The 56,777-nt window shown below is 71.4% G+C and carries 51 protein-coding genes and 1 riboswitch (2 of these 52 running past the window's edge); of the genes, 26 read left to right on the top strand and 25 right to left on the bottom strand.

The genetic code is table 11. The features are described from left to right. Window positions 1–875, bottom strand: partial view of an ABC transporter substrate-binding protein gene (locus tag HJC40_RS33945; RefSeq protein ID WP_250007480.1) — the 5' portion only. The gene continues 394 nt to the left of window position 1, outside the view; the window shows 875 of its 1,269 coding nt (coding positions 1–875); its start codon is at window positions 873–875; the stop codon falls past the left edge of the window. 348 nt (window positions 876–1,223) lie between these two features. Beyond that, a complete protein-coding gene (locus HJC40_RS33940; RefSeq protein ID WP_250007479.1) occupies window positions 1,224–2,240 on the bottom strand; it encodes a LacI family DNA-binding transcriptional regulator in 1,017 nt (338 codons plus the stop codon). Between the two features lie 160 nt (window positions 2,241–2,400). On the opposite strand from HJC40_RS33940, the gene HJC40_RS33935 reads away from it, so the two are divergent. The 3 genes from HJC40_RS33935 to HJC40_RS46355 all read left to right on the top strand — a co-directional run bounded on the left by HJC40_RS33935 (window position 2,401) and on the right by HJC40_RS46355 (window position 6,405). Further along, window positions 2,401–3,270, top strand: a complete 870-nt coding sequence (locus HJC40_RS33935) for a DUF1932 domain-containing protein (RefSeq protein WP_250007478.1) — start codon at window positions 2,401–2,403, stop codon at window positions 3,268–3,270. A 76-nt stretch (window positions 3,271–3,346) separates the two neighbouring features. Further along, window positions 3,347–4,897 carry a hypothetical protein gene (locus tag HJC40_RS46360; RefSeq protein ID WP_250007477.1) on the top strand — a complete coding sequence of 517 codons (1,551 nt, stop codon included), beginning with the start codon at window positions 3,347–3,349 and terminating at the stop codon, window positions 4,895–4,897. After that, window positions 4,894–6,405: a hypothetical protein gene (locus tag HJC40_RS46355; RefSeq protein ID WP_250007476.1), complete on the top strand. Its 1,512-nt coding sequence runs from the start codon at window positions 4,894–4,896 to the stop codon at window positions 6,403–6,405. Before HJC40_RS46360 ends, HJC40_RS46355 begins: the two co-directional genes overlap by 4 nt. Window positions 6,406–6,489: 84 nt before the next feature. On the opposite strand, the gene HJC40_RS33920 is transcribed toward HJC40_RS46355, so the two are convergent. From HJC40_RS33920 to rnhA, 3 genes are all read right to left on the bottom strand, one after another. Then, window positions 6,490–6,828, bottom strand: a complete 339-nt coding sequence (locus HJC40_RS33920) for an MmcQ/YjbR family DNA-binding protein (RefSeq protein ID WP_250007474.1) — start codon at window positions 6,826–6,828, stop codon at window positions 6,490–6,492. Between the two features lie 9 nt (window positions 6,829–6,837). After that, complete coding sequence (locus HJC40_RS33915) at window positions 6,838–7,908, bottom strand: hypothetical protein (RefSeq protein WP_250007473.1); 1,071 nt, start codon at window positions 7,906–7,908, stop codon at window positions 6,838–6,840. A 74-nt stretch (window positions 7,909–7,982) separates the two neighbouring features. After that, window positions 7,983–8,450, bottom strand: a complete 468-nt coding sequence (gene rnhA / locus HJC40_RS33910; protein ID WP_250007472.1) for a ribonuclease HI — start codon at window positions 8,448–8,450, stop codon at window positions 7,983–7,985. A gap of 69 nt (window positions 8,451–8,519) precedes the next feature. Here rnhA and HJC40_RS33905 point away from each other — a divergent pair, with 69 nt between their 5' ends. The 6 genes from HJC40_RS33905 (at window position 8,520) to HJC40_RS33880 (ending at window position 13,683) form a co-directional block, all read left to right on the top strand. After that, on the top strand, window positions 8,520–9,431 hold the full coding sequence (locus tag HJC40_RS33905; RefSeq protein WP_250007471.1) for an ABC transporter ATP-binding protein: 912 nt from the start codon (window positions 8,520–8,522) through the stop codon (window positions 9,429–9,431). Then, a complete protein-coding gene (locus HJC40_RS33900; protein WP_250007469.1) occupies window positions 9,428–10,186 on the top strand; it encodes an ABC transporter permease in 759 nt (252 codons plus the stop codon). The genes HJC40_RS33905 and HJC40_RS33900 overlap by 4 nt, the downstream gene beginning before the upstream one ends. 131 nt (window positions 10,187–10,317) lie before the next feature. Further along, on the top strand, window positions 10,318–11,154 hold the full coding sequence (locus HJC40_RS33895) for an ABC transporter ATP-binding protein (protein WP_250007468.1): 837 nt from the start codon (window positions 10,318–10,320) through the stop codon (window positions 11,152–11,154). Next, on the top strand, window positions 11,151–11,942 hold the full coding sequence (locus tag HJC40_RS33890) for an ABC transporter permease (RefSeq protein WP_250007467.1): 792 nt from the start codon (window positions 11,151–11,153) through the stop codon (window positions 11,940–11,942). Before HJC40_RS33895 ends, HJC40_RS33890 begins: the two co-directional genes overlap by 4 nt. Further along, window positions 11,903–13,069, top strand: coding sequence for a sensor histidine kinase (locus tag HJC40_RS33885; protein ID WP_250007466.1), 1,167 nt, complete (start codon window positions 11,903–11,905; stop codon window positions 13,067–13,069). Before HJC40_RS33890 ends, HJC40_RS33885 begins: the two co-directional genes overlap by 40 nt. Continuing rightward, window positions 13,066–13,683: a response regulator transcription factor gene (locus tag HJC40_RS33880; RefSeq protein ID WP_250007465.1), complete on the top strand. Its 618-nt coding sequence runs from the start codon at window positions 13,066–13,068 to the stop codon at window positions 13,681–13,683. The genes HJC40_RS33885 and HJC40_RS33880 overlap by 4 nt, the downstream gene beginning before the upstream one ends. Before the next feature lie 22 nt (window positions 13,684–13,705). Here HJC40_RS33880 and HJC40_RS45690 read toward each other — a convergent pair whose 3' ends face one another. Next, entirely contained in the window at window positions 13,706–16,375 is a 2,670-nt protein-coding gene (locus HJC40_RS45690) for a LuxR family transcriptional regulator (RefSeq protein ID WP_284044082.1), read from the bottom strand. A 161-nt stretch (window positions 16,376–16,536) separates the two neighbouring features. On the opposite strand from HJC40_RS45690, the gene HJC40_RS33865 reads away from it, so the two are divergent. Both HJC40_RS33865 and HJC40_RS33860 read left to right on the top strand, forming a co-directional pair. Next, on the top strand, window positions 16,537–17,727 hold the full coding sequence (locus tag HJC40_RS33865) for a hypothetical protein (protein ID WP_250007464.1): 1,191 nt from the start codon (window positions 16,537–16,539) through the stop codon (window positions 17,725–17,727). 595 nt (window positions 17,728–18,322) lie between these two features. Next, window positions 18,323–18,402, top strand: a riboswitch (cyclic di-GMP riboswitch). Window positions 18,403–18,416: 14 nt separating this feature from the next. Then, window positions 18,417–21,359 carry a Calx-beta domain-containing protein gene (locus tag HJC40_RS33860; protein ID WP_250007462.1) on the top strand — a complete coding sequence of 981 codons (2,943 nt, stop codon included), beginning with the start codon at window positions 18,417–18,419 and terminating at the stop codon, window positions 21,357–21,359. Between the two features lie 64 nt (window positions 21,360–21,423). Here HJC40_RS33860 and HJC40_RS33855 read toward each other — a convergent pair whose 3' ends face one another. The 3 genes from HJC40_RS33855 to HJC40_RS33845 are packed head-to-tail and all read right to left on the bottom strand — an operon-like array spanning window position 21,424 to window position 25,696. Continuing rightward, window positions 21,424–23,370 (bottom strand): ABC transporter ATP-binding protein, encoded by a 1,947-nt coding sequence (locus tag HJC40_RS33855; protein ID WP_284044081.1) that lies wholly within the window; start codon window positions 23,368–23,370, stop codon window positions 21,424–21,426. Then, a complete protein-coding gene (locus tag HJC40_RS33850; RefSeq protein ID WP_250007461.1) occupies window positions 23,367–25,103 on the bottom strand; it encodes an ABC transporter ATP-binding protein in 1,737 nt (578 codons plus the stop codon). Before HJC40_RS33850 ends, HJC40_RS33855 begins: the two co-directional genes overlap by 4 nt. Further along, window positions 25,103–25,696 (bottom strand): TetR/AcrR family transcriptional regulator, encoded by a 594-nt coding sequence (locus HJC40_RS33845; protein WP_250007460.1) that lies wholly within the window; start codon window positions 25,694–25,696, stop codon window positions 25,103–25,105. Before HJC40_RS33845 ends, HJC40_RS33850 begins: the two co-directional genes overlap by 1 nt. 113 nt (window positions 25,697–25,809) lie before the next feature. On the opposite strand from HJC40_RS33845, the gene HJC40_RS33840 reads away from it, so the two are divergent. The 3 genes from HJC40_RS33840 to HJC40_RS33830 all read left to right on the top strand — a co-directional run bounded on the left by HJC40_RS33840 (window position 25,810) and on the right by HJC40_RS33830 (window position 30,654). After that, window positions 25,810–28,014 carry a bifunctional diguanylate cyclase/phosphodiesterase gene (locus HJC40_RS33840; RefSeq protein WP_250007490.1) on the top strand — a complete coding sequence of 735 codons (2,205 nt, stop codon included), beginning with the start codon at window positions 25,810–25,812 and terminating at the stop codon, window positions 28,012–28,014. Window positions 28,015–28,075: 61 nt separating this feature from the next. Beyond that, on the top strand, window positions 28,076–29,731 hold the full coding sequence (locus HJC40_RS33835; protein ID WP_250007459.1) for a sulfatase-like hydrolase/transferase: 1,656 nt from the start codon (window positions 28,076–28,078) through the stop codon (window positions 29,729–29,731). A gap of 125 nt (window positions 29,732–29,856) precedes the next feature. Next, on the top strand, window positions 29,857–30,654 hold the full coding sequence (locus HJC40_RS33830) for a discoidin domain-containing protein (RefSeq protein WP_250007458.1): 798 nt from the start codon (window positions 29,857–29,859) through the stop codon (window positions 30,652–30,654). Between the two features lie 49 nt (window positions 30,655–30,703). Here HJC40_RS33830 and HJC40_RS33825 read toward each other — a convergent pair whose 3' ends face one another. Beyond that, on the bottom strand, window positions 30,704–31,729 hold the full coding sequence (locus tag HJC40_RS33825; protein WP_250007457.1) for a hypothetical protein: 1,026 nt from the start codon (window positions 31,727–31,729) through the stop codon (window positions 30,704–30,706). A gap of 147 nt (window positions 31,730–31,876) precedes the next feature. On the opposite strand from HJC40_RS33825, the gene HJC40_RS33820 reads away from it, so the two are divergent. Next, the gene (locus tag HJC40_RS33820; protein ID WP_308200978.1) at window positions 31,877–32,614 is read left to right on the top strand and encodes a GNAT family protein; all 738 of its coding nucleotides are present in this window, start codon (window positions 31,877–31,879) and stop codon (window positions 32,612–32,614) included. A 3-nt stretch (window positions 32,615–32,617) separates the two neighbouring features. Then, on the top strand, window positions 32,618–33,241 hold the full coding sequence (locus HJC40_RS33815) for an adenosylcobinamide amidohydrolase (RefSeq protein ID WP_250007455.1): 624 nt from the start codon (window positions 32,618–32,620) through the stop codon (window positions 33,239–33,241). On the opposite strand, the gene HJC40_RS33810 is transcribed toward HJC40_RS33815, so the two are convergent. From HJC40_RS33810 to HJC40_RS33790, 5 genes are all read right to left on the bottom strand, one after another. After that, the gene (locus tag HJC40_RS33810) at window positions 33,228–33,812 is read right to left on the bottom strand and encodes a DUF1684 domain-containing protein (protein WP_250007454.1); all 585 of its coding nucleotides are present in this window, start codon (window positions 33,810–33,812) and stop codon (window positions 33,228–33,230) included. The two genes, HJC40_RS33815 and HJC40_RS33810, sit on opposite strands and share 14 nt — an antisense overlap. A 101-nt stretch (window positions 33,813–33,913) precedes the next feature. Next, window positions 33,914–35,134 carry an alpha-amylase family glycosyl hydrolase gene (locus HJC40_RS33805; RefSeq protein WP_250007453.1) on the bottom strand — a complete coding sequence of 407 codons (1,221 nt, stop codon included), beginning with the start codon at window positions 35,132–35,134 and terminating at the stop codon, window positions 33,914–33,916. A 48-nt stretch (window positions 35,135–35,182) separates the two neighbouring features. Continuing rightward, window positions 35,183–36,439 (bottom strand): nucleotide sugar dehydrogenase, encoded by a 1,257-nt coding sequence (locus HJC40_RS33800; RefSeq protein WP_250007452.1) that lies wholly within the window; start codon window positions 36,437–36,439, stop codon window positions 35,183–35,185. Window positions 36,440–36,505: 66 nt separating this feature from the next. After that, window positions 36,506–37,366: a glycoside hydrolase family 26 protein gene (locus HJC40_RS33795; RefSeq protein WP_250007489.1), complete on the bottom strand. Its 861-nt coding sequence runs from the start codon at window positions 37,364–37,366 to the stop codon at window positions 36,506–36,508. Window positions 37,367–37,388: 22 nt separating this feature from the next. Further along, on the bottom strand, window positions 37,389–38,912 hold the full coding sequence (locus tag HJC40_RS33790; RefSeq protein ID WP_250007450.1) for a glycosyltransferase family 2 protein: 1,524 nt from the start codon (window positions 38,910–38,912) through the stop codon (window positions 37,389–37,391). A 389-nt stretch (window positions 38,913–39,301) separates the two neighbouring features. Between HJC40_RS33790 and HJC40_RS33785 the strand changes: the two genes are divergently transcribed. The 3 genes from HJC40_RS33785 to HJC40_RS33775 all read left to right on the top strand — a co-directional run bounded on the left by HJC40_RS33785 (window position 39,302) and on the right by HJC40_RS33775 (window position 42,301). Beyond that, on the top strand, window positions 39,302–40,477 hold the full coding sequence (locus tag HJC40_RS33785) for a hypothetical protein (RefSeq protein ID WP_250007496.1): 1,176 nt from the start codon (window positions 39,302–39,304) through the stop codon (window positions 40,475–40,477). A 66-nt stretch (window positions 40,478–40,543) separates the two neighbouring features. Next, on the top strand, window positions 40,544–40,906 hold the full coding sequence (locus HJC40_RS33780) for a hypothetical protein (RefSeq protein ID WP_250007449.1): 363 nt from the start codon (window positions 40,544–40,546) through the stop codon (window positions 40,904–40,906). Between the two features lie 102 nt (window positions 40,907–41,008). Beyond that, a complete protein-coding gene (locus HJC40_RS33775; protein WP_250007448.1) occupies window positions 41,009–42,301 on the top strand; it encodes a polysaccharide deacetylase family protein in 1,293 nt (430 codons plus the stop codon). Between the two features lie 250 nt (window positions 42,302–42,551). Here HJC40_RS33775 and HJC40_RS33770 read toward each other — a convergent pair whose 3' ends face one another. The 5 genes from HJC40_RS33770 to HJC40_RS33750 form a co-directional block, all read right to left on the bottom strand. After that, window positions 42,552–43,424, bottom strand: coding sequence for an aldo/keto reductase (locus tag HJC40_RS33770; RefSeq protein WP_250007447.1), 873 nt, complete (start codon window positions 43,422–43,424; stop codon window positions 42,552–42,554). A 65-nt stretch (window positions 43,425–43,489) separates the two neighbouring features. Then, window positions 43,490–44,530 (bottom strand): ABC transporter ATP-binding protein, encoded by a 1,041-nt coding sequence (locus HJC40_RS33765; protein WP_250007445.1) that lies wholly within the window; start codon window positions 44,528–44,530, stop codon window positions 43,490–43,492. Then, window positions 44,527–45,324, bottom strand: coding sequence for an ABC transporter permease (locus HJC40_RS33760; protein ID WP_250007487.1), 798 nt, complete (start codon window positions 45,322–45,324; stop codon window positions 44,527–44,529). The genes HJC40_RS33765 and HJC40_RS33760 overlap by 4 nt, the downstream gene beginning before the upstream one ends. Continuing rightward, window positions 45,321–46,127 carry a molybdate ABC transporter substrate-binding protein gene (gene modA, locus HJC40_RS33755; RefSeq protein WP_250007444.1) on the bottom strand — a complete coding sequence of 269 codons (807 nt, stop codon included), beginning with the start codon at window positions 46,125–46,127 and terminating at the stop codon, window positions 45,321–45,323. Before modA ends, HJC40_RS33760 begins: the two co-directional genes overlap by 4 nt. Further along, window positions 46,124–46,522, bottom strand: coding sequence for a TOBE domain-containing protein (locus HJC40_RS33750; protein ID WP_250007443.1), 399 nt, complete (start codon window positions 46,520–46,522; stop codon window positions 46,124–46,126). The genes modA and HJC40_RS33750 overlap by 4 nt, the downstream gene beginning before the upstream one ends. 101 nt (window positions 46,523–46,623) lie before the next feature. Here HJC40_RS33750 and HJC40_RS33745 point away from each other — a divergent pair, with 101 nt between their 5' ends. Both HJC40_RS33745 and HJC40_RS33740 read left to right on the top strand, forming a co-directional pair. Continuing rightward, complete coding sequence (locus HJC40_RS33745; protein WP_250007442.1) at window positions 46,624–47,607, top strand: class I SAM-dependent methyltransferase; 984 nt, start codon at window positions 46,624–46,626, stop codon at window positions 47,605–47,607. Window positions 47,608–47,675: 68 nt separating this feature from the next. Next, the gene (locus HJC40_RS33740) at window positions 47,676–48,599 is read left to right on the top strand and encodes an NAD-dependent epimerase/dehydratase family protein (protein WP_250007440.1); all 924 of its coding nucleotides are present in this window, start codon (window positions 47,676–47,678) and stop codon (window positions 48,597–48,599) included. Here the strand turns inward: HJC40_RS33740 and HJC40_RS46350 are convergent. Together HJC40_RS46350 and HJC40_RS33730 are read right to left on the bottom strand one after the other, a co-directional pair. Next, window positions 48,580–49,023: a GNAT family N-acetyltransferase gene (locus HJC40_RS46350; protein WP_250007439.1), complete on the bottom strand. Its 444-nt coding sequence runs from the start codon at window positions 49,021–49,023 to the stop codon at window positions 48,580–48,582. The two genes, HJC40_RS33740 and HJC40_RS46350, sit on opposite strands and share 20 nt — an antisense overlap. After that, window positions 49,020–49,922: an aminoglycoside phosphotransferase family protein gene (locus tag HJC40_RS33730; protein ID WP_250007438.1), complete on the bottom strand. Its 903-nt coding sequence runs from the start codon at window positions 49,920–49,922 to the stop codon at window positions 49,020–49,022. Before HJC40_RS33730 ends, HJC40_RS46350 begins: the two co-directional genes overlap by 4 nt. A gap of 94 nt (window positions 49,923–50,016) precedes the next feature. Here HJC40_RS33730 and HJC40_RS33725 point away from each other — a divergent pair, with 94 nt between their 5' ends. The 3 genes from HJC40_RS33725 to HJC40_RS33715 are packed head-to-tail and all read left to right on the top strand — an operon-like array spanning window position 50,017 to window position 52,264. Further along, a complete protein-coding gene (locus HJC40_RS33725) occupies window positions 50,017–50,706 on the top strand; it encodes a hypothetical protein (protein WP_250007437.1) in 690 nt (229 codons plus the stop codon). Window positions 50,707–50,711: 5 nt separating this feature from the next. Then, window positions 50,712–51,050, top strand: coding sequence for a transcriptional regulator (locus tag HJC40_RS33720; RefSeq protein WP_374273359.1), 339 nt, complete (start codon window positions 50,712–50,714; stop codon window positions 51,048–51,050). Window positions 51,051–51,058: 8 nt separating this feature from the next. Continuing rightward, window positions 51,059–52,264, top strand: coding sequence for an acetylhydrolase (locus tag HJC40_RS33715; RefSeq protein WP_250007434.1), 1,206 nt, complete (start codon window positions 51,059–51,061; stop codon window positions 52,262–52,264). On the opposite strand, the gene HJC40_RS33710 is transcribed toward HJC40_RS33715, so the two are convergent. After that, window positions 52,252–53,088, bottom strand: coding sequence for a hypothetical protein (locus HJC40_RS33710; protein ID WP_250007433.1), 837 nt, complete (start codon window positions 53,086–53,088; stop codon window positions 52,252–52,254). The genes HJC40_RS33715 and HJC40_RS33710 overlap by 13 nt on opposite strands. A gap of 69 nt (window positions 53,089–53,157) precedes the next feature. On the opposite strand from HJC40_RS33710, the gene HJC40_RS33705 reads away from it, so the two are divergent. Continuing rightward, window positions 53,158–53,337: a hypothetical protein gene (locus HJC40_RS33705; RefSeq protein ID WP_250007432.1), complete on the top strand. Its 180-nt coding sequence runs from the start codon at window positions 53,158–53,160 to the stop codon at window positions 53,335–53,337. Here HJC40_RS33705 and HJC40_RS33700 read toward each other — a convergent pair. Continuing rightward, entirely contained in the window at window positions 53,334–54,146 is an 813-nt protein-coding gene (locus tag HJC40_RS33700) for a PrsW family intramembrane metalloprotease (protein WP_250007431.1), read from the bottom strand. The two genes, HJC40_RS33705 and HJC40_RS33700, sit on opposite strands and share 4 nt — an antisense overlap. Window positions 54,147–54,201: 55 nt before the next feature. Then, window positions 54,202–55,455 carry a multidrug effflux MFS transporter gene (locus tag HJC40_RS33695; RefSeq protein WP_250007430.1) on the bottom strand — a complete coding sequence of 418 codons (1,254 nt, stop codon included), beginning with the start codon at window positions 55,453–55,455 and terminating at the stop codon, window positions 54,202–54,204. A gap of 207 nt (window positions 55,456–55,662) precedes the next feature. On the opposite strand from HJC40_RS33695, the gene HJC40_RS33690 reads away from it, so the two are divergent. Continuing rightward, window positions 55,663–56,777: the 5' portion of a nitrate/nitrite transporter gene (locus HJC40_RS33690; RefSeq protein WP_250007428.1), read on the top strand. Its footprint extends 235 nt past the window's final position; only the first 1,115 of its 1,350 coding nucleotides appear in the window; the start codon lies at window positions 55,663–55,665; its stop codon lies off the right edge, out of view.

The following is a 56,777-nucleotide window of genomic DNA, read 5'->3' as shown; positions in this document are numbered from 1 at the left end:
TCCTTGAAGCCCTTGGCGTCGAGGTCGGCCGCCTCCCAGTCGCCCATCAGCTGGTAGGCCGCCTTGCCGTCCATCACGAGTTTCTCGGCGTCGGTCCAGTCCAGGGCGTCGCGGTCGCTGTTGGTGTAGGTCAGCAGCTGCGTGAAGTCGGCGATGGACTTCGTGACCGCGGCGTCGTTCCAGTCGGTCGCACCCGTCCACAGGCCGGTGAACTTGTCGGCGCCCAGGTTGGTGATCAGCACCGACTCGAACAGCATCAGCTGCGTCCAGTCCTTGCCGATCGCCAGCGGGGCCTTGATGCCCTTGGCCTTGACCTTGTCGAGGTCGGCCAGGAAGGCGGCCAGATCGGCCGGGTCCTTGGTGATGCCGGCGTCGGCCAGGACCTTCTTGTTGCTCCAGACCACGTTGGCGCGGTGGATGTTCGCCGGGACGGAGTAGATCTTGCCCTCGACGGTCAGATTGTCGATCAGGCCCTGCGGGAACGCCTGCTTGAGGCCCCACGTGTCGTAGTCGGCGCTGATGTCCTCGACCTGGCCGGCGTTGATGTAGTCGAGCAGCTCGGCGCCGGCGTGCGCCTGGAACGTGTCGGGCGGGGTGCCCTGCTGCAGGCGGGACGCGAGCACGGACTTCGCGTTGGCGCCGGCGCCCCCGGCGACCGCGCCGTTCTCGAACGTCTGCCCGGCGCAGTCGGTGCCGAATTGCTTGACCAGGCCGTCGAGGCCGGCCTTCTCGCCGCCGTCGGCCCACCAGGTGAAGACTTCTACCTTTGTCGAGCCGGACCCGCCGCCATTGTCGTCACTGGACCCGCAGGCCCCGGCGGTCAGGAGCGCGGCGACACCGACAGCCGCCACGGCAGCCCGTCGAGTGAAGCGCATAGCTGTCTCCCATCGAAATATTGACATCGTTGTCAAGCGATGGGGAGTACCGTGCCGTCTGATCGCACAAGTGTCAACGCCTGTTTCCGTGTCGTTACGTGCGGCTTCTGTCGCTCTGTGAGCGAAAACCCCTGAGCTGCGCGTACGTCCGAGAGCAGCGCCGCCTCGGCGAATGTCGAGACTGGAGGGTCGAACCTACTCGTCCGGCCATTTCGGGCATCTGCGGGGTGGATCCGGGCGCCGGTCGTGTGCGTTCGTGGTGCGTTGTGAGCAGCGCGTCCGGAGGCGCTACCGAGGGAGGCGCTACAGAGGGAGGTGCTACCGAGGGAGGTGCTACCGAGGAAGGTGCTACCGCGGGGGGCGCTCGCCCGAGCCGCGGGTGATGACGGAGGTGGAGATGACGATGGTCCGGGCCGGGCCGGAATGGCCGCTGATGCGCTCGTGGGCCAGCCGCGCGGCCTCGCGGCCGAGGGCGGTCATGTCGTGGGCGACCACGGTCGTGCCGAGCACGTCGGCCAGGTCGAAGTCGTCGAAGCCGACCAGCGCGGGCCGGTCGGCCAGCCCGCGCATGGCCCGCAACGCGCCCGTGGTGAGCCGGTTGTTGGTCGTGAAGATCGCGGTCGGCGCCGGGTCGAGGGCCAGCAGGTCCCGCACGGTGCGCTCGGCATGCCGTACGTCGTGGACATCGGTCCGGAGATAAGGCTCCCAGGCGTCGTTGCCCGCGGCCCGCATCGCCCCCACGAAGCCGTCGATCCGGCCACGCTGCGGTGCCATCCGCACCAGGTCGCCCACCAGCGCGATCCGCCGGTGCCCGGCGGCCAGCAGGTGATCGCCGGCCGAGCGGGCCCCGCCCACGTTGTCGATGAGGACGGCGTCGGCGGCCAGGCCGTCCGGGGGCCGGTCGAGGAAGACGAACGGGACCCCGCGGTTGCCTTCGATGGCCAGATATTCATGGTCGTCGGCGCTGGGGACGACGAGCAGGGCGCGGACGCGCCGTTCGAGGAACGCGTCGACGAGGCTGCGTTCCAGCATGGCGTCCTCGTCGTTGTTCGCGGTGATCAGCAGCAGGCCGTGCTGCCGCAGCTCGCGCTCGATGCCGCTGGCCACGGCCGAGTAGAACGGGTTGGTCAGATCGCCGCTGACCAGCCCGACCAGCGCCGAGGTGGCGCCGCGCCGCAGCTCGCGGGCGATGCCGTTGAGCCGGTAGCCCAGCAGGTCGGCCGCGTCGCGCACCCGGCGACCGGTCGAGGCAGCCACATTGGGTTCCTGGTTGAGCGCGCGGGAGGCCGTCTTGAGGCTGACGCCGGCCAGCTCGGCCACCTGAGTCAACGTCGGCCGGCGAACGGTCACATCGTCGGCGGGCATAACGCTCCGAGCACTCTCAGTGGCGGGACAGCCAAGTATGACACCGGCCCCCGCCCGTCCCACCCGGCACAGTCGCGTGAATATCCACCGATCTCACGTGGGGGCGGACGGGCGCGGCACAGCGCCCTAGGGTCGAGGGGTTGATCGTGAGGGGGAGGCCATGCCGACTGTCGGGCTGGTGAGTGCCGGGTTCATGGGGTCGGGGCTGGGCGCCGCGCTGCGGGCCGGGGGCGTCCGGGTGGTCACCACCCTGGAGGGTCGCTCGGCGCGAACCGCCCGCCTGGCCGCGGGGGCCGGCCTCGACGTGCTGCCCACCCTCGGCGAGGTGGTGGCGGCGGCCGACATCGTGCTCTCGGTGACCCCGCCCGGCGCCGCCGTCGAGACCGCGCGGGCGATCGGGACCGCCGCGAACCGGGCCGGCCGGGACGGGTTGATCGTCGCGGATCTCAACGCGGTGTCGCCCGCGACGGTCGCCCGGGTGGCCGGCGCGCTGGCCGGGGCGCGGGTGGTGGACGGGTCGATCTCGGGACCTCCACCCAGCGTGCGGCCCGGAGCCCGGCTCTATCTCAGCGGGCCGGCCGCGGCCGCCGTCGCCGAGCTGCCGTGGAACGGGAACGTCGAGCCGGTCGTGCTCGGCGATGAGCTCGGCGCTGCCAGCGCGCTCAAGATGTGTACCGGCAGCGTCTACAAGGGTCTGACCGCGCTGGTCACCCAGGCCCTGCGCACGGCCGGCGCTCACGGGGTGCTCGAGGCCGTCCTGGCCGACCTCGACCGCAACGGCCTGGCCGACACGGCGGGGGTCGCGCGCTCGGCCACGAAGGCTCACCGCTTCGTCGACGAGATGCGGGAGGTCGCGGCGACTCAGCGGGCCGCCGGTCTGACGCCGGAGCTGTTCGACGCGGTCGCCGACGTCTACGCCGACGTCGCGCGTACGGAACTGGCCCGAGCCGACCCCGAGAACGACCGTGACCTCACCCCGGCCGAGATCGTCGCTGCTCTGGACTCGGGGGCGAGCCGCCCACCGGCTTGAAAGGCCCGGCCGGCCGAGGCGTGTCGCGTATGATCTTGAGGGCCGGTGACCGATCTGGGGCAAGCGGGGTTCTCGGGTGGCTGCACACCATTTCGGCGGACTGTTCGCCCGGCCCGGCGGCCTCGGCGGGGAGCTGCCCGAGCAGGCGCCCCAGCCCGGCTACTTCGCGGATCTGCAGCTCGACCTGCTCGTCGACGCCGTGGTGGCCGAGCACGAGGGGCCCGATCTCAGGCCGGCCTTCCATGCTCGTCTCGACGACCCGGCGGCCATCGAGCGACGGCAGGCCGTTTTCACCGATCTGGCCGACGACCGGCTCCGCTCGGCGGTACGGGCGTTCCGCGACGGCCTCGGCCGGTGCGCCGGGCAGTTCCGGGCGGCCTCGCGGATCCGTCACGAGCAGCGATCCCAGCGGTGGCGGCTGAACGCCGTCGCGACGTACGTGGAGGTCATCGACGCCGTCACGGTCGCTCTCGAAGATGCGGCACCCGCCTCGGCCGGGATGCGGGAGTGGCTGGCGTGGCTGCGGGAGTACCGGGCGGACCCGGACTTCGCGGCGATGGCGGCCGAGGCGAGGACCCTGATCGCCGAGCTCGGCGACCTCCGCTACACCCTGTCGATCTCCGGCGACGAGATCACCGCCGGTCCGCCGGCCGGGCAGGACGATCTGAACGCCGCCACCGTCGCGACGTTCGAGCGGTTCGCGAGCGGCGAGGTCGCCGGACACGACTTCGACCTGCGCCCCGGGGCCGAGATGGACCACCTGCACCAAGCGGTCCTCGACTTGCTCGTACGGCTGTTCCCCGAGGTGTTCGAGCGGGCCGCGCGTTTCGTGGGCCGCCATCCCACGGTCCGGCATCCGGTCATCGACGGCGTGGAGCGCGAGCTCCGGTTCGCCCTGGCCTGGCTCGACTTCATCGCCCCGGTGCGAGCCGCCGGGCTGCCGTTCTGCTTTCCCGAGGTCGGGCCCGGGCGCCGGCTCGAGGTCGTGGAGACGTTCGATGTGCTGCTGGCCCGCACGCTCGTCGCGACCGGCGAACGCCCGGTGACCAACGACGTCGCGCTCGGCCGCGACGAGCTGGTGCTGGTGGTCACCGGGCCCAACCAGGGCGGCAAGACGACGTTCGCCCGGACGATCGGGCAGCTCTACCACCTGGCCGCGCTGGGCCTGCCCGTGCCGGGTGGCTTCGTGGCGCTGCACCCGCCGGACGCGATCCTGACCCACTTCGAACGGGGCGACCGCCCGGACGAGCTCAGCAGCCGGCTCGAGGACGAGGTCACGCGCGTGGCCGAGCTGCTGACCGAGGCCGGCGACCGTTCCCTGGTGATCCTGAACGAGATGTTCAGCTCCACCACGTTCGTCGACGCCCGGACGATGAGCAGCGACGTGCTGCGGGCCGTGCTGGACGCGGGCTCGGCCGGCGTGTGCGTCACCTTCATCGACGAGCTGTCCCGGCTGGATCCTCGGGTGGTGTCCCTGGTCGCCGGCATCGACGAGCAGGACGCGACCAGGCGGACCTTCCGGGTCGCGCGGGGCCGCGCCGACGGCGAGGCCCACGCCCGGGCTCTCGCCGCGAAGTACGGCCTCACGCAGGAGCAGTTGCGCGCCCGGATCGAGGCGCACGCGTGAGGCCGGGTCTGCTGTTCGCCGATCCCCGGGAGGGTTCGGGTGCGGCCGCGGCGGGGACCGAGCGCCCGGCCGGGGCTGAGCGCGTCGCCGAGGACCTGGGGCTCTCCGTCGTGATCGAGGCGATGGCCGATGGCGACGCTGTGCTGGCGGAGGCGGCGCGCACCGTGCTGTTGTCCGTGCCACCGCATCCCGCACAGGTCGCTCACCGGCAGGGCGTCCTGGCCGACTGCCTGCGCGAGCCGCAGCTGGGCCGGGAGTTGTACGAGCTCGCGGGGCGCGCCCTCGACGCCGAAAGCCGTGCGGCCCGGGCGGTCTTCTTCGACACGCCGGAGACCCTGCTGAACCGGTCGATCGTCACGCTGACGTCCTTCGTGCCGCTCCTGCGGGAGCTGCGCGCGGTGGCCGAGCGCTATCGGCAGCGGGTCACGTCGGCCGGCCTCCGCCAGTTCTTCGCCACGGTCGAGGGCCGGCTGGACGAGGCCTATCTCAACTCGGTCACCGAGCTTCTCGGCCACCTCAAGCTGGGCGGCAACCTGGTCGTGTCGGCCCGGCTCGGCACCGGCAACCAGAGCGCGGCCTTCGTGATTCAGCGGCCGCAGCGTCAGGCCCGCGGCCTGTTCCGTCGCAGTCCGGGAGCTAAGCAGCCGAGCGCGACCTACAAGGTGGCCTACGGCGACGAGGCCGGCCACCGGGCGCTGAGCTCACTGCGGGACCAGGCGCTGGCCGGCCTGGCCGACGCGGCCGTGCGATCCGCCCAGCACGTGTCCTCGTTCTTCTCCGCTCTGCGCTTCGAATCAGCCTTCTACGTCGGTTGCCTCCACCTGCACCGGGCGCTGACCGACCGCGGCGCCCCGGTCGTCCTGCCGGTGGTCCACGATCCGGGATCCCGCCACTTCACGGCCCGCGGACTGTACGACCCGGGACTGCAGTTGCGCCTCGATCAGCCGGCCGTGGCCAACGACGTCGACGCCGGCGGCACGTCGCTGATCATGGTCACCGGGGCCAACCGCGGCGGCAAGTCCACGTTCCTGCGCAGCGTCGGCCTGGCCGAGCTGATGGCCGCGGCCGGCATGTTCGTGGCCGCGACCGCGTTCACGACGTCGGCCCGCTCCGGCGTCCACACCCACTTCACCCAGGACGAGGACGCCACCCTCACCAGCGGCAAACTCGACGAGGAGCTCCGGCGCATGTCGCGGCTCGCCGACGTGATGGGCCCGCACAGCCTGCTGCTGTGCAACGAGTCGTTCCAGTCCACGAACGAGCGCGAAGGCTCCGACATCGCCCGCCACATCGTCGACGCCCTGACCGCGGCCGGGGCCACCGTCGTCTTCGTCACCCACCTCCACGAGCTGGCCCAGCACTGCTACGACGAGCGCGATCGTTACCCGGCACTGTTTCTGCGGGCCGAGCCCGAGGCCGGCGGCCACCGGTCCTACCGGCTGCACGAGGCCCCACCCGAGGCGACAAGCCACGGCGCCGACCTGTGGCACCGCGCCCACCACCCCTGACCACCCCACCCGCCCGCAGCGCCCCGTCACGGTGTCTTACCCGCGGGGGCCGCGGGATCTCGTGAGGGCCGGTCGAGCGGCGGCCTACAGACCCTGGGCGCTCCACACCTTTCGTGGCACGACCATGCGCCACGCGTCGAGGACCAGGTCGGTCATCCGGTCGGCGCTCAACTCGGACATCGACGCCTCGACCCAGTTGAAGCGCAGATCGGACTCGCGCGGCAGATGGAAGGTGGCGGGGTCGGAGGCGATCAGCGCGTCGCGCTCCTCCCGGGGATAGGCGAAGCCCAGGACGGTCTCGTCGCGGGAGAAGGCCACGTAGACGATCGCGCCGACGCGGAACTTCACCCGGTCGGCTATCAGGTGCTCGGAGCTGCGTGGCAGGTCGCGCACGACCTGCCGGACCTCATCGACGGTGACCATGCGACGACGCTACGACGGGGGTACGACATTGTCGTCGGTGCGGCGGCGGGGCTTGGGAACGGACAGATGGGTCGTCGTCTGCTCGGGCAGCGGTGTGCTGTTGGGGACCTTCGCGCGGAAGACGCGGTCGGGTGGGAGGCGGTAGGTCGCCGCCCGCACCAGCTCGTCGGGCACGGTGTGCTTGCCACCCGGCGAGTCCTCGCCGGGCGGGCCGGCTGACGTGCCGCCGGCGGAAGTGCTGCGGCCCGACGCGCTACTGGTCGACGTGCTGCCGGCCGCAGTGCCGCCGGACGACGTGCTGCCAGCCGACGTGCTGCCAGCCGACGTGCTGCCAGCCGACGTGCTGCCAGCCGACGTGCTGCCAGCCGACGTGCTGCCAGCTGACGTGCTGCCAGCCGCAGCGCTGCCGGACGACGTGCTGCTAGCCGACTCGCTGCCGGCCGTGGTGCTGCCGGCCGCAGTGCTGCCGGCCGGGGAACCGCGACGGCCCAGCCTCGGACCCGAGCCGTCAGCCGGGCGCGGGTCCCGCAGCGGCTGGAAGTGCAGACCGCCCACGGCCGTGGGCTCGGGCAGCGTATGCGGAGGCGGCGGCGTGGGAGCCGGGAACCCGACGGGGTTGCCGGGCGCCACCGCCGCGGGCGGGTCCTGGGCGCGGCGGCTGTGCGGCACGGCCGGACCCGGAACCCCTTGATGGCGCACGGCCCGGCCCGGGTCGTTCGGCGAATCGGCCTCCGACGGCGGACCGACCGGACCGGCCGAGCCGACCGGACTGACCGGACCCACCGGGACAGTGGGGCTCTCCGGGGCAGTGCGGTTCGCCGGGGCGACGGGGCTCACCGGAGCAACGGTGCTCACCGAGGCCGCGCCTCGGGCCGGCCGAGCACCGCGCCGGGGTGAGGCGATCCGGGCGGCCAGGCTGAACACCCGGCTGGAGGCGGTCTCGTAGCCGTCCCGGTAGGCCTCCTCCCGGTCCTGCCGCAGCTGATAGCGCTGGTGCAGGCGCCCGGCCGCGTATCCGCACGAGGCGACGAACAGAGCGACGAGAACAGAGATCAGCACAAGGTCGCCGGGCGCGGTCATGCTCCCAATTCTTTCGAAGTGGATAGATCAGGAGCTATAACCCTTTCGACGGACCCCGAACGACTGATCGAATCTCAGGCCCCGCCGACGATCTCGCCCGCGGCCACCGCCTCCTGCAGGCCGCGCGTGGCCAGGCGGTCGGCCCGCTCGTTCTCGGGGTGGCCGGCGTGGCCCTTCACCCAGTGCCACTGCACGTCGTGGCGGCGGACGGCCGCGTCGAGGCGCTGCCACAGATCGACGTTCTTGACCGGCTGCTTCGCCGAGGTCTGCCACCCGTTGGCCGCCCAGCGTGGCAGCCACTTCGTGATGCCGTCGCGCACGTAGATGCTGTCGGTGTAGAGCTTGACCGTCAGCGGCGCCCGGTTGAGGGTCTCCAGCGCCCGGATCGGGGCCATCAGCTCCATCCGGTTGTTCGTCGTCGACTCCGCGGTGCCACCGAAGAGATCCTTTTCCTTGACGCCGTACCGCAGCACCGCACCCCAGCCGCCCGGGCCCGGATTGGGTGCGCAGGCCCCGTCGGTGTAGATCTCCACCACGCCCATGTGAGCACCCTAACGGGGCCGCCCCGCCCACCACCGTGCGGGAAAGCACGGCACGTAAAGTGGGTGACCGTGACAGACGCGGTCGAGGTACGGGATCTGGTCGTGCGCTACGGCGACACGACAGCCGTCGGCGGTGTGTCACTGACCGTCCCCCGTGGGCGGGTGCTTTCCCTGCTCGGCCACAACGGCGCCGGCAAGACCAGCCTGTTGCAGGTGTGCGAGGGATTCCGCCGGGCCGACGGCGGCACGGTCGCCGTCCTCGGCCTCGACCCGATGGGCGATCACGACGCGTTGATGCCCCGCCTCGGCATCATGCTGCAGTCGGGCGGTGTCTATCCGTGGGCGACGGCCGGCGAGATCCTGCGGTTGTTCGCCAGCTTCGCCGCCACCCCGCTCGACGTCGACATGCTGCTCGACCGTCTCGGCCTGCGGAAATTCGAGCGTACGAGGTGGCGCCGGCTCTCCGGTGGCGAGCAGCAGCGGCTGTCGCTGGCCGTGGCGCTGGTCGGCCGCCCCGAGTTGGTCTTCCTGGACGAGCCGACGGCCGGCATGGACACCGAGGCCCGCCACACGACCTGGCGGCTGATCGAGGAGCTGCGGGCCGACGGGGTGACCGTGCTGCTGACCACCCACCTGCTCGACGAGGCCGAGCGTCTCGCCGACGACGTGGTCATCATGAGCTCGGGCGTCGTGGCCGCGACCGGCACGCCCGCCGAGCTCACCGCGGCCGCCGGCATCGACCTGCTCGAGGTGCGGGCCGACCCGCATCTGGTGCCCGACGGCCGGCTGGCCGAGCTCCAGGTCACCGAGCCGACCCCGGGGGAGTACGCGATCACCGGCAACCTGGACGCGGCGGCCATCGCGGCGGTGCTGGGCTGGTTCGCCGGCGCGGGCGCGCAGGTCACCGCCGTCAACACCCGCCGGCGCACGCTGGAGGACGTCTATCTGGCTCTGACCAGCGGGGAGAAGGTCTACCGATGAGCGGCGTCTTCGCTCCCGCCCCCGGCCGCGCGCCCCGGCGTACGGTCGTCGCCAGTCAGATCCGGATGGAGCTGACCCTGACCGCCCGCCGCGGCGAGGCCGTCGTGCTCGCCATGGGCGTGCCGCTGCTGGTCCTGCTGGGCGCCGGGCTGACCGAGGCCACCAACGTGCCCGGCGACGACCGGCTGGCCTTCGTGGTGCCCGGCGTGCTGGCGCTGACCGTCATGTCCACGGCGTTCACCGGGCAGGCCATCACCACCGGCTACGAGCGCAGTTACGGCGTGCTCAAGAGGCTCGGCGCCTCCCCGCTGACCCGGTCCGGGCTGCTCTTCGCCAAGACGGCGGCCGTGCTCGGCCTGATCGTCGTGCAGCTGATCACGCTGGCCGCGGTCGGGCTGGCCGTGGGCTGGCGGCCGCACGCCGGCGCGATCCTGCCCGCGCTCGGCGTCACCGTGCTGGCCACCGCGGCGTACTCGGGGCTGGCTCTGCTGATGGCCAGCCGGTTGCGGCCCGAGGCCACCACGGGCGCGGCCACTTTGATCTACGTGCTGATGCTCGCGGCCGGCGGCATCATGTTCGCCGCCCCCGACCTGGGCACCTTCGGCTGGTTCGTGCTGCCGCTGGCCGCTCACGCCGAGGCGTTGCGGGCCACCCTGTCGTACGGCGCGAGTGTGCCGACCGCGATCTGGCTCAGCCTCGGCGCCTGGGCGGTCGTCTTCGTGACCGCGGCCGCGCGCACCTTCCGCTGGGAGTGATCCGGCCGCTGGGAGTGATCCGGCCGCTGGGATTGATCCGGCGGGCCGGCGCTGTCCACCGATCGGTGGACAGCCGCTGACCACCGCCCGGTCGTCCCGCCGGCCCCGGTGCGACCAGCACGATCGAGGGCATGACAGCCATTGAGGTGCGGGGCCTGCGCAAGGCCTACCGCGGCCACGACGTGGTCCGCGGCATCGATCTCGACGTGGCCCGCGGTGAGGTGTTCGCGCTGCTCGGGCCGAACGGCGCCGGCAAGACCACGACGACCGAGATCCTGGAGGGACACCGCCGCCGCGACGGTGGCGAGGTGCGGGTGCTGGGGGCCGACCCGGGCACGGCCGGGCCGGGCTGGCGGGCCCGCATCGGCATCGTGCTGCAGGACGCCGACGACGCCGCCGACCTGACCGTCGGCGAGCTGGTCGGGCACGTGGCCGGCTTCTATCCCCGCCCGCGGCCGTCCGCCGAAGTGATCGGCCTGGTCGGCCTGACCGCCAAGAAGGACAGCCGGATCCGTACGCTCTCCGGCGGTCAGCGCCGCCGGCTGGACGTCGCCCTGGGCATCGTCGGGCGTCCCGAGCTGCTGTTCCTCGACGAGCCGACCACGGGTTTCGACCCCGAGGCGCGCCGGCAGTTCTGGGACCTGATCCGGGCGCTGGCCGTCGAGGGCACCACCATCCTGCTGACCACGCATTACCTGGAGGAGGCGGAGGCGCTCGCCGACCGGCTGGCCGTGCTGGCCGGCGGGGAGATCGTCGCGCGGGGCACCCCGGCCGGGCTCGGCGGCCGGGCGTCGGCCGGGGCCAAGGTCAGCTGGCGGGCGGACGGCGTGCTGCGCACCGAGCAGGTGCCCGACCCGGCCCCGCTGATCCGCGAGCTGGTCGCGGCCGAGGCCGACCTGAGCACGCTGACGATCACCCGCCCCACCCTCGAGGACACCTACCTGACCCTGATCGGAGCGCACCGATGAGCACCCTCGCCCTGGGCGTGAGCCGCGGCCACGTGGAGCTGCTCCAGTTCCTCCGCGACCGCACGGCCGTCGTCTTCACGTTCGCCTTCCCCGGCATGCTGCTGCTGCTCTTCGGCACGATCTTCCAGGACACGTACGACCAGCCGGGCGTCAGCGCCAGCCACGTCTTCTCGGCCAGCATGATCGCGTACGGGATCCTCACCACCGCCTTCGTGACGATGGGCGCGGGGCTGGCGCTCGACCGCGAGGACGGCACCCTCAAACGCCTGCACGGCACGCCGATCAGCGCCACCTCGTACGTCCTGGGGAAGTGGTTCCTGGTCCTGGCCTTGAGCGTGGCCCAGGCGGCGGTGCTGATCGCGGTCGGCGCCCTGGTCTTCGGCATGTCGCTGCCGGACGCCTCGCACTGGCTGACCTTCGCGTGGATCTTCCTGTTGTCGGTGACCGCCTGTTCGCTGCTGGGCATGGCGGTCAGCGGGGTCGTCCGGCACGCCCGCACGGCCGGCGCCATCCTCAACGTGCCGGTGGTGGCGCTGCAGTTCATCTCCGGCGTGTTCATCTATCCAGTCATCCAGCTGCCGTCCTGGCTGATCACGGTGGCCTCGATCTTCCCGGTCAAGTGGATGGCGCAGGGCTTCCGGGCGGTCTTCCTGCCCGACGGGATGCGCGTCAACGAGCCGGCCGGGCAGTGGGAGCTCGGACGCGTGGCCTTGGTGCTCGGCGCCTGGTGTGTGATCGGATTGGTGCTGTGTCTGGTGACGTTCCGATGGACGCGGCCCGACCGGTAGGGGTGGACGCCGAACCGATGCGCGCCCTCTGGTGGGACGCCTACCTGGTGGTGATCGCGGCCGGTGTGGCGGCCGCGGTCCTCGCGTCGGACGGCCCCACCCTCCGGGCCCGGCTGATCTCGGCCGGGGCGATCGCGGCGCTGGTCGTGCTGCATCTCGCGGCCGGCCGGCGGATCGTCCGCCAGGACCGGGAGCACCTCGGCCTGCTGGCCGCCCACCTCGCGCTGTTCGCCGTGGCGGTGGTCGCGGTGCCGAACGCGAACTGGCTGCTCTTCGGCGTCACCCCGCTGATCTTCCAGCTGGCCGCGCTGCGGACGGCGGCCGTCGCGGTGGTGGCGGCGAACGCCGTGCTGCCGGTCTCGGACGCGATCCTGCGCCCGGCCGCCGTCGGTCTGGACATCGTCATCGCGCTGATCTCGACCGCCGCCGGCCTCTGGCTCGGCTTCTGGATCGTCCGGGTCATGCGGCAGAGCCAGGAGCGGCGCCGGCTCATCGACGAGCTCGAGGAGAGCCGCGCCGAGGTCGCCCGGCTCTCCCGCGACGCCGGCGCGATGGCCGAACGGGCGCGGCTGGCCGGCGAGATCCACGACACGCTGGCCCAGGGCTTCACCAGCATCATCACGCTGCTGCAGGCGGCCGACCCGGACCTGCGCGACGAGCGGCTGGCGCTCGCGGTGCGCACGGCCCGGGAAAACCTGGCCGAGGCCCGCAGCCTGGTCGCGGCGCTGGCGCCGGCCGAGCTGACGTCGGGGTCGCTGCCCTCTGCCGTACGCCGTCAGGTCGCCCGCTGCGAGGAGGAGTCGGGTGTGCCGGCCGCCCTGCGGGTCACCGGCGACGAGCGGCCCCTGCCCACCGCGGTCGAGGTGGTGCTGCTGCGGGCGGCCCAGGAGGCGCTGGCCAACGTGCGCCGGCACGCCCAGGCCCACGAGGTGGCCGTGCTGCTGGCCTACACGCCCTCGTCGGTCCGGCTGGTCGTCCGCGACGACGGGCGCGGTTTCGTCCCCGGGCAGGCCGACGGATACGGTCTGGCCGGCATGCGGTCGCGGGCGGAGCAGGTGCGCGGCGCGGTGACCGTGCGCAGCGATCCCGAGACCGGCACGACCGTCGAGGTGGAGGTGCCCGCGTGATCACGATCCTGCTGGTCGACGACCACCCGGTGGTGCGGCACGGCCTGCGCGGCATGCTCGACGCCGAGCCGGACCTGACCGTGGTGGGCGAGGCGTCCTCGGGCGACGAGGGGGTCGCGCTGGCCGTCGAGCTGCGACCCGACGTGGTGCTGATGGATCTGCGCATGCCCGGCGGCGACGGCGTGTCCGCGACCGGGCGTCTCGCGGCGGTGGCGCCCGGCGTCCGGGTGCTGGTCCTGACGACGTACGAGTCGGACCGCGACATCCTCCGGGCGATCGAGGCGGGCGCCGGCGGCTACCTGCTCAAGGACGCGTCGCCGCGCGAGCTGGCCGACGCGGTGCGGGCCACCGCCCGGGGCGAGACGGTGCTCGCGCCCAGCGTGGCCTCGACCCTGATGCGGCAGATGCGCAGGCCCGCACCGCCGGCCCTGTCGGCTCGCGAGGCCGAGGTGCTGCGCCTGGTCGCCCGCGGTCTGACCAATGCGGACATCGGCAAGGCGCTGTTCATCTCCGAGGCGACCGTGAAGACCCACCTGCTGCGCGCCTTCGCCAAGCTCGACGTGGCCGACCGGACCGCCGCCGTCACCACGGCCATGGAGCACGGTCTGCTCTGAGCGCCTGGGGTTCCGAGGCGTCTCAGTGGTGGCCGATCAGGGTGCGCACCAGCTCGGTCCGCGACGAGACGCCCAGCTTGGGGAAGATGTGGTAGAGGTGCGAGCTGATCGTGCGGGGCGACAGGAACAGCCGCTCGCCGATGTCGCGGTTGGTGAGGCCGTCGGCGGCCAGCATCGCGATCTGCAGCTCCTGCGGCGTCAGCTTGTCCCGGGCGTCCTCGCGCGTCGGGCTGCTCTCGCCGGCGGCGCGCAGCTCGGCCCGGGCCCGCTCGGCCCACGGGCGGACCCCGAGCGCCGACAGGGCCGCCGTTGCCGCCCGCAGGTGCACCCGCGACTCGCCCACCCGCCGCCGGCGGCGCAGCCAGGAACCGTACGCGTGTTGCAGCCTGGCCCTCTCGAAGGGCCAGTCGGCGTCGATCACACCCTCGAGGTCGGCCGGTTCGAGCAGCGCCCGCACGTAGGCCCGGCCCACCCGCAAAGCCGGCAGATCGACGTCCGGCAACCCGTCGACGATCGCCCGCAGGTCGTCCTCGCGGCCGCAGCCCAGAGCCGCGTCGGCCAGGTGGCTGACCGCCCACAGCCGGATCGCCGGGTGGTAGGGCACGTCGTCCGGGTCGAAGACGCGAGCCAGGTGTTCGAAGGCGGCGCCGGGTCGGCCCAGGGCGAGGGCGTCGACGCCGCGGACGATCTGCACCAGCGACAGCAGGGGATGGACACCGGCCGGCAGGAGAGCCCCTTCGGCGGCGTCGGCCAGGCTCTGCGCCAGGGCGCTGTCTCCCCGCAGGGCGGCGGCGTGGGCGCGGGCGATCGAGGCGGTCAAGGCCCAGCGAGGCTGGCCGGTCTCCTCGGTCAGCGCCGCCGCCTCGATCGCCGCCTGCTCGGCCAGCCGCACGTCGCCCAGCTGGGCGGCCACCGTCGCCTCGGTGACCAGGGTGCGGGCGAGCTGACCGAGCCGGCCCTCGGCGCGCAACGAGTCGGACGCGGCCCGGCTGAGGATCAGCGAACGGCGCCAGGAGCCGAGACCCGAGGCCGCGGTGGCCAGCAGGTCGAGCTCCTCGGTGGTGCCGTCGAGCTGGCGGGAGCGCCGTTCGAGCGCCGCTATCACTTCCGGCCCCCGCTCGAGCGGGGCGGCCAGGGCCAGAACGGCGATGCGGTACGGATCGTCGGCCGCCAGCTCGAAGCGCTCGACCGCGTCGATCATGGCCATCCGGGTGCTCCGGTCGGCGTTGGACCAATAGAAGCGCATCGCGTTGCTCGCCAGCTCGGTCAGTGCCAGCTCGGCGTCGCCGTCCGTGCGGACCCGTTCCACGGCCTCGACGAACGAGGCGAGACGGTCGGCGCCCGACCAGCCGCTGCCCAGCATCGCCTCGCGGAACCAGCTGAGCCGGGCCTGCACCGAGCGCGACAGCACGCGCCCGGACAGCGTGGCCATCAGCCGCCGCAGGGTCTCGTGGTCGCCCATCTCGTAGGCCGTCATGATCGCCCACATCATCCGGTGGGCCTGCCGGTCGGGGTCGGGCGTCAGCTGCGCGGCCCGCTCCAGGCCGCTGATCGCCGCGGCCGGCGTGCCCCGCCGGCGGGCCCGGCCGGCCGCCTCGGCCAGCTTGGCCGCGAGCTCCTCGTCGGGCCGGGTCGTGGCGGCGGCGAGATGCCAGACCCGCCGCTCGTTGCCCGGCAGATCCGGGATGGCCGAGGCCAGGGCGGCGTGGAGGTCGCGGCGGCGGCCGGCCGGAGCGGACTGGCGCAGCGCCGACCGTACGAGCGGGTGCCGGAACCGCAGCGTGCCGTCGTCGAGCTGGATCAGCCCGGCGGAGACGGCCGGGGTGAGGTCGTCGAGAGTGGTCGCCGCCAGCCCGGCCGCGGCGGCCACCGTCTCGTCCACATCGGAGTGCTCGTTGAACGCGGCGACCTGCAGCAGCAGCTGGGTCGCCTCGGGCAGAGCGGCGACCGACAGGGCGAACGAGCGCTCGAGCCGGGCCGGCAGGGGCAGGTCGTCGGGCAGGCGGCCCGGGTGATCGCCCAGCGCGGCCAGCTCGACCAGGCCGAGCGGGTTGCCGGCGGCCTGGCCGAGGATCCGGTCGCGCAGACCGGGACGCAGCGCCGGCGCCCGCCGGTCGAGCAGGGTGGCCGCCTCGGCGGCGGCGAGCGGCTCCACGACCAGTTCGGGCAGTCCGGCGCCGCCGAGACGCCGGGTGGTCTCGGCGCCGGTGCGCATGGTGACCAGCACCAGCACCGGATCACCGGTCAGTCGCCGGGCCACGAACGTCAGCGCGTCCCAGCTGGCGTCGTCCAGCCACTGCGCGTCGTCGGCCAGCACCACCAGCGGACGGCTCTCGGCCGCCTCGGCCAGCACGGTCAGGAGCGCGAAGGCCACCCGTACGGGGGTCAGGTCGCCGTCGAGCGCCGCGCGCACCACGTCGCGGGCCCCGTCGGCCGAACCGGTCGACGGAATAGTGCTGACCAGGCGGTCCAGCCCCGCGTAGGGAAGGTCGAACTCGGCCTGCACCCCGGTGACGGTGACCGTGCGCAGCCCTCGGAGGCGGGCCTCCGCACCGGCCCAGCCCAGCAGCGTGGATTTGCCCACCCCGGCGTCACCGCGCAGCACGAGCGAGCCGCCCTCACCGGGCGTGCGATCGAGCAGCGCGCGCAGCCGCCCGATCTCCTGCGCACGCCCGATGACCTGGTCACTCAATTGGTCGCCCCCCAGCCGAACCTAGCTGCCGGGGCCGCTCGGAGGTATGCGGGCCGCCCGGAAATGTTCACCGGAGCCGCCGGGGGTGCCCATGGCGCGGAGCGAGGCGTTTCCCGAGCCGGATGCCGCCTCCGTTTGGTTGCCGTCCTTAAGCTCAGCCGATGCGCACTCTCCGGCTGATCCTCGCGGTGGCGGTGAGCGCTGTCGCGGTCCTCGCGACGGTCCGCCTGGTCGCCCCGGCCGACGGCGACCCCGGCGTACGGCGGCAGCTGGCCCACCTCCGGTCCTCGCTCGAGTCCGGGGCCGCCGAGGACGCGCAGAAGCTCTTCCCCGAGGGCTACTTCTTCTCGTACGTCCTGTACGGCCTGGCCGCCGTCGACGTGGGCCGCCTCGACGACGCGCGGTGGGCGCTGACCCGCCTCGAATCGGACGCCGGCCGCGCGCCGTTCACCGGCGACATGCCCCTGCGGTACGGCGTCTTCTACCGCGGCTGGGTCAACTGGCTGCGCGGCGGCATCCTCCTGCACCAGCCGGAGGCGGCCCGCGACGCCACCCAGCTGCGCGCCTTCGAGAACGACTCGGCCGAGATCGCCGCCGCCTTCGACGCCGCACCCACCCCGTTCCTGCCGTCCTATCCCGGCCAGGCGTGGCCGGTCGACTCCACGGTGGCGATCGCCTCCCTGCGCCTGCACGACAAACTGCTGACCCCCGCGTACGACATCACAGCGATCCGCTGGCTGGCGAACGCCGAGGCCAGACTCGACCCGGCCACCCAGCTGCTGCCCCACACCGCCGACGCCGACACCGGCGAACCCACGTCGGGCGCGCAGGGCACGTCGCAGAGCATCATCAACCGCTTCCTGCCGGAGATCGACCCGGAATTCGCCCGACAGCAGTACAGCCGCTTCCGGAACTCCTTCCTCGCGGCGCCGCTGGGCCTTGGTCCGACGGTCCGCGAGCACCCGGTCGGGGTGGACGGTCCCGCGAACGTCGACTCGGGGCCGCTGGTGCTGGGCGTGAGCCTGTCGGCGACCGCCGTGACGATCGGCGCCGCCAAGGCCAACGGGGACGAGACGCTGGCGGATGGGCTGGCGCGGTTCGGGGAGGTGGCCGGGGTGCCGATCTATACGCCGGGGGAGAAGCGGTACGCGTTCGGCGCGGCTCCGATCGGGGACGCCTTCCTGGCCTGGTCCAAGTCCGCCCGGCCGTGGGTGGGGGTGGCTTCGGCGCCGCCGCCGCGGGTGCTGTCCCGGTGGTGGCAGGTTCCGCTGCTCACGCTGTTCTTGGCCGTGGGACTGGCGCCGTGGCTGGTCGGGGCGGGGCTTCGCCGCCGTCGCGAGCATCTGGCGTAGGGCTGCGATCGCTCGGCGCAACGCGACAACCTCGAAGGCCGCACGAACTGCTGCCGGGCAACTCGTCGCGGGCCAGGCCGTCGGCTTGGCGGCTCGCTCTGCCTCTCGCGACTTGTGGATAACGCGACGTCCGGCCGTCTGTGGATAGCCGTGCCGGCCCGCCTGAACGCCGTAAGGTCAGGCCCTGCCCCGGTGGGTGGGGGTTTGGGCGGACCGACCCCTACATGATCGGAAGCGCCACACGCCAGGCCTTCGTGTGCTTGTCGCTTGCCTGCCGCCTCGGTCCGGGCGTGGCCCCGCGTCGCATGACGTCGGTCGCCGCCTTCCATGCGGTGGACGTTGCTTCGCGCCCGCCGTGGTCAGGGCCGGCTGGTGTGCTGCTGGCGGCGAGCCAGCGCGGTGCCTGATGCAGGGCCGGGGTACCGCTCGCACGGGCGGCGTTGAGCGGTTAGGCCGATTTAAGCCGAAAAAAGCGTTCCGCCGCTAACGCGGTGATAGGCCGGTTAGATTACGGAAGGCGATAAGCCGGATCTTTCTCGGCTTCCGCTGCTCAGACCGGTCCAAGCCGGTTCTTGGAGCCCGCCCACCGGTGCGGTACCCGAACAGGCAAACCCGCCGTAAGGCGGGGACGCAAAGCCAGGGGCCTCCCCCGACGGAGGCAGCCCAGCCGCCGAAGGAGAAGGAAAGACATGCGCTATCCAGAAGCCCATGCGGCCAAGAGCGGCTCGGTTCCGTTCATGCTGCGTGGCCCCAAGTCGGTGCGAACAGCACTGGCAACCGTCACGGCCGGAGTGGTCGGCCTGGTGCCGGTTATCGCGGTGGCCTCACCAGCGTTCGCAGCCCCGGTCGCCGCCGTGTACACGATTACGGCAGCACAGGCGGTCGAAGGCAACGCGGTTGTTTTCACCATCACCCGTCCCGCTCCGGCGGCTGGCAGCAGTCTTCTTGAAGAGACGCTGACCTACACGCCGACCACCGAGGCGGGCCAAACGGCTACAGCCACTACTGACTACACCGCTACGCCGGGCACCGTAACCTTCCCGGAGTACTCCACCACCACGGCTCCCCAGTCACGGACCATCTCGATTCCGACGGTGCAGGACACCATCGACGAGCCTGACCAGGAGACGTTTACGGTCACCTTGACCAACCCCACCCCGGCGGCCCAGGCCGGTACCTTCAGCGCCGGCGGCGCTGTTGCCGTGGGCACGATCCTTGACGATGACAATCCGACGTACACCCTGAGCGCGAGCCCTAACCCGGTCAGCGAAAACCTGGTGGACGCCAACCGACACGCCACGATCACGGCGCTGCTGTCCAAGCAGTCGCCGTACACCGTGACGATTCCGGTCGCCACGGCCAACGGAACGGCCACGTCGGGCCAGGACTACGACGCGATCAACACCTCGATCTCGATCCCGCCGAACACGTCGAGCGGGTCCACGCAAGTCGAAATCACCAATGACAACATCGACGAAGCTGACATCCAGAGCTTCACCGTCAACGGTTCCGCCGGAGCCAACGTCGCTGGGACCGCCTCCACGACGGTCAACATCGCCGACAACGACGCGGCTCCCGTGGTGAGCATCGCGAGCGCCGGCCGGGTCACCGAAGGTTCCCCGTCCCTGTTCAACGTCACCATGTCCGGGCGCTCGGAGCAGGTCGTCACCGCCCGCTGGGACACGTCGGATCTCGCCACCGCGACGGACCCGACGCATGGCATCGCGAAGGCCGGCCTGGACTACACGGCCGTCACGAACGGCTCCGTGAGCATTCCTGCTCTGGCCACGGCGCCGACCAGCCCTATCTCGGTGGCCACGCTGCCGGACAGCCTTGACGAGGTCAGCCCGGAGGACTTCAAAGTCACGCTTTCGGGCGTCGCCAACGGCACGCTCGGTGCCACCTCGTCGGCCGAGGGCGGCATTGACGACAGCGGTTCCGCGCTTGGTCCGCAGGTCACTCTGACGCCGACCACGGTGACAGAGGGCGGCCCGAACGCCACCAAGGCACGCACGTTCACCGTCAAGCTGTCGAAGTCGTCGGGTCGCGAGCAGAGGGTCGGTTACGCAGTCGCGGCCGGTACGGGCGCCGGGACGATCGGCGTCGCGACTGCTGGTGACGACTTCACGGCCACGACCGGGACGCTTACTTTCGCGCCGGGTGACACGGAGAAGACTTTCACTGTCGACATCATCGGCGACGATGTGGACGAGGACGACGGCGAGAACATCGCCGTCACGCTGACCGACGCCAGTGTCAGCGGCACGCAGCTGTCGGCGGGCCTGAATTTGGGCGTCAACCAGGTGACCATCACCGACGACGACGACAAGCCCAGCATCAGCCTCGCTCAGGCTTCGATGACGATGCCGGAAGGCAACGGCTACAGCGCCGCGCTTTTCCAGGTCAACCTGTCGAACCCGAGCAAGAACCAGATCAGCTGGAAGGTCAACTACGCAACTCCGGCCGGCACCGCCGAGGCGGCCCTGGCTGGACTGGGTAGCGACGACTTCGACCCGCTGACGACGCTCAACACGACTCAGAACATCGCCCCCGGAGCGACCTCGGGCTATGTGCTGCTGCTCGTGAAGGGTGACACCGTATTTGAAACCGACGAGACGGTGCGACTGGAGATCACCCGTGACGCTGGCGAGACGGACGCCACCGGCGGACCGCTCACCGGAGTCCTCACGCTGAAGAACGACGATGCCGCCCCGATCCTGGTCGTCGACTCGAGGAACGCGGTGGAGGGCGATGTCGTTGCTCTGACCGGCGTCACTTCGGGTGCGGCGCAGGACGCGACGCTCCTCAACGTCACGGCGACGGGCAAGGCTAACCACGGCACGATCGCGGCTGCCACGGGCGACTTCTCGCCGACGAGCTTCCCCGTCAACGTGCCGGCCGGCACCCCGAGCGGCACGACGGTGCCGATCGGCAATCTGACCATCACCGACGACAACTACGCCGAGCCGGCTGAGGCTGTCGAGATCTCGGGTGTCGGCTTTGGCGGCACCGGTTCGGTTCGCGATGGTTGGGTCACGATCGCGGCTAGCGACGGTGGTACCACGCCGGGTGAGCCGGGTGAGGAGCCGGGAGAGGCTCCGACGCCGACGATCAACGCCCCGATGGCCGTCAACGGCACGGGCCCCGTCTCGATCACCGGTAAGGTCGCGGCCAACGCCTCGGTCGAGCTGTGGGGCGCCCCGGTTTCCGGTGGCGACCTGAAGTGGATCGCGACCACCAAGGCCGCCGCGAACGGTAACTACTCGTTCTCGCGGTCGATCGTGCAGGGCACGCGGTTCGTCACGCAGTCGCAGGAGGTCAACTCGGCCGAGGCGACTGTCTGGGTGAACCAGTGGGCCAGCCTCACGGCCAGCTCGCCCTCGAAGGGTCGCGTCTCGGTGACGGTCAAGACCATCCCGAACGCCGCCGGCCGCAAGGTCGTCGTTCAGCGCTGGACCGGCCCGAACACCTGGACCAACCTCCTGGTGAGCAAGGCCAACGTGAACGGCGCCTACGCCGCCACCGCGGCTGTCCCGTCCGGCACCGTGGCGCTCCGCGCCTGGGTCGACGGTGACGAGGACCGTGGCATCAACGGTGGCTGGTCGGCGATCGTCCGCCCGGTCATCAAGTAACCAGCAGCAGTAAGTAAGGCGGGGGCGGCCAGATGGCCGCCCCCGCTTTCGTCCTGGAAAGAGATCAATCGACCTCGACCACGGCCTGGGCGAACTGCGCCGAGTACAGCTTGGCGTAAGCCCCGCCCGCCGCGATCAGCTCGTCATGCGTGCCCTGTTCGACGATGTGGCCGTCCTCCATCACCAGGATCAGGTCGGCGTCGCGGATGGTGGACAGGCGGTGGGCGATCACGAAGGACGTGCGGCCCTCGCGCAGCGTGGCCATCGCCTTCTGGATCAGCACCTCGGTCCGGGTGTCGACCGAGCTGGTCGCCTCGTCGAGGATCAGGATGCTGGGCTCGGCCAGGAAGGCCCGGGCGATCGTGATCAGCTGCTTCTGGCCGGCGCTGACGTTCGAGCCCTCCTCGTCGATCACCGTGTCGTAGCCGTCGGGCAGCATGCGGACGAAGGGGTCGACGTACGCCGCCTCGGCCGCCTTCTTCACCGCTTCCAGGTCGAAGCTGTCGGCGCCGTACGCGATGTTCTCCGCGATCGTCCCGCCGAACAGCCAGGTGTCCTGCAGGACCATGCCGATCTCCTCGCGTAGTTGCTCGCGGGGCATGGTGGCGATGTCGCGGCCGTCGAGCAGGATGCGGCCGGCGTCGACGTCGTAGAAGCGCATCAGCAGGTTCACCAGCGTGGTCTTGCCGGCGCCGGTCGGGCCGACGATCGCCACGGTCTGGCCGGGGCGGGCCGAGAGCGACAGGTGCTCGATGAGCGGCTTGTCCGGCACGTACCGGAACGAGACGTCCTCGAAGGTGATCTGGCCGCGGACGGTCCCGAGGTCGGCCACCGCCGGCGAAGGGGACTGTTCCGGCGCGTCCAGCAGGGCGAACACCCGCTCGGCGGAGGCGACGCCGGACTGGATCAGGTTGGCCATCGAGGCGACCTGGGTGAGCGGCTGGCTGAACTGCCTCGAGTACTGGATGAACGCCTGCACCTCGCCGAGCGTCAGCGACCCGGAGGCCACCCGCAGGCCGCCCACGACGGCGACCAGCACGTAGTTGAGGTTGCTGATGAACATCATGGCCGGCTGGATGAGGCCGCTGATGAACTGCGCCCGGAACGACGACGCGTACAGCTTGGTGTTGTGCTCCTCGAAGGTCTTGACCGCCTCGTCCTGCCGGCCGAACACCTTGACCAGCGAGTGGCCGGTGAACATCTCCTCGATGTGGCCGTTGAGCCGGCCGGTGGTGGCCCACTGGGCGACGAAGTTGGGTTGCGAGCGCTTGCCCACGACCATCGTCACGCCGAACGAGACCGGCACCGTGACCAGCGCGATCAGCGCGAGCAGGGGCGAGATCCAGAACATCGCGAAGAGCACCCCGACGATCGTCAGCAGCGAGGTGATCAGCTGGGAGAACGTCTGCTGCAGGGTCTGCGAGATGTTGTCGGTGTCGTTGGTGGCCCGGCTCAGCACCTCGCCCCGGGGCTGCTGGTCGAAATACGACAGCGGCAGCCGGGACAGCTTGGACTCGACCTGCTGCCGCAGGCGGAAGACGGCCGTCTGCACCACGGTGGCCGTGATCCGGCCCTGCAGGACGCCGAACAGCCAGGCGAAGAGGTAGATCAGCGCGATCCAGGCCAGCACGTGGGCCAGGCGGTTGAAATCGATGCCCTGCCCGGGCGTGAAGTCGACCGCGTTGAGCAGGTTGGCCCGGGTGTCGTCGCCTTGCGCGCGCAGGGCGGCCACGGCTTCGGCCTTGGTGACGTCGCCGTCGACGGTGCGGCCGATGTAGCCGGCGAAGATGATGTTGGTGGCGTGACCGAGCAGGTAGGGGCCGAGCACCGACAGCGCGACGCTGACCGCGCCGGCGAGCACGACGAAACCGACCAGGACGCGTTGCGGCCGGAGCAGCCCGAGCAGGCGCTTGGTCGAGCCCTTGAAGTCCTGCAGCTTCTCGGTGGGGGCGGGACCGGCCATCATCCGTACGGCCGGGGGGCCGCCCATGGGGCGTTGCGGGGCGGTCATGCTGCGGCCTCCTGAGCCGAGAGCTGCGACAGGACGATTTCCCGGTACGTCGCATTGGTGTCCATGAGGTCGGCGTGGGTGCCCGTCCCGACCACCCGCCCGTCGTCGAGCACGACGATCCGGTCGGCGTCGCGGATGGTGCTCACCCGCTGCGCGACGATCACCACGGTGGCGTCGGCGATGTGCTCGGTGAGGGCCGAGCGCAGCGCCGCGTCGGTGGCGTAGTCGAGCGCCGAGAACGAGTCGTCGAACAGGTAGATCTCGGGCCGGTGCACGAGCACCCGGGCGATCGCCAGGCGCTGCCGCTGGCCGCCCGACACGTTCGTCCCGCCCTGCGCGATCGGTGCGTCCAGGCCGCCCTCCATCCGTTCGACGAAGCCGCGGGCCTGGGCGATCTCCAGGGCCTCCCACAGCTGCTCGTCGGTGGCGTCCGGGTTGCCGTACCGCAGATTGGAGGCGACCGTGCCCGAGAACAGGTAGGGGCGCTGTGGGACCAGGCCGATCAGCCGCGACAGCAGGGCCGGGTCGAGGTCGCGCACGTCGACGCCGTCCACCAGGACCGTGCCCGCGGTCGCGTCGAAGAGCCGCGGCACCAGGTTGAGCAGCGTGGTCTTGCCACTGCCGGTGCTGCCGATGACCGCGGTGATCTGGCCCGGGCGGGCCGTCAGCTCGATGCCGCTGAGCACGGGGGCCTCGGCGCCGGGGTAGCGGAACCCGACGTCGTGCAGGTCGAGGAGGCCGTGTTCGGTGACCGCGGTGACCGGGTCGGCGGCCGGCGCGACGCTGGACTCGGTGCTCAGCACCTCCTTGATCCGCTCGGCGCAGACCTCGGCCCGCGGGATCATCACGAACATGAAGGTCGCCATCATGATCGCCATGAGGATCTGCATGAGATAGCTGAGGAACGCGGTGAGCGCGCCGACCTGCATGGCGCCGGAGTCGATGCGGTGGCCGCCGAACCACAGCACGGCGACGCTGGACAGGTTGACGATCAGCATGACCGTCGGGAACATCAGCGCCATCAGCTTGCCGACCTTGAGCGACACGTCGGTCAGCTCGGTGTTGGCGCCCTCGTAGCGGGTCTGCTCGCGCTCGTCGCGGACGAACGCGCGGATCACCCGGATGCCGCTGATCTGCTCGCGCATCACCTGGTTGACCCGGTCGATGCGCTTCTGCATCGAGCGGAACAGGGGCCGCATCCGCACGATGATCGCGGCCACCGTGGCGACCAGGATCGGGACGATGACCAGCAGGAGCGACGACAGCGGGACGTCGAGCCGCAGGGCCAGCACGATGCCGCCGACGCACATGATCGGCGCCGAGACCATCAGGGTGAAGGTCATCAGCACCAGCATCTGCACCTGCTGGACGTCGTTGGTGGTCCGCGTGATCAGCGACGGCGCGCCGAACTGGCCCACCTCGCGGGCCGAGAACGTCTGCACCCGCTCGAAGATCGCGCCCCGGACGTCCCGGCCGACCGCCATCGCCGTACGGGCGCCGAAGTAGACCGCGACGACCTGGGCGGCGATGCTGGCCAGCGTGATGACCAGCATCCACCCGCCGATCCGCATGACGTAGCCGGTGTCGCCCCGGACCACGCCCCGGTCGATGATGTCGGCGAACAGCGTGGGCAGATAGAGCGTCGCCAGGGTCTGGATGAACTGGAAGAACACGACGAGCGTGATGTCCCGCCGGTAGGGCCGTAGATAGGTGCGGAGCAGTTGGATGAGCACTACTGGGTCCCCCGTCGGAGCAGTCCGTCGAGCAGCAGGGAGACCGTCTCCTCGCCGCTGAAGTTGTCCGGGTCGCCGAACGGCCCGTATGTGTTGGCGCCGCAGAACAGGAGCAGCAACGTGGCCACCGCCGCCGGTGGGCGGCGGAGCTCGTCCACGCCGGTCGCCGCGATGACGTCGGTCAGCGCGGCGTGCAGGGCCTCCCGGTTCGAGATGGCCTGGGCGGACGCGTCCCCGGAGAGGATCAGCTTCCGCGCCGCGCTCAGGAGCTGGGCGTTCTCGGCGAACCGCGCGTGCACGAGCTCGGTCGCCTTGATCAGTCGCTCCCGCAGCGGCGCGGCCCGGTCGATCGCGGCCAGCGCGGCCAGCGTCGGCTGCGGGTCCAGCGCCTTGATGACCGAGCACACGACCAGCGACGTCTTCGTCTCGAAGACGCCGAAGATCGTGCCCTCGGCGACGCCGGCGGCCTGGGCGATCTGCCGGGTGCTGACGTCGAGCCCGTGCTCGTGCAGCAGCGGGATGGTCGCGTCGATGAGGGCGGCGCGCCGTTCCTCGGGTGCGAGCGCGCGGACGCGTCGTCGCTTGTTCTCCACGACGACAGCTTAATGAGCGAGCGCTCACTCATCCACTGACATTTGTCACGGCCGGGCCGACGGTTTCACTCAGGTTGCCGGCGGGGGAGCCGATCGGTGCGCCCGTGCAGCAGATGATGATGGACGACCACACGGCCGAGTACTGGGCGCGTCAAGTGCGTATCGGTGCCGCCATGGCCGCCGTGGTCACGGCGATCGGGGGCATCCGGGTCGCCACGGCCTGGGCTCAGGCCGATCGCTGGTGGCTGGTCCCGGTGGTGATCGCCGTGCTGTGCCAGGCGGCGATCTTCTGGCTGCCCTGGGCCCGCATCGTGCGCAGCGAGCGCAACCGGCATCTGCTGACGGCCTGGTGGTTCGGCGAGATGCCGGTGATGGTGCTGTTCGGCTGGGTCGACCCGGAAGGCTGGATGCTCTACGTCCCGGCCGTCGTGCTGTTGCTGATCACCGCGGCCGCGCTCTTCTCGCCCCGGTTCGTCATCGGGCTCGGCGTGATGTCGGTCGGCGGCTACGCGTTGCTGCTCCCGATGCGGGCCGGCACCCACCTGGGCACCACCTTCGTGCTGACCGCGATGATGGGCTGTGTCGTCGGCCTGACCGCGATCTACGCCAAGAGCCGCCGCTCCCTCGACAACCGCCGGCGCGCCGCCGAGCAGCGGGCCGAGACGATGCTCGCGGCCTCGGCCGACGCCGTGCTTGCCATCGGGCCGGACAGGCTCATCCGGTACGCCACCTCGTCCGTCAGCCAGATGCTTGGCCTCGAACCCCAGGCCCTGGTCGGCAAGCGCCTGAGCACCCTCCTGCCCACCGACCGGGTGGAGCCGGCCCAGCAGTTCTTCGCCGACCTGATGGCCCAGCCGATCGGGCAGAGCCTGCGCGTCGAGTCCCGGCTCGCCGGCCCCGACGGCGAGTGGGTGTACGTCGACGTTCTGGCCACCAACTGGATCAGCGACCCCGACATCGAGGCCGTCGTGATCAGCCTGCGCGACATCGGCACCCGGCGCGCGCTCGAGGAGAAGCTGCAGCTCCAGGCGTACACAGACTCGCTGACCGGCATGCCCAACCGGGCGCTGTTCCGGCTGCGGCTGGCCGAGGCGGTCACCGGCCCCGACCGGCCGGTCACCGTGCTGCTGCTCGACCTCGACGACTTCAAGCTGGTCAACGACAACCTCGGGCACAGCGCGGGCGACGAGCTGCTGACCACCATCGCCGGTCGTCTGCGCCGGCACGTCCGCCCGTCCGACGTGCTGGCCCGGCTCGGCGGCGACGAGTTCGCCATCCTCATGCGCGACCTCGAGCCGGGTGACGCCGCGGCGCTGGCCGAGCGGCTGGTCCGCACGATCCGCGAGCCCATCCGGCTGGGCAGCCGCGACATCACCTGCTCGCTGAGCATCGGCATCGCGACCTCGACGGCCGACGACCGATCCGGCGACCAGCTTCTGGGCAACGCCGACCTGGCCATGTACGCGGCCAAGCGGGCCGGCCGCAACGGGTACGCCGTCTTCGACCCGACGATGACGATCTCGGTGCTCGAGGAGGCCCAGCTGCGGATCGATCTGGAGCACGGGCTCGAGCACCAGGAGTTCGCCGTCCTCTACCAGCCCGTCGTCGACATGCAGACGCAGCGCGTGACGTCGGTCGAGGCGCTGGTGCGCTGGAACCACCCGCGCGACGGACTGCTCGGCCCGTACCACTTCATCGCCGCGGCCGAGGCCAACGGCCTGATCGTGCCGCTCGGCGGGTGGGTCCTGCGGGAGGCCTGCGCCCAGCTCGCCCGCTGGCGCGCCGAGTCGCCGGCCGCCGCCGGGCTCAAGGTCAACGTCAACCTGTCGGCCCGCCAGTTCCAGTACGCCGGGCTGGTCGACGACGTCGCCGCGGCGCTGGACGACGCCGGCCTCGACCCCGCCTCGCTCACCCTCGAGATCACCGAGTCGATGCTGATGGAGGACATCGCCACGGCCAAGCAGACCCTGCACGCGCTGCGCGAGCTCGGCGTACGCCTGGCGATCGACGACTTCGGCACCGGCTACTCGTCGCTGAGCTACCTCAAGCAGCTGCCCGTCGACGTGATCAAGATCGACAAGACGTTCGTCGACGACGTGGACACCGACGCCGACGACGTGGCGCTGGTCGACGCCGTGGCCGGGCTCGGTCAGGCGCTCAAGATGCAGACGGTGGCCGAGGGCATCGAGACCGATGCGCAGTGGGCCACGCTGCGCCGCCTCGGGATCGACCACGGGCAGGGATACCTGTTCGGCAAGCCCGCCGACCCCGAGCAGATCCGCGCCATGCTGAACGGGGTGAGCACGATCTCGGCTTGAACCGCGAGCTGCCGCCCGGCGTGTACCTGGTGGAAGTGCAACTCTGCGGTTAGGAAAATCAGTGTCGGTCAACAAGCACGTGCGCCGGGCCGCCGGCGGGGTGGTCACCCTCCTCGCCGCCCTCCTCGTCTTCCTCGCGCTGGTGCTCCCCGACCAGATCACCCGGCTGCCACCGGGCAATTTCTGGCTCACCGCCCTGATCCGCGTGCCCATCGAGGCGCTGCTGGCCGCCGCCCTGCTGCTGGCGCTGCCGGCCCGGGCCCGCCGCATCACGGCCACCGTGCTGGGCGCGGCCCTGGGCGTGCTGACCGTGCTGAAGGTCATCGACATCGGCTTCTACGCCGTGCTGGCCCGCCAGTTCGACCCGGTGCTCGACTGGACGCTGTTCAAGGACGGCTTCAACTTCCTGCGCGACTCGATCGGCCGGGGCGGGGCGCTGCTGGCCGCGGCCGGCGCCGTGCTGCTCGCCGTGCTCACGCTGGTCGCGATCACCTTCTCGGTACGACGGCTCAGCCGGCTCATCGGCGCCCACCCGTGGCCCGTACGCGGGACGGTCGTCACCGCCTCGGCGGCCTGGATCACCCTGGCCGTCCTGGGCTTCCAGCTCGTCGGCGGCATCCCGGTGGCCAGCCAGAGCGCTGCCGACCTGGCCCGCGACACGGTGCTGGCGGTGCCGCAGGACATCCAGGACCGCAAGAACTTCGCCCGCGAGGTGCGCGACGACGCGTTCGAGAACCTGCCGCAGGACCAGCTGCTGAGCGCGCTGCGGGGCAAGGACGTGATCATCGGCTTCGTCGAGAGCTACGGCCGCGACGCCGTCGAGAACCCCGAGTTCAACCGCCCGGTGCTCGACCAGTTGCGCGCCGGGCAGGGCGAGCTCGCAGCCAAGGGCTTCGCCGCGCGCACCGGCTATCTCACCTCGCCCACCTTCGGCGGCGGCAGCTGGCTCGCGCACTCGACGTTGCTGTCCGGTCTGTGGATCGACAACCAGAACCGCTACCGCAGCCTCGTCGCCACCGACCGGCTCACCCTCACCTCGGCGTTCAAGCAGGCCGGCTTCCGCACCGTGGGGTTCGAGCCCGGCGTCACCTACGCCTGGCCCGAGGGCGACTTCTACGGCTACCAGCAGGTCTACGACTCGCACACGCTGGGCTACCACGGTCCGAACCTGAGCTGGTCGACGATGCCGGACCAGTTCGTGATGAAGCAGGTCCACGAGTACGAGTTCGGCAAGCCCAAGCGCGGTCCGCTGCTGGCCGAGGTGACCCTGACCTCGAGCCACACGCCGTGGACGCCGGTGCCCGCGATGCTGCCCTGGGACAAGATCGGCGACGGCCGGGTCTACGGCCCGATGGTCGCCGGGGGCGAGAGCGCTCAGGCCCTCTTCGCCGACGGTGACAAGGTCAAGCAGGCGTACGCCGGGTCGATCGCCTACTCGCTGGACACCCTCATCTCGTACGTCGAGCACTTCGGCGACGACAACCTGGTGCTCGTGCTGCTGGGCGACCACCAGCCGGCCTCGGTCGTGGTGGGCTCGAACGCCAGCAAGGACGTGCCGATCTCGATCATCGCCAAGGATCCCAAGGTGCTCGGCCGCATCAAGCCCTGGGGCTGGACCGACGGCCTGATCCCGGCCCCCGGCGCCCCGCTCTGGCCGATGAACGAGTTCCGCGACAAGTTCCTCACCGCGTACAGCCCGCAAGGGGAACCTCACTGAACGCGGAGTAATCCTGTCATTGACGGTGATCTACCCGCGCGTCACCCCGTTCCGGGACGAACTTCCGTCAAGATACGTCTCGGCGGTCGCGAGGGGGCGGCCGACGAGCACGAACGGGGAGTTTCGTGGAGGAGCGTCAGCGACCGTCCCGGGCGGACAGTCTGCGGCTGACCCGCATGCCCGAGGTGCGGCCGCAGCATCGGCCGGCGACACCGTCCCCGGAGCCGCCACCGTCGGCGCCACCGCCCGGACGGAAGTCCCGTCGAGGCTGGTGGCTCGCCGCCGGGCTGGTCGTCGTGGTGGCCCTCGGGGCTGGGCTGGCCGTCGCCTATCGAGCCACGACGGACGCCACGATCCCGGCCCGCGGCATCCCGCCGGTCGACATCCCGACCGAGGCCGCCGCCGCCGGCTCCGTGGCCGCCTCCCGCCCGGTCGTGCCGCCGTCGCCGGTGGCGGTGCCGGCCGACAGTGTGCCGTTGGCGTCACCAGGCGTAGTCACCAAGGGGGCGTCGCCCGAGGTCTCCGGTCAGGCCAGGTTCCGGGCCAACCTCGCACTGACCGCCACGGTCACTGCCAGCAGCGTGGAGAGGTCGGGCTGGGCGGCCCGGTACGCGGCTGACGGCGACCCGGCGTCGCGGTGGTCGAGCGGCTTCGCCGAGCCGCAGTGGCTCCGGGCCGACCTGGGCGCCCGGCGTGCCGTCAACGAGGTGACGCTGGTGTGGGAGCACGCGTACGCGATCGGCTACCGGGTCGAGACGTCGCTCGACGGCCGGAAATGGCGGACGATCTGGTCGACCACGGCCGGCGAGGGCGGCACGGTACGGGTGAAGGCCGACGGGGTGGTCGCCCGGTATGTGCGCATGTATGGCACCAAGCGGTCGAACCAGTACGGCTTCTCCCTGTTCGAAATGGAGATCCGCTGACTGTCAGGCGCTCCCCGCGGGTCTCACCCGCGAGGAGCGCCCTGACGAACTAGTCGACCGTCGGGGGCAGGTTGCGAGCCGCCTTCAGCGCCGCGGCGGCGCCGGAGTACGGGTTGTAGCTGTAGGCGCGGTCGAGCGAGCCCGGCACCTTGAAGTACGAGGCGGCCAGCTTCGCCGGGTCGGTGGCGATCTCGCCGCGCGCGGGCACGTCGTTGCCGTCGTCCCAGCCCCACGGCGCGTTGGCCGAGTTCGTGCCGCACGAGTACGTCCCGGTGCCGCAGCCGCCGGTGGTGTCGCCGGCGAAGGTGCCCAGGTTGGCGAACAGGTTGGTGTTGTTGCGCTGCGCCCACAGGCCGCCGCCCGCGAACACGTCGATCAGCTGGTACCGCACGTCCCGGTCGTCGGCGCCGCTGGGCGACTCCGAGACGGTGGCCGAGGGGTAGTAGACGATCCCGTCACCGTCGATGTCGTACTGCGGCCACGCCTTGAGCCCGTGCCCGCCCCGCTCCTGCGCGGTGACCGGGTGCTGGAACGAGTCGTGCGGCGACGACTTGAGCTGCAGGGTGCCGTCGATCGTCTCGCTGCCGTTGGCCCAGTCGCTGCCGGCCGCGGCGTACGAGAAGAAGTCGCTGTGCGCCACCGTGACCGCGGCCTTGAGCTTGCCGTACGTCGAGCCGTCCTTCTCGACGATCTCGAGCACGCCCTCGCCGTCGTTCTCGTGCTCGGTCTCGAAGAACGGGTGGTCGATCCAGTCGCGGGGGTGGAAGAAGAAGTACGAGAGGTAGTAGTGGGTGCCGGTCTCGAGCACCGAGTAGTACGCCGCCGCGGCAGTGTTCTTCCCGGTGTTGTCCCAGTTGTCACGCCCGTTCAGATTGCCGTCGAAGTCGTAGCGGGTAATGAAGTCGCTCTTGCCGCTCAGCGCGTGGCTGCCGGTGGAGTCCACGTCCTGGTAGTGAACCGGCGCCCAGCGCAGGGCCAGCTCGGCCCGGCTCGGCGCGGCCTGCCCCGGCGCGGCCAGCCCGGCCGCCGCCAGCACCCCGGCTGCCCCGGCCGCGATCAATCGACCAATTCTCATGCGTTCCTCCTGAAATCGATGATCGTCAATCTAAGGGCGGTGAGTGGACGCCAGGCGAAGTCGAAATTTCCGCTGTACGGCGGCTGGTGCTCCGGGAGCCTCCGCCGACCCCGTTGCCGAGAGTGGGGGCGGCGCTAGGCTGTCCCCGTGTTCAAGGTCGATCTGGGCAGGGGCGCTGAGCTCCGGCCGCTGGAGCCGTGGCAGGCCGAGGAGTTCCTCGCTCACATGGACAGGGCGCGAGCCTTCGTCGACCCGTGGATAGCGTGGGCGAGCCGTAGCACCACGCTGCAGACGGCGCGGAAGACCCTTCAGCGGTACGCGGATCTGCAGGCCCGCGGCGAGGGCCGGATCCTCGGCATCTGGCTCGACGGCGTCCTGGTCGGCGGTGTGATGGCGTTCAACTTCGACGCGTACGCCGACGCGTGCGAGATCGGCTGCTGGCTCGAGCCGGCCGGCACCGGCCGCGGGCTGATCACCCAGGCGTCGGCCCGGCTGATCGACTGGCTGGTCACCGAGCGGGCGGTCCACCGCGTCGAGTGGCACTGCCGCCCCGACAATGTGGCCAGCTCTGGTGTGGCCCGGCGGCTCGGCATGACCCACGAGGGCACCCTGCGAGCCAACTTCCCGTGGCAGGGCGTGCGCCACGACAGCCAGGTCTGGGCCGTCCTCGCCCCGGAGTGGTCCGCCCGCAAAGACTCCCAGTCGCCCGGCGGCGCGAAGTCGCAGTCGTCCGGCCATGAGGGCTCGCAGTTGTCCGGCGGCGCGGAGTCGCAGTCGTCGGGCCGTGAGGGCTCGCAGTTGTCGGGCGGCGCGGAGTCGCAGTCGCCGGGCCCAGAGGGATCGCAGTTGTCGGGCCTGGAGGAGTCGTCCGGGCCGAGGGCATAGGTCGTGCTGCCCGAGCCCACCCTGACCCACCGCACCGAGGACGGCGGGGACACGCCGGTGCTCTGCTGGCGGCTGCCCGAGCCGGTACTGGCCATTTCGTCGGCCGTTCTCGGTGGCGGCATCGGGCCGTGCGGCTGGATCGTCAACGCGACCGTGCCGATGTCCTACGACCGCGACGACCCGGCCGACCACCTGACCGCCATCGCCGGCGACCTCGGCCTGAGCGGCCCGGGGGTGGGCCTGCTGACCGGGGTGAACGTCGCCGACGTGGTGAGCACCGACGACGACGGCGTGCGGCTCTGGGCCACCGTCGGGCTCGGCGTGCCGGTCCGGGCCGCCGCCCCGCCGGTGGAGCCGGGCCCGCGCGTCGGCACGGTCAACGTCGTGGCCTGGGTGCCGGCCCGGCTCAGCGCGGGCGCGCTGGTCAACGCGGTGGCCACGGTGACCGAGGCGAAGGCGCAGGCCATCCGCGACCTGGGCTGGGACGCGACCGGGACGCCGACCGACGCGGTGTGTGTGCTCTGCCCGGCCGACGGGCCGGTCGCGGCGTACGCCGGGCCCCGCTCGACCTGGGGCGCGCGGCTGGCCCGGGCGGCCTACGCGGCGGTGCGCTTCAGTGGTACGTGAGCTCGCCGGCCTCGATGGCGGCGCTCACCGTGTTCTCCGGCGGGGCCAGCGGGCACAGCCAGGCGTCGTCGTAGGCGCACGACGGGTTGTAGAGGTAGTTGAAATCGAGCCGGACCCGCGTACGGGAAAGCATCTGCAAGCCCCGGCCGTGGGTGCCCTTGACCGTGTCGGTGAGGTAGCGCCCGCCGCCGTAGGCGCCCTTGCCGCAGGTCGCGTCGCGCACCGGCAGGAAGAGCCCGCCCCCGTAGGCGGCGATCCACCACAGCGAGAGCTCGCCGAACGGGGTCTCGAGGACGCCGACCCGGTTGTAGTGCACGACCCCGTCGGCCCCACCCGTGTCGATGTCGATCTGACCGGACGCCGGGCGCACGTCGGCCTCGACGATCACGTCGTCGTTGCGGGGCAGGTAGCGCAGGCCCGCGAAGGATCCACGCTCGTCCTCGGCGATCGCCGACTGCGGATGCGTGCCGAACAGTTTGTCGCGCTCGGCGCGGAACTCCTCGAGGCTCGTGTCGGCCAGGTACATGCGCGCGACGGCGGCGCGGTAGTCGGTCAGCTCGAGTGCCTGCATGCTTGTCAGGCTAGGCGGTGACGAGGCCGAGCACGCGGTGATGATTTTCTCAGCCGCCCGGACCGAAAAGCGGCCCGGATCGGTCAGCGGGCCGGGATCGGTCAGCGGGCCAGGATCGACCAGCCGTGCGGCGGGACGGTCGCCGGCGATCGGTCACCGGTCGCGTCGTCCGTCTCGATCACCCGTAGCCCGGCGGTGTCGATCGGGAAGGTGTACGGCTCGTCGCCGATGTTGAGCAGGGTGACCAGCCGGTCGGCGCCGTCCGTCGAGACCAGCGCGGCCGCGGTGTTGGTCAGGTGCTCGGCCGTCGTGCGCCCGCGCACCAGCCAGGCGTGCCGGCGGCGCAGGCCGATCAGACGCTCGTGCAGGCGGAAGACCGGCCACCCGTACGGCGCCAGGTCGTCCCGCCGCTCGGGGAAGGCCGGCCGGATCGCGTCGTCGCCCCCGGCCCGGTCCTCCTTGACGCCGCGGAAGCCCTGCTCGTCGCCGTAGTAGATGCTCGGCACGCCACCGACGGTGAACAGCACGGCCAGCGCGTGACCGAGGTGCCGCTCGTCGGTGAGCTTGCTGGCGATCCGGGTGACGTCGTGGTTGCCGACGAACGTCAGCGGCAGCCCGGCCTCGAGCACCTCGTTGCCGCGCTTGAGCGCCCACGCCAGCTCGTACAGGTTGCCGTCGTTGAGGCTGCTCCAGATCGCCTTCCACAACTCGTACTGGGTGATCGAGTCGAGGCCGCTGTCACGCAGGTAGCCCACGTAGTCGCCCTGGATGACCTCGCCGGTGAACCAGGCCTCGGGCCGGGCGGGCCGGACCCTGTCCAGGGCCGCGCGCCAGAACGCCGGCGGCACCGCGTAGGCCGCGTCGAGCCGCCAGCCCGAGGCGCCCCGGCCGAGCCAGTGATCCATCACCCGGACGACGTGGTCGAGCACCTCGGGCTCGTCGTGGTTCAGCTCGACCAGCGAGCCGTGGCCCTCGAAGACCGCCGGCTCGCCGGACGCGGTGTGCTTGAACCAGTGCCCGGGCGCCGAAAAGCCGCGGCCGACATGGTTGAAGACGCCGTCGAGCATGATCCGCACGCCGCGCTCCCGGCAGGCGGCCACGAGCGCGTCGAAGTCGGCGTCGTCCCCGAGGCGGGGGTCGAGCCGGAAGTGGTCGACGGTGTCGTACCCGTGGGTCTCGGACGCGAAGATCGGCCCGAGCTGCAGGCCGTTGGCCCCCAGTTCGACGGCGTAGTCCAGCCAGCCGGTCAGCCGCTTGAACCCGCCGCCGAACCCCAGCGGATAGACGTGCCACCAGATCACATGGTCGACCCACTCACGCATCCGACCACTATCCCCCTCCGGGGGCCTCCTTATGCCCTGCGGTGCTCGTCAGAGGCGCTGCGCGTCGTCGGAGCGGGTGACGCCGCGGGTGTCGAAGAAGCGCTTGGCCGTGGCAGCGAGCCGGTCGGCGTCGTAGTCGCGGTGGTTCTGCACCAGGATGACCAGGTCGGCCGAGGCCACCGCGCCTTCCAGGTCGTCGGCCCGCACGACGTCGATGTCGGGGTGCCACTCCTCGACGTACGGGTCGTGGTAGCTGACCTTGGCCCCGAGACCGTTGAGGTCACGGGCCAGCGGGACGGCCGGCGACTCGCGCTCGTCCGCGATGTTCGCCTTGTAGGTCACCCCGAGCAGCAGGACGTTAGCGCCGCTGGTCGCCAGCCCGGCGTCGTTCAGGATGTTCTGGGCCCGCCGCGCCACGTAGGCCGGCATGGTCGCGTTGATCTCCTCGGCCAGCTCGACGAACCGGAACGGGTAGCCGAGCCGCTGGCGCACGTTGTGGCTCAGGTAGTTGGGGTCGATCGGGATGCAGTGACCGCCCACGCCCGGACCCGGGTAGAACGCCTGGAACCCGAACGGCTTGCTGGACGCCGCCCGGATGACGTCCCACAGGTCGATGTCGAGACGGTGGCAGAACTTGGCCATCTCGTTGACCAGGGCGATGTTGACGTGCCGGTACGTGTTCTCGAGCAACTTGGCCGTCTCGGCCTCGCGGGTGCCCTTGGTGCGGACGACGGTGTCGACGAAACGGCCGTACATGGCCGCCGCGACCTCGGTGCAGGCCGGCGTGTGCCCGCCGACGACCTTCGGCGTGTTGCCGGGGCCGAAGTCCTTGTTGCCGGGGTCGATGCGCTCGGGCGAGAAGGCCAGGTGGAAGTCCTTGCCCGCGAGCAGGCCACCGGTCTCCAGGATCGGGCGCACCAGCTCGTCGGTGGTGCCCGGGTAGGTCGTCGACTCGAGCACGACCAGCATCCCCGGGTGCAGGTGGCGGGCCACGGCCTCGGTGGCCGACTGGACGGCGCCGAGGTCGGGGCCGCCCTCCTTGAGCAGCGGCGTCGGAACGCAGATGACGGCCGCGTCGGCCGTGGCGATCACGCTCGCGTCGGTCGTGGCCGTGAAGCCCCGCCGCGTCATGTCGGCGATGTCGTCGTCCGACAGGTCATCCACATGGGACCGACCGGCGTTGAGGGATTCGACCATCGCCTTGTTCACGTCGAAACCCACGACGGACATGCCCGCCAGGGTCGCTTCCCGAGCGAGGGGAAGCCCGACGTATCCGAGCCCGATGATGACAATGTCGACCGCCACGGTCGCTCCTTTGTTGCTGATGGACTGAACTGAGGGGAACTGCTTACTTACTGAGACAGGTCATGTTTACTTACTGAGACAGGTCATGTGCGGGACGAGCGACTTCTTGAAGGCCTTCAGGCTCTCGGGCGTCTCGTCGAACCGCCAGTCCGCACTGGAGTGCGGCGGAGGCGCCTGGGTCCAGATCAGCCCGATGACGTTCGGGTTGGCCTGCAACCACGGAGCCAGGCTGGTGATCCACTTGGACTTGTTGACCCCGTTGGACCCGGTCTCGGACAGCACGACCGGTTTCTTGTACCGGGCGAGAAGCTTCATGGTCGGGTCGAACGTCTGACCGGCCCTCGACTCGAAGCCGAAGGACGAGCTGCCGACGCCGTAACCGGTGAAGCCCACCAGATCGACCCACTTCGAACCCGGCCAGAACTGGGACAGGCCGCGGACCGTAGCGCCACGGGTGATGTTCGGGGACCAGAGCCACAGGGCGTTGGTGGCGCCCGCGTTCCGGAACAACGTCACGACATGCTGCCAGGCCTTGATGTACTCGGCCGGGGTGTTGCCGTTGACGCCGGCGGCCCAGGGCGACCAGTTGCCGTTCATCTCGGGCGCGTACCGGATGACCACGAGGTCGCCGTACTCGGCGACGGTCTCGGCCACGGCCCGCAGCTTGGCGTCCTGCTTTCCGGCCGCGACCGAGGCCAGCGACCAGGTCTTCTGCTTGACCTTCGTACTCAGGTCCTTCGGCTGCACGGTGAGGAACGGGATGCCCGCCGCCTCGGTCAGCCGGGACAGCTCGAGCGGGGAGCCGATCGACGCGTAGACGCCCCGCCACTTCGGCCGGCACCCGGTCTCGTCCGCGATCTCGTCGGACTCGGCCGCGGCCGGCTTGTCCGACGTGACCCCGAAGACCGGCTTGTCCTCCTTGAGCATGGCCACCGTGGCATGGATGGCACTAGCGGGAGGAGCGGTATCGCTCGATACGCTCGCGCTCTGCCGGCCCTGGAAAGAAGACTCGGGTTTCGTCGCGCATCCAGCCAGTAGCAGCAGCGGCAGCACTAGCAAGCACCGTTTCATGGTCACCTCCGATCGAGACCTCGACCGTCTGCCGGGTGCCCCACTTGAACCGCATGCAGGAGGCGATCGCCCAGAGCCGCCACACTCGCAGCACCGACCACTGCCAGAGCGTCGTGACCGGACCGAGCAGGAGGTACCAGCCCAGCTGGGCCGCGCGGGACTGATCGGACCGACGGACGGTAAAGATGCGCAGCAGCTGAAGGTAGCCGAAAACGATCAGTCCCGCGAGTGCCGTGAGGAGCAGCTTGCCGTCCGCGACCAGCGCATCGGTGTCCCCGCCGCGGGCCCAGGCGATGGCGTCGGCCACCGGCTTCACCACGAACAGCGACCCTACGATGATGGTCGAACCGACGGTCTGGATCCACTTCACCAGGTGGAGCCAGTAGGCGATCCGGTGCATCGGGAGGTACTTGAACCGCCAGAAGGAGCGGATGAAGGATCCCCGCAGCCAGCGCAGGAACTGCCGGCGGTGGTTGCTCATCTTCTCCGGCATGACGCAGAACGCGAAGGCGTTCGACTGCTGCACGGTCTTGCCCCGGATGAGCGCCTGCAGCGTGAGGTAGGAGTCGTCGGAGAACTCGACGCGGCGCCCGAAGAACTCCTCGTTCGCGTAGCCGTGCCGGCAGTCGTCGAGCACCGCGGCGCGGTAGAGCGAGATCCCGCCCGAGTTGACGAGCACCGAGCCCAGCGCCGACGTGGCCGACCGGTCGGTCAGCTGCGACGCCGTGCAGATCAGGTCGACCCCACGGGCGATCGGGCCGTTCAGGTTGTAGGTGAAGAACACCCCGGCGACCGACATGACCTTCGGGTCAGCCAGGGGCATCAGCAGGTTCTCGAGCGCGTCGGGGGAGAGCACCGAGTCCGAGTCGATCGTGAGGTAGGCGTCGGCCCAGCCGGCGAAGCGCAGCGAGGCCGCGACGTGGGTCGCGCGCTTGCCCCGGTTGAGGTCGCGGACCCACACGAGCGGGATGTTGGCCTCGTTGGCCGCCTCGATCGCCCACAGCTCGGTGGGCAGATAGTCCACTTTGTTGGAACCGTCGTCCCGGACGAAGATGGCGTCCAGCTGCCGGGTCTGGGCGAGCAGGCCCCGGATGGTCGCGATGACCGCGTCGACGTCCTCGTTGTAGAGCGGGACGACCGCCACCACTTTGAGTTTCGCCAGCTGAGCGGCCTGTTTCGGGGTGACCCGCTTGGGCCGGTCGAAAGTCGCCAGCAGAAGTTGCAGAAAGAAGACGACAAAGGCGAACGCGTAGACCACTTCGTACGACGAGACGTCGGTGTCGAAGTTCTCGAACCGGGTCACGTGGTGATAGAGCCAGAACGAGGCGGCACCCACCATGAGGACCACCGCGGGAAGTGCCCGTCCCGGGGTCCATCGTGCCGTCTTGGCAGCCTTCGTCACGGCTTCATCCCGCGCCGCCAGAACAGGCGGATCGACAGCGCGAAGGTGATCACGATGCCGGCCGCGACGAGCAGAATTTGGAACAAACCTAGGTGGGCGCCCACGTAAACCCAGCTTTCTTCAAGGGGTGAACTGCTCGTGGCAGCGGGAGACAGGTTACACACAGGTACGCCGCCATGGTGCCCGCCCGAATTCTGTCCGCGGAGACCACTGATCGGTCGCTTGATTTGTCCGATATGTACGCTGCATCAAGCACGCACGCTGCCTCAAAAGCCATCAATCGGATCTTGTTCGCGATAAAAAACACGTTGGCCGGGGCTGACGAATCCGGCGCGGGGTGGTCCAATCTCTGCTGTGCATGCCCCGTGCCCTCGAGAGCCTTCGACGCCGTGACCGACGATTACGGTCGGCGTGACCCCTCGCGCGGGTACGGCTCGTCCGAGGGTCAGTGGGCCCCGCCCGACACCGCGCGGCACGGCGACGTTCCGCCGCAGCGAACCGGCACTCAGTACGGCGGACGTCCCTACGCCCCGTCCTCCGGCGCCCCGCCGGCTCCACCCGCGCGTCAGCCCTGGCCGGCGCCGACCGGCCCCGCTGCGCCCGGTCAGCGTCCGGCCCCGGTCAGCCCCGGTGGGCCCGGCCGGCGTCCGGCCCCGGTCAGTCCCGGCGTGGTCGGTCAGCGTCCGGCCCCGGTCAGCCCGGCTGTGCCTGGTCAGCGTCCGGCCCCGGTCAGTCCCGGTGTGCCCGGCCGGCGGCCGGCGCCGCAAGGCGACGGAGGGCAGCCTTATCGCGCGGGCGGCACCTACGGTCGTCCCGGTGAGTACGGCGGCGCGCCCCAAGAGGAACCCGCACCCCTCCCGGCCTTCGAGCCCGAGCCCGAACGCCGTTCCCGCAAGCCGCTGGTCTTCGTGCTCCTGCTCGTGCTGGCCGCCGCGGGCGGTGGCGGCTGGTATTACCTGCGCGGCTCCGACAAGCCGCCGACCGCGCAGGAGCTCCGGGTCGCGGACCGCGGCGCCGACCCCTCGCCGCTGACCGTCCGCGAGGTCTTCCCGTCCGCCACGGTTCCCGGCGCCGACGGGGCCTACAAGGTTCTCAAGACGCAGGAAACGGCCAAGTGCGACGCGGCGGCCAGTGGCGCCATCGCTCAGGAGCTGGCCACGGCCGGTTGCACGCAGGTGGTCCGGGCCACCATGACCTCGCCCGACGGCGCCCTGGTCATCACGGCCGGCCTCTTCAACCTCGAGAGCCGGGCGAAGACGGAGAAGGCGGCGGCTGCCATCAAGGAGGCCGTCGACAAGGGCACGGGCCGATTCGGCGGTCTGCTCGCGGGCGGGCCGTCCGACATCGTCAGCCGGGCCGCCGCCAACCTGGCCTGGGAGGTGCGGGGCCACTACCTCGTGTATTCCCTGGTGGCGGAGGCGGACGGCAGCGCGATCACCGAGGACGACGCTCGCGCCCAGGTCGTCCGGGCCGACCTCGTCGAGACGTACCTCGGCGGCGGGGTCGTCGGTAAGCGGGAGAACGGCGGCGCGGCGCCGGCGGGTCCCGTCACCCAGCCGTCCTGACCAGCAGCTGAGTGAGGCATCTCGCAGGGCCTTCATCTGTCGAAACGCACGTGAAATACTCTCGCGGTGCAACCCAGCAGGACGCAACTGATCGCCGTACTGGCCAACGAACTGTGGTGCGCCACGCTCGCGCCCAACATGCCCTATTTGAGCGCCGAACTCCGGGAACGGATGAAACGCCCCCGGGTCGGTGATCTCGTCGTGGAATTCTCGGCGGGACAGCGCGGCGACCAGGACGGCGTCGGATGGCTCCGGGACATCGAGTTCGCCGACGGCCGGGGCGGTGACAGCGTCAACATCGACGGGCGGCGCGTGGTCAGCGCCTGGATGATCGAGCCTCTGGACAAGCCCGGTCAGAAGCTGCGGTGGGGAAACGCGACCTTCTTCGCTGTTCCGCTGCAGAACGCGCGAGCCTGGCTGTCCGAGTAGCGGTCCGTCCGACCAGCCACCGTCCGACCAGCCACCGTCCGACCGGCCACTGTCCGACCAGCTACTGCCCGACCAGCCACCGTCGACCAGAGGAATTCTTTCGTGCCGATCATCGCACCGCGGGCGGTTCCGAGGTGGGCCCCGGCCTCCTGGACGCAGAACTTCCAGACCGGCCATGGCTGGAGCACCACCGGCGGCAACGTCGGCACGTCGAACCTCAACGACACCACCGAGTTCGTCCGCGGGACGCAGTCGGTTTCGATCACCACCGCCGGGCGCGCCACCGCGAACGCGGCCTCGGTCGACCAAGCCAACGTCCAGCGGCTCGGCGGGGCGCCGCTCAACCTGACCGGCAAGGCGATCCGCCTGCTGTTCAAGGTCTCCGACGTCACCAAGCTGCGGTGGATCAGCTTCTACGTCGGCACGTCGGGCCTGGCCAACAACTTCCGCTGGCGGGCCCACACCAACACGACGACGCAGAACTGGGTGCAGTCCGGCGAATGGGTCATGGTGACTCTGCAGTGGGGCGACGTCCAGGCCGCGGCCGGCAGCTTCTCGCTGACTCCGGACCGTGTTCCCTCCACCCGGACCGGCTTCACCGATCTGCGCTTCCAGGTGATCGACGCCGGCACCGGCCCGTGCACCGTCCGGCTGCAGTCGGTCGAGATCGTCGACGACACCAAGACGTCCTACGCGAACGGCCTGGTCTCGATCACGTTCGACGACTCGTGGTCGGATGTCTTCGACAACGGCCGCCCGGCGATGGACACCTACGGCTTCCGCGGCACCACCTACACGATCGCCGACCAGATCGGCACGGCCCAGAAATACAACCTGGCCCAGCTCAAGGCGGCGCAGAATCTGTCCGGCTGGGAGGTCGCCGGCCACGCCTACAAGGGCGCCGTCCACGAGGCCCGCTACGACGGCTCGACCGCGGCCGTGGTCGACGCCGACGCCGCCGCGCTCCGGGGCTGGCTGGTCGAGAACGGCTTCCACGGCGACTCGTTCGCCTACCCCGGCGGGCGGTTCGGGAAGACGACGGACGGGGTCAGTGTCGAGTCGCTGGTGGCGCGCTACTTCTCCACCGGGCGGTCGATCATCGCCGAGGACACGCGTGAGGCCGTGCCGCCGCCGATGCCGACCCGGCTGCGGTCCCTCACCGGGATCAGCTCGGCGAGCGCCGGCCTGGCCAACCCGGCCAACCTGACCGGACCGGGTGGACTGCTCGACCGCGCCCAGCTTTCCGGGGGCTGGCTCATCCTGTGCTTCCACCGGATCGTCGCCGGCACCCCGGCCTCGAGCGCCGACTGCAACCGCGACGACTTCGCCGCGATCATGCGGGCGATCTCCAGCCGCGGCATGACCGTGCTCCCGGTCGGCGACGTCATTCGCTGAGCCAAGCCCGCGAAGTGATGCGCTGAGCCAAGCCCGCGAAGTGATGCGCTGAGCTGAGCTTGCGACGCGATGCGCTGAGCCAAGCCTGCGACGTGATGCGCTGAGTTGAGCTTGCGACGTGATGCGCTGAGTAGAGCCTGCGACGTGATGCGCTGAGTTGAGCCTGCGACGTGATGCGCTGAGTTGAGCTTGCGACGTGATGCGCTGAGCCGAGCCCGCGACGCGATGCGCTGAGCCCGCGACGTGTGGCTCAGCCCGTCAGGGCGGTCAGGTGGTCGACCATGCGTGCCCGCTGGCTCTCGTCGGGTAGCGGGCCGCGCAGAGCGGCCATGTTCTCGGTCACGTGGGCGGGGCTGCTCGAGGACGGCACGACCACGGTGACGGCCGGGTGCGCCAAAACGTACTTGAGGAAGAACTGGGCCCAGGTCGTGGCGCCGAAGCCGGCTGCCCACCGTGGCACCGGCTGGCCGGCGACCAGCGCGTGCAGACGTCCCTGTTCCATCGGCATGGTGGCGATGACCGGGATGCCGCGCTCGGCCGCGAGGGGCAGCAGGTGCGCCTCGGCGTCCCGGGTGAGAAGCGAGTAACGGACCCGCACGACGTCGATCGCGGCGTTGCGCATCAGGATCTCGATGGCCGGGAAGTAGCGGGGCTCATGATGGCTGACGCCGACGTGGTTCACCCGTCCCGCGTCCTTCCACCGCTTCAACGCCGGCACCATCTCGTCGACACCGGCCAGCTCGCCCACGTGCACCGCGTCGATCCGGCGGCCCGGCCGGGGCTGTGCGGCGACCGCGCCGACCGTCCGGGTCAGGAACAGGTCGCCGGTGTCGCGCCGGGAAGCGAACGCGACCTCGGATCGGTCGTCCAGCCGGGAGGTGTCGACCACGCGACCGCCGGCCTGCGCGAACACCCGTACGACCTGAAGGCTCGCGCCGGGCACCAGGCCGAGCCCGATCGCGGGAAGCCGCTCGCCGGACCGCAGCGACCGCGTCACCGGGGCCGAGGAGGCGTGCGCAGCCCGGTCGCCGGCTCCGGCCCCGAGCACCGCCCCGGCCGCGGCCGCACCGATCAGCACCTGCCGTCTGGTCGGCCGGCCGAACACATCATTCGTCAATGCCACGTCGTCACTCCCGAGGTGCTGCAACGAGACCGGGTCGAGGGTCGTCGACGATCTCGCCGCGTACGTTACTGAACCGCGCGGTAGGCGCGCACCTCGGTGGCCTTCACCGTGGCCCAGACCTCGCGGCCCGGTTCCAGGCCGAGATGCACGGCCGCGGCCGGGGTGACGTCGGCCGCGACGGGGAGGGGCCCGGTCAGCTCGATGCGCAGGGCGTCGCCGTGGCGGGAGACCGCGGTGACCGTGGCCGGCCAGGTGTTGCGGGGGCTGCCGTCGGGGCGGCTCGCGTAGAGCGCGACCGCCGAGGGCGGGAAGGCGACGAAGACCTCACCGTGCTCCTCGGCCGCGGTGACCAGCGCGAAGCCGTCGGGCAGGGCGACCGTCGAACCCTCGGCCCGGCCCCGGTAGAGGTTGAGGCCGACCAGGCGGGCCACGTAGTCGGTGCGGGGCTGGGCGGTGATCGTGGCGGCGTCGCCGGTCTGCACGACCCGGCCCTCTTCGATGATCACCAGACGGTCGGCCAGCATCAGCGCGTCCAGCGGGTCGTGGGTGACCAGCACCGTCGCCCCTCCGAAGGCGGCGAGGTGGCCGCGCAGGTGGGCGCGGGTGTCGAGGCGGGTGCGGGCGTCCAGCGCGGCCAGCGGCTCGTCGAGCAGCAGCATCCGGGGCTCGGTCGCGAGCGCGCGGGCCAGCGCCACCCGCTGGGCCTGGCCGCCGGAGAGCTGCCGGGGCTTCTTGCGGACGTGCTCGGCCAGCCCCACCCGGGTGAGCCACTCCTGCGCGGTGCGGCGGGCGTCGGCCTTGGGCACGTGGCGGCACCGCGGGCCGAAGGCGACGTTGTCGAGCGCGCTGAGGTGCGGGAAGAGCAGGTAGTCCTGGAACACGACACCGATGCGGCGCTGCTCGGGCGGGAGCTGGTCCAGGCGTACGCCGTCGAGGGTGATGTGGCCGCCGTCGAGCCGCAGCAGACCGGCCAGCGCGCGCAGCGTCGTGGTCTTGCCCGCGCCGTTCGGGCCGAGGAGCGCGACGACCTCGCCCGGCTCGGCGGTCAGGTCGACCTCGAGCGAGAAACCTTCCCGGCGTACGTCCAACCGCGCGACCAGGCTCACGGCGCCACCCACTTGTCGCGCAGGGCGGCCAGGATCGCCACCGACACGGCCAGCAGCACGAGGCTGAGCACGATGGCCGCGTCCACGTCCTGCTCCAAGGCCAGATAGACAGCCAGGGGCATGGTCTGCGTACGCCCCGGGAAGTTGCCCGCGAAGGTGATCGTCGCCCCGAACTCGCCGAGCGCGCGGGCCCAGCAGAGCACCGCGCCGGCCGCCACCCCGGGCGCGATCAGCGGCAGCGTGACCCGCCGGAACGCCGTCCAGCGGGTGGCGCCCAGCGTGGCCGCCGCCTCCTCGAAGCGGGCGTCCGCGCCGCGCAGGGCGCCCTCCACGGCGATCACCAGGAACGGCATCGCCACGAACGCCTCGGCCACCACCACGCCGGCCGTGGTGAACGGCAGGCTCACCCCGAACGTCTGGTCGAGCCACTCGCCGAGCAGCCCGCGCCGGCCGAAGACCAGCAGCAGCGCCACCCCGCCGACGACCGGCGGCAGCACCAGCGGCACGGTCACCAGTGCCCGCACCAGCCGCCGGCCCGGGAACTCCTGGCGGGCCAGCACCCAGGCCAGCGGCACGCCCAGGATCAGGCACACCACCGTGGCCAGGCTCGCCGTCACCAGCGACAGCCGCAGCGCGGCGAGGATGCCCGGCTCGGTGAGGCGTTCCGGCAGCGTCGACCACGGCGCCCGGATCAGCAGCCCGGCCAGGGGCAGGACGAGGAACGCCAGGCCGAGCGCCGCCGGGACGGCCAGGGCGAGCGGGATCCTCGACGCGCCCGGTCGCCGGGCGCTCAGGGCTTCTGGAACCCTGCGTCGGTGAGCACCTTGAGCTCGGGCTCACTGCGGACGAAGGCGACGAAGGCGGCGGCCGCGGCCGGGTTGGGCGCGTCCTTCAGCGTCACGATCGGGTAGTCGTTGATCGCGCCGGCCGACTCGGGGAACTCGACGCCGTCCACATCGGCCGATGCCGCCTTCGCGTCCGTGCGATAGACCAGGGCGGCATCGACCTCGCCCAGCTTAACCTTGGACAGGGCCGACTTGACGTCCGTCTCCAGCGTCACCGGCGTGACCCGGACACCGGCGGCCGCGAACGCCTTGGTCGCCGTCGAGCCGCACGGCACCTGCTCGGCGCAGAGCGCCACCTTGAGGTCGGGCTTCGTCAGGTCGGACAGGGTCCGGATGCCCTCGGGGTTGCCTTTGGCGGTGGCGATGACCAGCTGGTTGCGCACGAAGACGACGGGCTCGCCGTTCGCGTCACCCGCGTCGACGACGGTCTTCATGGTGGCCGGGCTGGCCGCCGCGAACACGTCGGCCGGGGCCCCCGAGGTGATCTGCTGGGCCAGGCCGGAGCTTCCGCCGTACGCCATGGTGACCTGGAGGTTGGGGTTCTGGGCCTGGAAGTCCTGCTTGATCCGGTCGAACGACTCGGTCAGCGACGCCGCGGCGAGCACGACAAGTTCTCCGGTCGCGCCGGACCCGGCGCTGCCGGAGGCGCCGCCCCCGGCCGGCGCCTCGTTACCGCTGTCGCCCGAGCCGCCGCCGCAGGCCGCGGTCGTGAACACGGCGATCAGGGCCACTGCGGTCAGAACGCGTCTCATCTGTCGTCTCCTCGTTCCACGACCACGGTGGTCGATTTGATGACGGCGACCGCCGTCGAACCCACCTCGAGCCCCATCTCGTCGACCGCCTCGCGGCTCATCAGCGACACCACCCGGAACGGGCCGGCCTGGATGTCGACCTGGGCCATCACCGAGTCGCGGGTGATCGCCGTGACGATGCCCCGCAGCCGGTTGCGGGCCGACGAGCGGCCTGTGCCCGGGTCGGGCTCGTCGGCGCTCGACCGCGCGAAAGCGGCCAGATCGACGCCGGCGATGTGCCGGTGCCCGTGGTCGTCGCGGTCGGCCGGCAACCGCCCGGCGTCGACCCAGCGCCGGACCGTGTCGACGCTGACGCCGAGCAGTTCGGCGGCCTCGCCGATGCGGTAGGTCGTCACCGGGTCACCATAGGCCCGCACTTGCGAGGCTGAGAAGCGGTTTGAACTCGCAGATACGAAACCGTTGCCGAGGTCACACCCGCGACGGCATGCTGGTGGGCGTGTCCCAGCGCCTCACCGAGGTCACCTCGTTCCTGGCCGAGATCCTCACCCCTCGCGCGCCGCTCACCGTCATCGTCGACGGCGGTGACCACGGCGCCGCCGCCCGGTTCGCCTCCTGTCTGGCGGCGGCGTTCCCGCCGTCGGCCCGCGCCTGGAAGGTCGACGCGGTGCTCGGGCTGACCGGTCCGTCCGGCGGCGTGCTCGACTCGGCGATGAACGTGCTCGAACCGGCCACCGACCGGGTGATCGTCTATCTGCGCTCGGGCGCCCGCGGCCCCGCGGGCGAGGGGGAGCGGCGGGCCCAGGTGGTGATCGACAACAACGATCCTCAGTGGCCGGTGATCCGCGAGCTGCACCCGCGCCTGGCCGGCCCCGAACGCTGGCATCTGGCCGAGAGTCAGGCCTTCTTCGCCCCGCGGGCAGCCGGCTGGGACGAGAAATTCGGCGACGACCTTCCCGCGTACGCCCGGGCCGTCGCCGCGGCCGGCCCGGCGCCCGGCGAGGTGGCCCTCGACGTCGGCTGCGGCACCGGCCGGGCCCTGCCCGCCCTGGTCGCCGCGGTCGGCCCGACCGGCCAGGTGATCGGCATCGACTGCACCCACGACATGCTGGCCCAGGCCCGCGCTCGCGGCCGCGACCGCGGGGCCGCCCTGGTGCGGGCCGACGCCTCGCACCTGCCGCTGGCCGACGCGACGGCCGACGTCGTCTTCGCCGCCGGCCTGGTCCACCACCTGCCCGATCCCGCGGCCGGCCTGACCGAGCTGGGCCGCGTCACCCGGCCCGGCGGCCGTCTGGTGTTGTTCCACCCGACCGGCCGCGCGGCGCTGGCCGCCCGGCACGGCCGCGAGCTGAGGCCGGACGAGCCCCTGAACGAGGACAACCTTCGGCCGTTGCTCACCGGCGCGGGGTGGGCCCTCTCGTCCTATGAGGACGACGACAACCGCTTTCTCGCCATCGCCGTCCGGACCGGCTCCACCGGTTAGGATCGACCGCCGCAGGCAGTGAACGACTGGGGTGAGGCCGTCTTCACAGCCTGAAAGGAAGCTCAGAAATGCGCATTCTGGTGCTCGGCGGCACGCGGTTCGTCGGCCGTGCCGTTGTCGAGGCCGCGCTCGCCGCCGGCCATGACGTCACTCTCTTCAACCGGGGCCGGACGGCGCCTGGGCTCTACCCGGAGGCGGAAACCGTCGTCGGGGACCGCACCGTCGACCTCTCACCGCTGGCCGGGCGGCGGTTCGACACGGTCGTCGACTGCGCCGGCTATCAGCCCGAGGTGGTCGGCCGGTCGGTCGACGCGCTGCGGGACAGCGTCGGGCGTTACGTCTTCGTCTCCTCGGTCTCCGTGTACGCCGATCAGAGCGTTCCGGCGGATGAGGGCTCGGCCGTTCTCGACGACGACTCGTACGGCGGTCGCAAGGCGCGCTGTGAAAGCGTCGTCCAGGAAGGCCTCGGGGAACGGGCCCTGATCGCGCGGCCGGGCCTCATCGTGGGGCCGCACGACCCGACGGAGCGCTTCCCGCACTGGCCCCGCCGGCTGGCCCGCGGCGGACGCGTCCTGGCCCCGGGCGCGCCGGACGACCCGGCGCAGCTCATCGACGTACGGGATCTGGGCGCCTGGCTTCTGAGCGAGAACACCGGCGTCTTCAACGTGGTCGGCCGGCCGCTGCCGATGCGCGAGCTCCTCGACGCGTGCCGGACCACCGCCCCGGCCGAACTGGTCTGGGTGCCGGGCGCGAAGCTGATCGCGGCCGGCGTGGACCCGTGGATGGGTGTGCCGCTCTGGATCGGCGATCCACAGTGGGCCGCGGCCAACCTCGTCGACGGCGAACGGGCCCGGGCCCACGGCCTGACCACCCGGCCGGTCCACGAGACGGCGGCCGACGTGCTGGCCTGGGACGTCGCGCGCGGCGGGCCCGCCGACGACCCGTTCCCGCCCGAGGCCGAGGCCGAGCTGTTCAGCCGAGAGGCAGGTTGAGCATCTCCAGGCCGGTGACCGGGCGGAAGCCGGCCGCGGCATAGAGGGCGAGCGCCGGGGCGTTGCCGGTCTCGGTCTGCAACGACACCCGGCGCGCGCCGGCCGCCCGGGCCGCCTCGACGACGTGGGTGAGCAGGGCCCGCGCCACACCGCGCCGCCGGGCTCGCGCCGGGACGTACAGATCGCGGACCAGCCAGGCCTCGCCCAGCGTCAGCGAGGCCGGCAGCACGGCGGTGGTGACGAAGCCGAGGTCCGCCGCGGCCGCCACCCTGAGCCGGCCGGCCGTGACCTGGCCGGTCAGCCACGCGAGAGTCGCCTCGACGTCCGGGGGCTCGCCGTAGTGGGTCCGGTATTCGTCGAAGAGCGCGGCGACCGCGGCGAAGCCCGGATCGGCCGGGGTCGTCCACGCGACCTGACCGGTCACAGCGACGCCAACTCGGCCTCGAGCAGAGCGGTCACGTTCCGCTGGCGTTCGCTGTCCGCCGCGATGCCCCGGCTCGGCCCCTCGGCCAGCATCAGCACGTAGAGGTGAACCCGGTAGAGCGCCAGCCGGATCTCCTCGTCCGCCGTGAAGGGCCCGGCGCCGTAACCGATCGCGAACGGGTGGGCGGCGTCGATGCGACGGAACAGCGCGGGCGACACGAAGTCGAGCAGCGGATCGCCGTAGAGGTAGCGCTCGCCGTCGACCAGCCCGCTGAGCGACCCGTCCGGCGCCACCAGCACGTTGCCGTCCCACAGGTCGAAGTGGAGCAGCGCCGGCCGGGTCACCGTGGCCAGCACCGCGCGGTGCCGTTCGACCAGACCGTCGAGCGGTGGCAGCGGCACCTCCCACGCCGCCGCGTCGGCCCGCAGGGAGGCGATCATCGCGGCGAAGGCGCCCGGCCAGTCCGCCGCCGACGGCCGGTCCCCGGTGTAGCCGAACCGCGGCCCGCTGATGGTGTGCACCCGGGCCACCGCCGCGCCCAGGTGCCGCCGCGCGAGGGGCGAGTCGCCCTCGGTCAACGGCCGCCCAGGTAGGAGCGACGAGATGATCCAGCTCTCGCCGTGAGCCAGCACCACCGGCACGGGCGCCTTCCCGCGTACGAGGGTGAAGTACTCCGCCTCGGCCGGGATCAGCCCCCGCTCGTACTCCAGAAGGCGAGCCGACGGCGGTGGCCCCACCTTGACCACGACGTCACGCCCATCGCTGAGCGAAGCCCGCCAGACGGCGGCGAACCCGCCCCCGGTCAACTCGGTCGCCTCCGACACGAGGGCCCCGAGGCCGTCCCGGACGATCCCGGCGATGCCATCGACGCCGATCCGAGGCTGGGTGGGACTACGCATCCCGCGAGGCTAGCGAAGACACCGAGCGCCTGTCCGCCCCCGCCCGGCCCTTCTCGCACTAGCGCCGATCGGTTTGCTGTGGAAACCTATTGGCATGACCACCGACTCGGCCTCCGCCGCCGGCGATCCCCGCCGACTGCTGTCCGACATCCGCGCCCTCGCCCATCGCGTTCGTCTCGACCAGCGAATGACCTGGGCCGCGCTGCTCGTGCTGGCCGCGGCGACGCTGGTGGGCATCCCGTTCGACTGGTTCGGCATGAAGGTGACCTGTTATCCCGACGGCGGCTGCCAATACGCGAGACAGGGCTTGCTGTATTACTGGCCGGTGGCGATGCTCCTGACCTACGCGGCCATCGCCTTCTGCTATGTGCGGGCGGCCCGGGCGCGAGGTGTCGGAACCCGGGTGTTGCCGTATGCGATCACCGGCGCGGCCACGACGGTCGTGTTCCCGGCCGCCTGGTTCGGCCTGCGGCTCTATCTGTCCAGCCATCCGGTGCCGGAGGGGCCGCTGCCCTACTGGTGGTTCCTGCTCGACCGGCTGGTCATGCCGTGGGCCATGGTCGGGGTCGCGCTGCTGGTGCTGGCCTGGCTGGAGCGCAACGTCGCACTCCTGCTGTTCACGCTCGCCTACCTGGCTCTGGTGCTGGTGCTGCCGTTGAACATCGGCATCGGACCGCCCAAGTGGGGTCTCCGGGCGCAGTTCGCGGTGCCGCAGCTCATCGTCGGTGTGGTGCTGCTGCTGGGCGCTCTCGGCTTCCGAGCCGCCCGACGGCGGCCTCGGTGACGGCCGTGACACAAACCCCGGATCCGGACGCCGCGCACCCGGCCAACGGACTGGACGAGGTCGTGCACCAACGGGTGCGGCTGGGCATCCTGGCCATCACGCACGAGGCCCGCCGGGTCGAGTTCGGCTATCTGCGCACCCAGCTCGAGCTGACCGCGGGCAACCTTTCCAAACACCTGAGCGTGCTCGAGGCGGCCGGCCTGATCGAGGTGGAGAAGGGCTACGAGGGCCGGCGCGGCCGCACCTGGATCACGCTTACCGACGACGGCGTCACCGCGCTGTCCAACGAGATCCGGCGGCTCAAGCAGCTGATCGCCCGCGTCGAGACCACGAACGACGAGTAGGAGACGCCATGCCCCGCACACCGTCGATCGAGAAGTACCTGTCCCGCCGTGGCCTGCTCTCCGCCGCGCTGGGCGCGGGGCTCACCGTGCCGCTCGGCCTGGCCGGGCCGGCGGCAGCGGCCGATCGCCCGCCCGCTGCCGGCGCACCCCGCATGGTCCTGCCCGCGCCGACCGGTCCGTACCCGATCGGCACGGTGGCCCTGCACCTGGTCGACCGGTCGCGGCCGGATCCGGTGGCCGGTCCGGGCCACTACCGCGAACTGATGGTCAGCCTCTGGTATCCGGCCCGGGACGCCGCCCGTCACCCGCGGGCCGTCTGGATGTCCGACCCGCTGCTGCGCGATCTGCTGGAGTTCAACGGGATCCCGTCGGCCGCGGTGGGCGGCCCTCCGATCACGGCCGGGCGGGTGGGTGCTCCGGTACGGCGCGCGGGTGGTCCCCTGCCGGTCGTCGTCTACTCGCCCGAGGCCCACGACCAACGCGCCGACACCACGATCGTGGTCCAGGAGCTGGCCAGTCACGGCTACCTGGTGGTCACTGTGGACCACACGTACGACGCGTTCGTCGAGTTCCCCGACGGCCGGCGCCTCGCCCCGATCGACGGCGAGCACTCCCTCGGCGCCCCCGACTTCGCCGCCGACATCCCGTACGTGCTGGACTGCGTCGACGGTCTCGCGGCGGGCCGGAACCCCGACGCCGACGGCAAACCGCTGCCGGCCGGGCTGATCGGCGCACCCGACCCACGGCGCATCGGCATGTTCGGCACCTCGAAGGGCGGGACCGCGACCGCGCTGGTCATGGGCGTGGACCCGCGCGTACGGGCCGGGCTGAGCCTGGACGCCCCGATGGAGCCCCTGGTCACCGCCGACCTAGATCGCCCGTTCATGCTGATGACCGCGGATTACACCCGGGCCACGGCGCCGGTCGCCCAGTTCTGGTCCCACCTGACCGGCTGGAAACTCAACGTCCAGGCCCGCGGCGCGATCCACAACGCCTACGACGACTACCAGTTCCTGCTGCCGCAGATCGGGGCGGCGCTCGGGTGGAGCGAGAAGGTCCTGCGGTCGTGGATCGGCAAGCTGCCCCCCGGCCGGGCGGTGCGTATCCAGCAGGCGTACCCCCTGGCGTTCTTCGACCTGCACCTGCGCCACCAGCGGCAACGCCTGCTCGAAGGCCCCAGCCCGGCCTTCCGCGAGATGCGCTACCTCCCCTGAGGCCGACCGCCAGGCACCCATGGCGTCTCTGGGGAGTCAACTGCGGTTGGTCGGTTTTCCTCGTGTCCGGCCGCGAGTTCCTGATAAGCGGTCAGCACGACAGCGGTCTGCTCGGCCAGGTCGGTTGCCGGATCGGTGCGCACGTCCCAGGGTGCTGCGCCGACCATCGCCGAGTCGGCCTGTGCGAGCGCCTTGTACGCGCGGCGTTCCCGCTTGGAGGTGCGGCGCGCGCTGTCCGGACGGTAACTGAGATGGGCGCAGTGCTCGGCCAGCGAGCGCAGACGACCGGACCGCCGGGCGATTTCCTGGTCCAGGGTTTCCAGACGCTGCACCACCTGCTCGCGCCGCGCCCCCAACTGTTGCCGGAGCGGGTCGTCCCAGTCGAAGCCGTATTGGGCGAAGGTCGCTTCGTCCCGGGCGGCGACCAGCTCACCGCGCTCGGCGTGCAGGCGGGCCAGGTCCCATCTGGCGCTCTCGACTACCGCGGTGACGTCTTCGAGACCGATCATCCCTTCCGCTCGTGGCCACGCGCTGAGGATCGTCCGGCACCACTTCTCGACATCCCACCAGGCGTGGCCGTCGACGACCGCGGCTCGAGGCCGTGCGAGCAGGGCACCGGCGACGGCCAGGATCGCCGCGACCGCCGGCGCGACGAGAGCCACCCCGGGCAGCCACGACTGCCGGCTGAGCAGGACCACACCGCCGGCCGCGGCGACGACCGCAGTCAGGACCACCGCGGTCCGCGCGGGCGCGACGGTGAGAAACCGCGCCCGCCTCCAGCGCGATGGGCCGTGCACGACGATGGGTGGCCCGTGAGTACGCAAACCGCACCTTCCCCGCCGAACGGCAACCTGCCCATTTCCTCATACCGAAGGCGCCACCAGAATCAGCCGATGAGCCATGTCCCATCACCGCTTTTCGAGGGGGAGATGGGCGCCGCGGCCGCGAACGAATCAGCGCAGACTTCCACCCTGCTGGCCGCCGCCACCAACCTCGCCGGACAGTTGCACCAGAACCACAACGGCGGCCCGTCGGCTACGCCGGCCAACCGCCGTTCAGCACCAGTCGCCTAGATCGTCAGGGGTTGCAGTGCCGCGGGGGCGGGGGAGTGGTCGGCGAACGCCCGGTAGTGGCGCAGGGCCAGGAACAGCCAGCCCAGGCTGACGACGGCCAGGATGACGTACGGGATCGGCGCGCCGAAGGTGTCCCAGCAGGTGTGCAGGACGACCGCGCCGGCGAAGGTGCCCAGGAAGGCGAGCACGCGACGGGCGCTCGGGGCCGCGATCAGGGCCCACAGCGCGCCGGCGGTCAGCCCGGTCCAGGCGGTGTGGCCGGCGGGGGCGGTGAGGCCGCGCAGGAACAGGGTCTGCTCGACGCTGCCGATGTTGCCGTTCGAGGCGAGCAGCGCGGTGAAGGCGTACCCCATGGTCTCGAGGGCGGCGAAGCCCAGGCCGGCCGCGACCCCGATTATCAGGCCGTCGGAGGGCAGGCGGCGCTCGTGCCGGCGCATGATCGTGAGCAGCAGGATCAGCGGCACGATCAGTTTGGCCGACTCCTCGATGATCGCCACCAGCACCATCGGCAGCACGCCGAGGCCGCGCAGGGTGTCGTATTCGAGGGTGCCCGCGACCACGATGCCGATGACCCCGCCGAAGAACGCCGAGATGGCCAGGGCCGAGGTCGGCACCTGCCAGCGGCCGGTGCGGGCCTGGGCGAAGGTGAGGAAGGACAGCGGTACGACCGTCGCGCCGAGCAGGATCAGCGCCGGCACGAAGTTGGGGTTCTGCGTGTGGACCAGGGTCCGCAGAACGACGGCGTACAGGGCAAGACCGGTGACCAGGACGCCGAGCCAGGCCCACCGGCGAGGGGATCGTTCGCGCATGCGGCCCGACTACCCCGCCGGTGAGATCGGCTCACGGCAATGCGACGCGCGTCGCTCAGTGTGCGACGGCCATCACGGGCTCACCGGTCTCGACCGGAAGCCGGCTCGGCCGGACGACCGTTTCCAGCACCACGACGGCGGCGATCATGCCGCCGAAGACCACGATGGCCATGGCGATCGCGCTGTTGCCGAGCACCCCGACCAGCGGGGCGGCCAGCGCGCCGACGCCGAACTGCACCGCGCCCAGCAGGGCCGCAGCCGTCCCGGCGGCCTCGCCGTGCCGGGACAGGGCCAGCGCGGGGGCGTTGGGCATGGCCAGGCCGACGGTGGCGAGCACCAGCCACAGCGGGATCAGGATGCCGATCAGGCCGCCGAAGCCGGTGGCGGCGAAGACGAGCAGCACGCCGCCGAAGACCGCGCCGGCGATCAGCGAGGAGCTGAGGATCTGCGCGGGAGTCCAGCGGCGCAGCAGGCGGACGTTGAGCTGGGTGGCGCCGATCAGGCCGACCGCGCCACCGGCGAAGACGTACGCGAACTGCTGCTGGCTCAGCCCGTACTCGTCCTGGAAGACGAAGGACGAGCCGCTGACGTACGCGAAGAGGGCCGAGAAGGCGAGCCCGGCGACCAGGATCAGACCGACGTACGCGCGGTCCTTGAACAGCGTGCCGTAGTCGCGCAGCGTCCCGGTCACCCCGCCGTTGCGGCGGCGCTCAGCCGGCAGCGTCTCGGGCAGCAGCAGCGCGGTCGCGGTCAGGATCGCGATCGCCATCAGCGCGAGCACCACGAAGACGCCGCGCCACGACGTCCAGGTGAGCACCGCGCCGCCGATGGTCGGCGCGAGGATCGGCGCCACTCCGATGACGAGCATCAGCCGGGAGAGCAGCTTGGCCGCGGCGAGCCCGCTGAACAGGTCGCGCACGATGGCCATCCCGACCACGGCGGCCGCCGCCGCGCCCAGGCCCTGCAGGACCCGCAGCGAGCCCAGGATGGCCAGGTTGGGAGCGACCACGCAGAGAACGGTGGCCAAGACGTGTACGGCGACCCCGGCGAGCAGCGGGGCCCGGCGCCCGATCGCGTCGGAGAGCGGGCCGATCAGCAGCTGACCGAGGGCCAGGCCGAGCAGGGTGCCGGTGAGCGTGAGCTGTACCGCCGCCTCGGTGGAGTGCAGGTCGGTGGTGATCGTCGGAAGCGACGGGAGGTACATGTCGATCGTCAGCGGCCCGAGGGCGGACAGGAACCCGAGGACGAGGACGATGCTCAGTCGACGGCCGGAGGGCAGGAGCTCCCCGGGGGACAGGTCTTGGCGCATATTCAGCGTCAAGGCGGCCGGACCCGGGATTCTTCCGCCGGGTAATAGTGATCACAACGTCGCCGAATCGCGGAAATGGGCTTGACGCCCTGGTCAGACGATCAGTGACCGGACCCACGTCTCGTTCGGGGCGGATTCGGTTGTGACCGGCGGCCGGACGGGCAAGGCTTGAGTCCTTACGTGCCAAGAGCGAGTGGAAGGCGTCTCATGCCCTTGCGTACTCCAGCACGGGCTTGGGCGGTCTGGGCCGTCGGCCTCGCCGCGTACATCGTCGCCGTGCTGCACCGCACCTCTCTCGGCGTTGCCGGGCTGGACGCGCAGCACCGTTTCGACATCGGCGCCGGGGCGCTCGCCTCGTTCGCCGTGCTGCAACTACTCGTGTACGCCGGTCTGCAGGTGCCGGTCGGGCTGTTGCTCGACCGCTTCGGGTCGCTGCGACTGGTGGTCAGCGGCGGTGTGCTGATGGCGGCCGGTCAGGCGATCATGGCAACCACCGATCACGTCGGCGGCGCGGTGCTGGCCCGCGTCCTGGTCGGTGCGGGCGACGCGATGACCTTCATCAGCGTGTTGCGGCTGGTGCCACAGTGGTTCCCGGCCAACCGGGTGCCCGTTCTGACCCAGCTGACCGGCATCGTCGGGCAGGCCGGGCAGGTGCTGTCGGCCGTGCCGCTGGCGATCCTGCTGGCCGGGCCGGGCTGGCGGACCGCCTTCTTCGCGGCGGCGGGCGCCGGGGTCTTCGTGTCGATCGCCGCGTTCGCCGCGCTGCGCGACACCCCGGAACGGCGGCTCAGCAACGGCGCGTCGATGACGATGCGGCAGCTCGGGGAGAACCTGGGCAGCGCCTGGCGGCATCCGGGCACCCGGCTGGGGTTGTGGACGCACTTCACGACCCAGTTCATGGGCACGGTGTTCGCGCTGATGTGGGGCTTCCCGTTCCTCATCGCCGGGCAGGGGCTGGCCCGGGAGACGGCGAGCTCGCTGCTCACCCTGTTCGTCCTGGTCGGCATGGCGGCCGGACCGCTAATCGGGATCCTCGTGCAGCGGCACCCGTTGCGCCGGTCGTGGCTGGTGCTGGGCGTGGTCGGCGTGAACGCGGCCGGCTGGGGCCTGGTGCTGGCGTGGCCGGGGCATGCGCCGCTGCCGGTGCTCGTGCTGCTGATCGTGGCGCTGGGCCTGGGCGGCCCGGGCTCGATGATCGGCTTCGACTACGCTCGCACGTTCAACCCGGCCAGCCGGCTGGGCACCGCGACCGGCGTCGTCAACGTCGGCGGCTTCGTCGCGTCGTTGCTGTCGATCGAGCTGATCGGCCTTATCCTCGACGC

This window comes from Actinoplanes sp. M2I2, assembly GCF_023544445.1.
Classification (GTDB): Bacteria; Actinomycetota; Actinomycetes; order Mycobacteriales; family Micromonosporaceae; genus Actinoplanes.
The sequence above is the reverse complement of the archived record's forward strand: the minus strand, read 5'-3'. Positions and strand labels throughout refer to the sequence as shown.

Bases quoted from the DNA above. Each gene is read 5' to 3' on its own strand.
- HJC40_RS33940 (WP_250007479.1), bottom strand. From the start codon at position 2,240: ATGCCCGCCGACGATGTGACCGTTCGCCGGCCGACGTTGACTCAGGTG.
- HJC40_RS33935 (WP_250007478.1), top strand. From the start codon at position 2,401: ATGCCGACTGTCGGGCTGGTGAGTGCCGGGTTCATGGGGTCGGGGCTG.
- HJC40_RS33920 (WP_250007474.1), bottom strand. From the start codon at position 6,828: ATGGTCACCGTCGATGAGGTCCGGCAGGTCGTGCGCGACCTGCCACGC.
- HJC40_RS33915 (WP_250007473.1), bottom strand. From the start codon at position 7,908: ATGACCGCGCCCGGCGACCTTGTGCTGATCTCTGTTCTCGTCGCTCTG.
- rnhA (WP_250007472.1), bottom strand. From the start codon at position 8,450: ATGGGCGTGGTGGAGATCTACACCGACGGGGCCTGCGCACCCAATCCG.
- HJC40_RS33900 (WP_250007469.1), top strand. From the start codon at position 9,428: ATGAGCGGCGTCTTCGCTCCCGCCCCCGGCCGCGCGCCCCGGCGTACG.
- HJC40_RS33895 (WP_250007468.1), top strand. From the start codon at position 10,318: ATGACAGCCATTGAGGTGCGGGGCCTGCGCAAGGCCTACCGCGGCCAC.
- HJC40_RS33890 (WP_250007467.1), top strand. From the start codon at position 11,151: ATGAGCACCCTCGCCCTGGGCGTGAGCCGCGGCCACGTGGAGCTGCTC.
- HJC40_RS33865 (WP_250007464.1), top strand. From the start codon at position 16,537: ATGCGCACTCTCCGGCTGATCCTCGCGGTGGCGGTGAGCGCTGTCGCG.
- HJC40_RS33860 (WP_250007462.1), top strand. From the start codon at position 18,417: ATGCGCTATCCAGAAGCCCATGCGGCCAAGAGCGGCTCGGTTCCGTTC.
- HJC40_RS33855 (WP_284044081.1), bottom strand. From the start codon at position 23,370: ATGACCGCCCCGCAACGCCCCATGGGCGGCCCCCCGGCCGTACGGATG.
- HJC40_RS33840 (WP_250007490.1), top strand. From the start codon at position 25,810: ATGATGATGGACGACCACACGGCCGAGTACTGGGCGCGTCAAGTGCGT.
- HJC40_RS33825 (WP_250007457.1), bottom strand. From the start codon at position 31,729: ATGAGAATTGGTCGATTGATCGCGGCCGGGGCAGCCGGGGTGCTGGCG.
- HJC40_RS33810 (WP_250007454.1), bottom strand. From the start codon at position 33,812: ATGCAGGCACTCGAGCTGACCGACTACCGCGCCGCCGTCGCGCGCATG.
- HJC40_RS33805 (WP_250007453.1), bottom strand. From the start codon at position 35,134: ATGCGTGAGTGGGTCGACCATGTGATCTGGTGGCACGTCTATCCGCTG.
- HJC40_RS33795 (WP_250007489.1), bottom strand. From the start codon at position 37,366: ATGCTCAAGGAGGACAAGCCGGTCTTCGGGGTCACGTCGGACAAGCCG.
- modA (WP_250007444.1), bottom strand. From the start codon at position 46,127: ATGAGACGCGTTCTGACCGCAGTGGCCCTGATCGCCGTGTTCACGACC.
- HJC40_RS33740 (WP_250007440.1), top strand. From the start codon at position 47,676: ATGCGCATTCTGGTGCTCGGCGGCACGCGGTTCGTCGGCCGTGCCGTT.
- HJC40_RS33730 (WP_250007438.1), bottom strand. From the start codon at position 49,922: ATGCGTAGTCCCACCCAGCCTCGGATCGGCGTCGATGGCATCGCCGGG.
- HJC40_RS33725 (WP_250007437.1), top strand. From the start codon at position 50,017: ATGACCACCGACTCGGCCTCCGCCGCCGGCGATCCCCGCCGACTGCTG.
- HJC40_RS33715 (WP_250007434.1), top strand. From the start codon at position 51,059: ATGCCCCGCACACCGTCGATCGAGAAGTACCTGTCCCGCCGTGGCCTG.
- HJC40_RS33705 (WP_250007432.1), top strand. From the start codon at position 53,158: ATGAGCCATGTCCCATCACCGCTTTTCGAGGGGGAGATGGGCGCCGCG.
- HJC40_RS33700 (WP_250007431.1), bottom strand. From the start codon at position 54,146: ATGCGCGAACGATCCCCTCGCCGGTGGGCCTGGCTCGGCGTCCTGGTC.
- HJC40_RS33695 (WP_250007430.1), bottom strand. From the start codon at position 55,455: ATGCGCCAAGACCTGTCCCCCGGGGAGCTCCTGCCCTCCGGCCGTCGA.